Source organism: Microbacterium sp. ER1, assembly GCF_023383675.1.
Lineage (GTDB): Bacteria > Actinomycetota > Actinomycetes > Actinomycetales > Microbacteriaceae > Microbacterium.
On record NZ_QCXO01000137.1, the window covers coordinates 1 to 57,671 of the forward strand.

A 57,671-nucleotide genomic window follows, 5' to 3' on the forward strand; every position below is an offset into this window, starting at 1 on the left:
CCCTCGCTCCCCGCCTCAGCCAGCTCCTCCCACCCTCTGTGCACAACTCCCCCACTCCCTCTCCTGTGCAGCCCGAGTCCCTCTGCTCCGTACCCCCGCTCGATGTCGCAGATTCACGCCCCCGTCGGAGGAACCTGCCGAGGGCCTGCGACGCGGCGCAGATCAGCGACCTCCCGCAGGCTGAGGCTCGGATCCACGGAGGAGTGGGGGTGTCGGAGGGAGGACATAGCCTCGGAGGATGCCGAATTCCCCGACCGCACCCCGTGTGTCCGCGCCCGACCTCCCGCCCGTGCTGGAGCCCCGTGAAGCCGCGCGCCGGGCCGACCTCCTCGCCGCCGCGCTGGAGCTCACGGGCACCGTCGACCTCGCGTACGCCACGCTCGAGCAGTGCGCGGTCCAGGCGGACGCCGACAGCATCGACCTCACCGGGGCCACGCTCCTCGACGTCGACCTGCCCGAACCGCGCATCGCGTCGCTCCGGCTGCGGAACGCGAGCATCCGTCGACTCCGGATCACGGGCGGCCGCATCGGGACCCTCGACCTCGGTGACGCCCGCGTGGCCGAGCTCGAGCTGCGGGACGTGCGCATCGACTACCTGAACCTGGGCGCCGCCCGCGCCGAAGACCTCGACGTCGTGGGATGCGCCGTCCGCACGATCGACATCCCGCAGGCCGAACTGACGCGCGTCCGGTTCCAGGCCTCGCGCAGCGACGAGGTCGACCCCCGGGGCCTGCGCGCGAAGGACGTGGACCTCCGCGGCCTCGACGCGCTCTCCTATCTCGACGTGCAGAGCCTCCGCGGCACCACGCTCTCGTCGGTGCAGGTGCAGCAGCTCGCCCCGGTGATGGCGACGGGCCTCGGGATCACCGTCACGGACTGACGGGGCCGCTCGCCGCAAGCAGCTCCCGCGTGAACGGATGCTGCGGGGCGGCGAACACCGCTGCCGTGGGCCCCTGCTCGACGATCCGGCCGTCCTGCATGACCAGGACGTCGTCCGCGACGGCGCCGACGACGTCGAGGTCGTGGGAGACGAAGACCATCGTGAGCCGCCGCTCCTCCTGCACCCGCGCGAGGAGCCGGAGCACCCGCTCGCGCACCGAGGGGTCGAGGGCCGAAACGGGCTCGTCCAGCACCAGCACGTCCGGGTCGGCGGCGAGCGCTCGGGCGAGGGCCGCCCGCTGCCGCTGCCCGCCCGACAGCGCCGCCGGCCGTCGGGCCGCCAGACTCGCATCGAGCCCGACCTCCGCGAGCAGCGCCGCCACTCGCGTCCGACGCGCACCACGCGGCACCCCTCCCGCCTCCAGTGCCTCCTCCAGGGAGCGCCCGACCGTCCACCGCGGGTCGAAGGCGCCGAGCGGGTTCTGGTGCACGAGCTGCACCCGTGGTGCCCCGGTCCACCGCAGCACTCCGGTGTCCGGCGTCTCGACGCCCACCAGCATCCGGGCGAGGGTCGTCTTGCCCGATCCGGATTCGCCCACGATGCCCAGCGTCCGACCGGCGGACACCGTGAACGACGCGTCGACGACGGCGGCCACCCCGCCGAACGCCTTGGACACGTCGTCGGCGACGACCACGACGTCCGAGGACGCCGCACGCTCCTCCCGCGGCTCATGCATCGTCGCCGCGATGAGCTGCCGGGTGTACGGGTGGCGTGGGGCGGCGAGCACCTCCGCGACCGGGCCGGACTCCACGATCCGGCCGTCCTTCATCACGAGCACGCGATCCGCCACCCGTCGCACGGCCGCGAAGTCGTGACTGATGAAGACCACGGCGGTGCCGTCGTCGGCGATCTCCCGCAGCAGCACGAGGATCCGGGCCTGCACGGTCGCGTCCAGGGCCGTGGTGGGCTCATCAGCGACGAGCACCGCGGGGTTCCCGGCGAGCGCCGAGGCGATGAGCGCGCGCTGCCGCAACCCTCCGGAGAGCTCCTGCGGACGCTGCCGTGCGCGGCGGTCGGGGTCGGGCATCCACACTCGTCCGAGAAGCTCCCGCACCCGCGCAGCGACGGCCGCGCGCCCGCGCACGAGGCGGTGCAGCCGCAGCGGCTCGGCGATCTCGTCCGCGATCCGTCGCAACGGGTCCAGTGACACGAGGGCGTCCTGCGAGACGAGGCCGATCCTGGTCCCCCGGAGCCGCCGCCAGCCGCGCTCGGTCAGGGTGGCGGCGTCCACCCCGTCGATGCGGAGCCGGTCGACGGCGACGTCTGCCGTCGACGGCGTGAGGCCGAGCAGAGCGCGGGCCGAGAGCGACTTCCCCGCCCCCGACTCCCCGACGATCGCCACGCACTCGCCGGCGTCCACCGTGAACGAGACGTCCTCCACGACGGGAGTCCCCGCGAAGGCGATCTGCAGTCCCTCGACCTCCAGCGCCGCACTCATGCGTCCCTCCCGTCCGCCCGCGCCCGGAGGATGCGTCCGACCACCGTCGCGCACACCACCGTCAGCGTGATCGCGAGTCCGGGGAAGACCGACACCCACCAGGCCTGTCCGAGCACATTGCGCCCGCCGGCGAGCATGAGGCCCCACTCCGGGGTCGGCTCGGACGGCCCGAGACCCAGGAAGCTCAGTCCGGCCGCGGCCAGGATGCTCGACCCGATGCCGATGGTCGCCAGCACGCTCAGCGCACCCAGCACCCCGGGCACGACATGGCGTCGGAACGCCCGCAGCGGCGGCACGCCGAGGATCCGGGCGGCCTCGACATGCTCGGCCACGCGCAGCGTCCTGGTCTGCACGCGGGCGAGGCGCACGTACACGGGTGCGGCGGCCAGCGTCACCGCGATGGCGATGTTCACCGGTCCCGGACCCAGCACGGCCACCACGACGAGCGCCACCAGGAACTCCGGGAACGCCATGAGCACGTCGTTGATGCGCATGAGCGTGACGTCCACACCCCGAGGGGACATGCCGGCGAGCGCCCCCACGAGCAGGCCCGCGGCGAGGGCGATGGCGGTGGCGAGAAGCCCGATCCCCACCGAGCGCCCCGCGCCGAACACCACGCGGGAGTACACGTCGCGGCCGCTCTGATCGGTGCCGAAGAGGTGCTCGGCACTCGGCGGCAGCAGAGCGGCCCGGACCTCGGTCTGCAGCGGATCGTGCGTGGCGAGCAGCCCCGGCCACAGGGCGGCGACGGCGACCACCGCCAGCACGAGCACGGCGGAGCCCAGAAGAATGCGCTGCCCCCGACTCATCGGACGACTCCGGGTCGCGAGGAGGCGGCGACGCGGGGGTCGATGAGCGGATGCACGAGCTCCACCACCACGTTGATGACGACGAAGACGAGAGCGCTCAGCAGGATGATGCCGGTGAGGACGGGGAGATCGCGGTCGTTGATGGCGGCGAGGGTGACCCGCCCCAGGCCGGGCCGGGCGAACACGGTCTCGACGAGAACCGCACCCCCGAGGACTGAGCCGGTGAGATAGGCCGCGAGGGTGACCGCCGACGCGGCGCCGTGGCGCACCCCGTGCCGCAGCGTGAACCAGGTGGGTCCGGCACCCCGCGCACGCACCGTCTCCGCGAAGGGCATCCGTTCCGCCTGCATCAGCCCATCACGCAGCACCTGGCTGAGCAGTGCGGCCACCGGGAGGGCGAGCGTGATCGCCGGGAGGACGATGGTCGCCGGATTGCGGGTGCCCGAGACGGGGAACCAGCCGAGACCGAACGCGAAGACGCTGAGCAGCAGCAGCCCGATCCAGAACACCGGCGAGGAGAGCACCACGAGCTCGACGCCGGCGGCGACGGTGCGCCCGACGCGGCCCCGCACGAAGACCGCGACCGCGAGGGCGAGGACGATGGCGATCCCCAGCGCCAGGGCCGAGAGCTGCACCGTCGCACCCAGCTGCCGTCCGATGACCTCGGTCACCGGCAGCCGCAGCTGGTACGACTCGCCGAGGTCACCCCGGGCGAGCTGCCCCATGAAGCCGACGTACTGCTCCAGCGGCGGGCGGTCGAGCCCGAGATCGGCGCGGATGCCGTCCTTGACCGCCTCGCTCACCTGCGCCTGCGGCCCCAGCATCACCGAGACCGGGTCGCCGGGGATCACCCGGAAGGCCAGGAACGCGACCGTCGCGGCGCCCCACAGCACGATGACCACCGAGGCGACGAGCCCGAGGGCGCGGCCGAGCACCGCCGTCACGGTTCGATCACTCCGCCCGCTCCCTCGAAACGACGGCCGCCGGATGTCAGCCGAGGCTCACATCGTAGAAGACCGGCCGCCCGTAGAGGTCGTAGTCCAGACCCTGCACGCGCTCGCCGACCGCTGTGATCGCCGAGGGGCTGTAGAGCGGGACGATGGCCGTGTACTCCGCGTTCCACTCCTGCAGCTGCGTGTAGAGCTCGTTGCGGGCGTCCTGGTCGCTCGACGCGACGGCCTCTTCCAGGAGCGCGTCGATCTCCGGGTCGCTCACCTGCGAGGCGTTCTGGAAGCCGTCGGTGTGCAGGTGCGCACGGAGGAAGTCGGCGTCCACGCCGGAGAAGCCCCAGTCGGTGAGGTCGAACGTCTTCGGCTCGTACTGGGCGTTGTAGGCACCGGGCTCCAGCTCCTCGCGCTGCACCTCGAAGCCGATGGCCTTGAGATCCGACTGGATCGCGTTGGCCAGCGCCGCGCGGTCGTCGGGGACCGGAGTCCAGGCGATCCATCGCACGGACAGGCGCTCGCCGTCCTTCATGCGGATGCCGTCCGCGTCGCGCTCCGTCCAGCCGGCCTCGTCGAGCAGGGCGTTCGCGGCGTCCTGATCGAACGGCCAGGAGTCCTCCAGCGACGCGTCATAGCCCGGGGTCGTGCTGCCGAGGACGCTCCACGCCCGCGGGAACTGCCCGAAGTAGATCTCCTCGACCGCCGCGTCGACGTCGATGCCGCGGGCGAACGCCTGCCGCACCTTCTCGTCGGCGAAGACGCCGTACTTCTCGTTCAGGTAGAGCGAGTAGGGCAGTCCGGGGTACTCCACCGAGTCGACCGTGACGCCGGCGTCGTCCAGACCGGCGACCTGGTTCGGCGGGATGTTACTGGCGAGGTCGGCTTCGCCGCTCTCGATCACTCCGGTACGCACCGACGCCTCCGGCTGGATCTGCACGCGCAGCGTCTCGAACGCCGGCGCCTTCGTCTCGTGCGGACCCCAGGCGTAGTCGTCGTTGCGCGTGTAGACGATCTCCTGGTCGGCGGTGTACTCGGTGAGCACGAAGGGTCCGGTGCCGACCGTGACGTCGGGGCCGCCCGCCTTGAGCTTGTCGGCCGACTCGGCGAGCACGGCCGGCGAGTAGAAGCCGAGCTGCGGGGTGCTGGCCGCCTGCAGGAACGGCGCATACGGCTGCGTGAACGAGACCTTCACCGTGTGGTCGTCGACGACCTCGGTGCCGGCGTAGAAGTCCGCACCGAGCATGCTCGCCGCCTGGGCCGAGGCGGTCTCCGGGTCGACGATCCGGTCGAAGTTCGCCTTCACGGCCTCCGCGTCGAACGGCTCGCCGTCGGTGAAGGTCACGTCGTCGCGCAGCGTGAAGGTGTACTCCGTGCTGTCCGGCGAGACGTCCCAGCTCTTCGCGAGCCACGGGCTGAACGTGCCGTCGTCCTCCTGGAACACCAGGGAGTCGAGCACCGCGCGCTGCACCATGCCGGAGACGTCGAGCTGGCTCACCTGCGGGTCCATGTGCCCCGCGGACAGGTTCGCGCCCTCGATCGACCACACGAGCTCACCGCCGTCGCTGTCCGTGGACGGGCCCGCGCACGCGGTCAGCACCAGGGCGGTGGCGGCGGCGAGCGCAGCGAGGGGAAGGAGGCGACGCACAGGGGTGGCGGGCATGGGGATTCCTCAGAACGGACGGGTCGGGATGTCTCCATCCTAGGGCGGTTTTTTGGACCCGGTCGATCTGTGTCCGACCCGGGATCAGGGCGACGGCAGGATGATCCGGTGTCGCTCTGCGGCCCCGGCCCCTTCCCCCTCGACACGCGTCTGTCCCGGCGCGACCACCGCCGCGCCCAGCCCCTGTACCCGAGGCTCCGGAAGCCCGACCAGCCGCATGTCGACGAGGAGGTCGCCGCGGTTCCCCACGATCCGCCAGCGCAGCTCGGCCTCGGTCGCCGCGGCCACCACACGGTCGGGGAACGGGTCCTGGTCCTCGCGGATTCCGCCGATCTCCTGGACCTGTGCCTCCAGCCGGGCATCGCGGACGTCGGCCGGGATGTCATCGAGCACATGGTCGGCGAGGAACGGGTACGTGGCGGCGGGCCGTCCCGAGCGGATCGCGGCGTCGAGAGCCTGCGCGGCGGCGACCGTCTCCGCCCACGGGTGCAGGACCGCGGAGGGGGCGTCCGTCCGTTCGAGCAGCTGCTGGAGCGCGGCGCCTGCGATCCGCCGGGCGCCGAACTCGTCGGAGTTCCCGAAGGCGACGACGCCGATGCCGCTGGCCGCGTGCCAGCGCATGTGCGCCGAGAATCCGGGAAGACCGCCGGAGTGCTGCACGATCCGCCCGAACCGCCGGTCGTCCTCGACGAAGAGGCCGTAGCCGTAGCCGGCCCCCGCGAGATCGCGCCCGTCGAACATCGCCGACGGCACCGGGATGGGGGTGCGGGCCTGCTGCAGCTCCCGTCGCGACGCCGGAGCCAGCACGGCGGGCGCCAGCGGGTCGTCGGTGAAGGCCGAGCCGAGGAACCACATCCATCTCGCCATGTCGTCGACGGTGCTGAACATGCTGCCGATGCAGCCGAGCGCGCCGGACCCCACGAACGGCTCGGGGCGGAACGTGGTGCCGTCGTCGAACGTCCGGAACCCGCCGGCCAGCGTCTCCGGTGCGTAGCCGTCCGACACGTGCGCCGTCCGGCGCAGCCCGAGGGGCTCGAGCAGGGTCTCCCGGATCACGTCCTCCACGGCCCGGTCCGTCACCGCTTCCACGACGCGGCCGAGCAGCGACTGGCCGAGGTTGGAGTACTGGTAGTCGGTTCCCGGCGCGGCCGCGAGGTGCACCCCACCTGCGAACACGGCGGCGATCTCCGCACGGGAGGCGCCGAGATGCCGGTCCACCCAGGCGTTGTCCTCCCCCAGACCGGACCGGTTGGAGAGCAGCAGGTCGCCGGTGACCTCGACGTCCGCACCCCGATGCCGCAGCCGGACCTCCGGCAGATAGGTGCGGATCGGCGCGTGGAGGTCGAGCAGCCCGCGGTCTCGAAGGGAGAGCACGGTGGCGGCCAGGAAGCTCTTGGACATCGACGCGATGCGGAAGACCGTGTCCCGCGTCGTCGGGGCCTCATCGGCGCGGGGATGACCGTGGGTGAGCACTGCGCGGACGCTTCCCCGTTCGCCCACGGCGGCGATGGCGGCCGGAGCGGCACGACGCGCGCGCTCGTCCAGGCCGTGGCGGAGTGCCTCCGCGGCGGACTCGGCGGTGACGAGGAGATCCGCATGCTGCCCGGTCATACGGGGACCCCGGCGCGCACCTCGTCGGCGAAGGCCTCGATGAGCGCGCGGCTGGCCGCGGTGTTGTGGTCGTGCACGCGCTCGGCGGCGGCGATGAGGGCGGGAAGCGAGCGTCCCTCTCCCCGCAGTGCCGCGTCGTCCCAACGGGCGAGGTCGGCCGCGGAGGCCTCGGGATGGAACTGCACGCCGCGCACCCGCGCCCCCAACCGGAAGGCCTGGTTCTCGACGGCGGCGCTCGTCGCCAGCAGCACCGCCGCGGGTGGCAGCCGCGTGATCATGTCCTGATGGTTCTCGATCATCGGAGCCTCATCGCCGAGGGCCGCGAACAGGGCGTCGGCTCGTCCTGCCGCGGTGGGGCGGATGGGGGTCGCGCCGCGTTCGATGGGTCCGGTCTTCTCGGCGACCTCGCCCCCGGCCACGTGGGCGAGCAGCTGACCGCCCAGGCAGATGCCGAGGGTGGGGAGGTCACGGTCGATGGCCTCCGCGGCGAGCGCCCGCTCTGCCGCGAGCCACGGCGCGCGGTCATCGTCGTCCGGCATGAGCCCGCCGCCCAGCATGACGAGTCCGGCGTAGCCGTCCAGGGAGGCGGGCAGCGGCTGCTCGGCTCCCACGACCTCGTCGACGTCGATCGCCTTCTCCCGCAGCCAGGTGCCGAGGCGGCGCGGGCCGGAACTCGCGGAGTTCACGATCACGAGGACGCGCGGGTTCACAGCGCCCCCTCCCGGATCGTCGTGTCGACCGCCGGCACGAGCGCGGCCGCGGCCGGTTCTCCTGCGCGGCCGGCGAGGAAGGCCTCGTGGTCGGGGTCCGACGCCTCCAGCACGCGGAGGACGTTCTCGTGCGCCGCCGCCCGGAGGTCGTCCTCCGACCAGCCGCGATGCCGCAGCTCGGCGAACAGCGCCGGGTACCCCGAGACGTCGCCGAGACCGTCCGGCATCGCATCGGAGCCGTCGTAGTCGGCACCGATCCCGACCGCCTGCGCGCCGGCCACGCGACGCACGTGATCCAGGTGATCGGCGACGTCCGCGACGCCGACGCGGGGGGCCTCTCCCTCTCCCCCGGCTTCCCACCAGTCGCGGCGGGCCTGCGAGACGAACGTGGGGACGAACGGCACCATCACGACGCCGCCCTGCGCGCCGATCGCGGCGAGCACGTCGTCCGGCACGTTGCGAGGATGGTCGCACAGGGCGAAGGCGCCGGAGTGGCTGACCATCACCGGGCGGGTCGTGATCTCCAGGGCATGCCGCATGGTCGTCGGAGCGACGTGCGAGAGGTCGACGAGCACACCGATGCGGTTCATCTCGCGCACCACCTCGCGTCCGAAGTCCGTCAGACCGCCGTGGCGCGCCTCGTCGGTCGCGGAGTCCGCCCAGGCGATCGTCCGCGACCAGGTGAGGGTGAGATACCGCGCGCCGAGACGCGCGAACTGCCGCAGCACGGCCAGCGATCCGCCGAGCTGGTCGCCGCCCTCGATGCCGATGAGCGAGGCGATCCTCCCCTCCGCCATCGCCGCACGCGCGTCGGCTGCCGTCCGAGCGATCGCGAAGCGCTGCGGGTGGGCGTCGACGAGGCGGTGCACGAAGTCGATCTGCTCGAGCGTGGCCACCACCTGCTCCGCCCCTTCCAGCACGGGATCGACCCAGACCGACCAGAACTGGCCGGCGACCCCGCCCGCGGTCAGTCGCGGCAGATCCGTCTGCGTGGCCGCCACCGGGCCGGAGAGCTCCGCGACCCGGTAGCCGAGCAGCGTCCTGCTCGCCCAGGCGAGGTCGTTGTGGCCGTCGATCACCCGATCGATCGGCAGGTCCGCGTCGACCATCTCAGTCCTCTCGTCCATCCAGCACCGCGTTCATCCGCGCGGTGAGCACCGGGTCCACGGCGTGCGCGACGCCGTCCAGCTCGCGCACGGGCACCGCACCCCGGGTGCTGGAGCAGAGCCAGAGGGCGTCCGCCCGCTCCAGATCGTCCCGCATCATCGGACCGACGCGGGAGGGCACCTCGGCGAGTCCCGCGAAGACGTCGGCCTGGGTCGTCCCCGGGAGCACCCCGTACTCGGGCGGTGGCGTGACCAGCGCCCCGTCGAGCCGCGCGATCAGCGTCGACCGCGGCCCTTCGAGGACGAACCCGTCGGCGCTGACGAAGACGACATCGTCCGCACCCCGGCTCCGTGCCTCCCGCAGGGCCGCCTGGTTCACGGCGTAGGCGAGGGACTTCGCTCCCTGCAGCAGCCAGGGCGCCGTCTCCATGACGTCGTGTCGGTACCCGCGGTCGAGCACCACCGCGGAGACGCCCTGCGCGCGGACGGCCTCCGGGTCCTCTCCCGCGAAGCCGAGCACCCACCCCGTCGGTCCGGCCGGGTCGATCTCGTCCCCGCGGGTCATCGCGAACTTGATCGAGGCGATCTCCCCGTCGCGGAGCACTCCGGGGCGGGAGACCTCGGCGGCCGCGCGGCGCACCGCCCGCGCCCACAGCTCGCGGCCTGGCGCGGGCAGCCCCAGGAGCTGCGCCGAACGCTCCATCCGCACGAGATGCGCCTCCAGGGCCTGCGGCCTTCCTCCGCGCACCACGGCGGTCTCGAACACGCCGTCGCCGCGGGTGACGCCGAGGTCGGTCGCCCGGATGATCGGCTCCCGCGGATCGACGGCATGGATCCCGTCCTCCGCCGCCTCGGCGGCGAGATCGAGCCGGTACAGCAGCAGTGCGCGCATGGGATTCCGCTCTCGCAGGGTTCGGGGGCCGGTCAGCCCGCGGTCAGGACGGCCTCAGGGGCCTCGGCCGCAGAGGAGTCGAAGACGCGGGACGCGTCACGGGCGATGCGCTCGGCGAGCACCTCGTGTCCGATCCCCGGTCCGGTGGGGACCGTGACGCGACCGGCGACGGCGGTCACCGGAGGTGCGATGATGTCCGACTCGTAGTACTTGTCCGATCCCGACACATCCGACGGCAGCAGGAAACCGGGGAGCGAGGACAGCGCGACGTTCGCAGCCCGCCCGACGCCGAACTCGTGCATCCCGCCGCACCACACGGGGATGCCCGCGTCCCGCGCCACGTCGTGCGCCGCGCGGGCGACGGTGAGCCCGCCCATCCGCGACACCTTGATGTTGAGGACCCGCCCCGCCCCCAGCCGGATCATGGTCCGCAGGTCGCCGAGGTCGACGACCGACTCGTCCAGGCACACGTCCGTGTCGAGCCGCGCCTGCAGATCAGCGTGGGCCACGAGATCCCGCGGCGCGAAGGGCTGCTCGATCATGGTGAGCGCCTCGCGGTCCAGGCGTGCGAACACCGCGGCCGCCCGCTCGTCATCGGCATACGCGCCGTTCGCGTCCACGTGAAGGTCGAGGTCGGGGTAGGCGCCGCGCACCGCACGCACCGGCTCCACATCCCAGCCCGGAGCGATCTTGAGCTTGACGCGGGGGTAGCCGGCGGCGCGCTGCAGCTCCACCTGGGCCAGCAGCTCGTCGATCGACGGCTCGATGCCCAACGACACCCCCGCGACGACCTCGTCGCGCGTCCCGCCGAGGGCCGCGGCGAGCGCGATCCCCCGCCTCCGGGAGGCCAGGTCCCACACCGCGCCGGAGAACCCGGCCTTCGCGAACTCGTGCCCGCGGACTCGCGCCCATGACGCCTCCAGCTCCGCCGGGTCCTCCCCCTCGGCACGGAGCAGCGCGGGCACCAGGTAGCGGGTCGCGATCTCCCACGCGGTGACCGTGGTCTCCGCTCCGTAGAACGGATCGGACGGCGACGCGATCTCCCCCCACCCCGTCTGGCCGTCGGCATCGGTGACCTCGACGAGCACGTGCTCGATGCCGGACTTGCGGTGCGAGCTCGTCTCGAAGCTGTGACGCAGCGGCTGACGCAGGGCGAAGAGCCGGACGCGGACGACCCTCACGCGTCCTCCTCCGGGCGGGCCCGCGCGGTCTCGGGGCCGTAGAGACCCAGGCGCGCCACCAGCCGGTCGCGTTCGGCGAGCCGCCGTCGCGCTCCCTTCGCGCTCGCCGTGGTGAGCGCGCTCAGCAGGTGGCACACCGCCGCGACCGGGGTCGGCGAGTCGGCGTACGACGCCGATCCCGTGCGCACCCGGATGAGCGAGGTCGCGATGGATGCGAGCGGGGCATCCTCGCTGTCGGTGATCACGACGAGCTGACCGCCCGCCTCGTGGAAGAGCCGCCCGAGCCGCACGGTCTCCTCCCGGTAGCGCCGCAGGGAGAACGCGATGAGCACGTCGCTGGCCCGGACGTCGGTGAGCACGGTGAGCGGCTGCAGCGCGTGCCCGTCGACGAGGAAGACGTTCGACAGCGTCGCCGAGAGATCCGCGTTGAGGAGCTGTGCGTACGCCGCCGCCTTGCCCTCGCCGGCGACGTACCGTCGCCGGGCGCCGAGAAGCAGCGCCGCGGCCTGCGGCACCTGGGCCGAGCGGCTGAGCTCCTCGAAAGTCTGGGCGAGCGTGCGCTGCTCGGTCTCGATGATCCGCGCCTGGATGCTCTCGGCGGAGAGGTTGGTGCGGATGCGCTCGCCGTAGCGGTCTCGCGGAGAGACGAGGTCGCGATCCTCCTGGTCGTGATCGTGGTCGTTCATGCCGTGCCCTCTCGAGGTGTCGCGCGGTAGACCGCCGTGTCGTCGTCGAGGCGCGTGGCCCCGACGAGGACGTCTCCGCGGCGGAATGCCGCGGTCATCGTCCGCTCCAGATCCCGCCGCAGCACCGCGCGCTCCTCGGCGTCGAGGGCGCCGGGTCGCGTCGGGATCGCGATCCAGGTGCCGCCGTCCGCCGCCACGGCCCGCCCCCAGTCGTCCGGGCCGAGCACGGGAGGGACGGGAAGGGACCGGCGGGTCGGACGATCGGCGACGTCCAGGTCCCAGGAGACCACCAGGCGGTCGGTGTCGGGGCGGGCGTAGTAGTCGCGCTCGTACGCGATGCCGACGGCGCCGAGAGAGCTCAGATTGAAGTGCGCGTTGCGTGACAGCAGCGGATCGAACGTCCACCGCATCGTCCGCTGCCCCCAGCGCAGGGCCACGGCACGCTGCGCGAGCTTGAGCGCCTGGCCGACGCCGCGTCCCTGGTGCGCGGCATCGACGGCGGCCGCCTGCGAGTAGTGGAAGGACGCGCCGGTGGTGTCGCAGCCGGCGAACCCGTACGCGAACCCGATCAGCTCCCCGTCGTCGGCGAAGGCGCCGACCGCGGAACCGCCGTTGCGCGCGAGGGCGGTGAGCAGGTTGGCGTTGAGGGCGTACTCGTTCTCCGTGTACGCGAAGACGCGGGCGTACAGCGCGGCGGCCTCACGGAACTCGGTGTACCGGGTGAGCTCGCGGCAACCGTGGGTGACACCGGCGGCCACCGAAGAATGAGGCACGATACGTTTCCTAAGATCGAGGAGTCCTGCTGCTGAGAGCGATGCTATCGGCGGGTTGCGGGGCGATCAAGGGGCAAGATACGGTTCGTAACCGTGACGACTCTCTCGGCAGTGCGCGACGGGGACCATCCTTCCGACGACATCATCGCACTCGTGCGCGAACTCGTGCTGATCGAGACGCCGAGCCGCGACACGGAGGCGAGCGCCCGCATCGCCGACCTGCTGTCCGCCTGGTTCGCCGGCGTCGGCGGCAGCGTCCAGCGGATCCCGCACGAGCTCGGGACGGATCTCGTCATCGACGTCCCCGGTACCGGAGACCCGGTCCTCCTCGTCGGCCACACCGACACCGTCTGGCCGGCGGGCACGCTGTCGGACGACCTGCCGTGGACCGAGGACGGCGATGTCGTGCGCGGCCCCGGTGCCTACGACATGAAGGCCGGCATCGTGGTGATGCTCGAGGCCCTGCGGCACCTGCAGTCCGTGCCGCTCGCACAGCGGCGCGCCGTGCGGATCGTGCTCGTCGCGGACGAGGAGATCGGCTCCCCCGTCTCGGGCCCCCAGCTCGCGGAACGGGCCAGGGGCGCGGCCTGCGCCATCGGATTCGAGTCCCCGCATCCCGACGGCGCCCTCAAGGTCGGCCGCCGCGGCAGCGCCCGGGTGCGCATCGCCGTCACCGGCCGCGCGGCCCACGCCGCCCTCGACCCCGAGCATGGCGTCTCCGCGATCGACGAGCTCGTCGACCAGCTCCTCCTGGTCCGCACGATCGTGGCGGACCCGGAGCTTCCGAGTCCGGTGCTGTGCAACGTCGGCGTCATCGACGGCGGCGCGAGGACCAACGTGGTGCCGGCGCACGCGGCCGCCGAGATCGGCCTCCGCTTCCAAGACCCGGACAGCGAGCAGCGCGTCCTCAGCGCCCTCCAGGAGCTGGCGCCGGTGCGCCCCGGCGCCCGCCTCGAGGTCGCCGTGCTGAGCGCCCGGCCCGCCTGGCAGGCCTCGGCGGAGGACACCGACCTCCTCGCCCGGATCGCCGCGGCCGGTGCTGCGCTCGGCCAGCAGGTCGACGGCCGCCCCGCGGCCGGCGCGGGCGACACGAACCTCCTCGGCGGAAAGGGCCTGCCGACCGTCGACGGCTTCGGCCCCCGGGGTGGCGGAGCGCATGCGCTGGACGAGCACTTCCTGCGCTCCTCCCTGCACGAACGCATCGCGCTCCTGCGTGCCGTGCTCACCGTCCCGGCGGAGTGACGATACGATTCCGGTTCCCGTGCCCGACCCGAACCGTCCCGAGATACGTTCCGGATATCCGCGTCGAGGAGTCATCCTTCGCTCCCGTCGTTCCGATGCGCGCATCCTGGCATCCGCGTGTTTCCGCCGTGTTACACCCGCTCGACGGCCGGCGATCTTTCCGATCTGCGCGATTTTTCTTCCGCGATACGCATCGAATGTCTTGACCGCGGGGCCGTCTTCCGCTTGCATGGTCAGCACCGACCCGGCTTCACTGTGGATCCGGGCGGCGCCCGAAGGGACCTTCCATGCGTCTTGCCCCCCGCTCCAGAACCGTGCGAAGTCTGACCGCCGCCGCGATCGCCTCCGCGCTCCTCCTCGCCGCTCCGGTCGGTGCCGCTCAGGCGCAGTCCGTCAGCGCCGCCACCGAATCCCCGGCCTCCGACACGACGCTCCGGATCGCCACCTCCGGATTCGTGGACACGTTCAACCCGTTCATCTCGATCTACCTGACGCCGACGAACATCATCCGGTACGTCTACGAGTCGCTCGTGCAGAACGACGCCGAGGACGGCTCCCCCACGAAGGGCCTCGCCGACAGCTGGGAGGCGACCGACGGCGGCCAGACGTGGACCTTCACCCTCCAGGACGATCTCGTCTGGTCGGACGGCGAGCCCATCACCTCCGCCGATGTGAAGTACACGTACGACCAGATGATGACGGTGCCCGCGCTCGGTACCGCCAACGGCAACCTCGTCTCCAACTTCGACACCGTCGAGACCCCGGACGACAAGACCGTCGTGATCACCCTGAAGACCCCGCAGGCCCCGAACCCCGGCTCGGAGATCCCGATCGTCCCGAAGCACATCTGGGAGGAGGTCGACGACCCGACGACCTTCACCAACGACGCCGACGTGGTCGGCTCCGGCCCGTTCGTCCTCGACAGCTACTCGGCCAACCAGTCCATCGTGCTGAAGGCGAACGAGAACTTCTGGCGCGGCGCCCCCAAGATCGACGCGATCCAGTACGTGTACTACACGAACTCGGACGCCCAGGTGCAGGCGCTCAAGGCGGGCGACGTCGACCTCGTCACCGGCCTCACCCCCACCCAGTTCTCGGCACTCGAGGGCGTCGACGGCATCACCACGCACTCCGGTGAGGGCCGCCGCTACCACTCGATCAGCATCAACGTCGGTCAGCAGACCCGCGACAACGTGCCCTACGGCACCGGCAACGCCGCGCTGAAGGAGCTCGAGGTGCGCCAGGCCATCCGTCTCGGCACCGACACGGCCACCCTCCTCGACAAGGTCCTGGACGGCGAGGGCACGCTCGCGACGAGCTTCATCCCGGCGTCCTTCCCGAAGTGGCACCTCTCCGACGACGACGACGTGATCGTGGGCTTCGACCCCGAGGCCGCGCAGGCGAAGCTCGACGAGGCGGGCTGGGTCCCCGGCGCCGACGGCATCCGCGAGAAGGACGGCCAGCGCCTGAGCCTGCGCCTGCTGACGGACGCGGACGACGCGAACGAGCAGTCAATCTCCGACTTCTTCGTCCCGTGGATGAAGGACATCGGCATCGAGATCACGGTCGAGTCCACCGACTCCGACACGATCAGCGCGAAGGCCACCTCCGGCGACTACGACCTGTACTTCAGCGGCTGGTCGGTCAACCCCGACCCGGACTACCAGCTGGGCATCAACACCTGCATGAACCTGCCGACCGCGACCGACGGCACCGGCGGCACCACGCAGGACGGGTACTGCAACCCGGAGTTCGACGAGATGTACGCCGCGCAGCGCTCCGAGATCGACGCCGAGAAGCGTCGGGAGATCGTGCACGACATGCTCGCGCTGAACTACACCGACACCGCGCAGGTCGCCACCTGGTACGCCAACTCGCTGGAGGCCTACCGCTCCGACCGCTTCACGGGCTTCACGCTGCAGCCGAAGGACGGCGGCATCATCGCCAACCAGGCCGGCTACTGGGGCTACCTCACCGTCGAGCCCGTCGAGGGCGCGACCGCCGGCGGCACCGGCACGAACACCGGACTCCTCATCGGAGGCATCGTCGTGGGGGTGGTCATCATCGGAGGGCTCATCTTCTTCCTGATCCGTCGCCGCAACATCGCCGACGTCGAATGAGTCCGGAGAGACGCCGCGGGTGGCGGGCCTCCGCCCCCGCGGCGTCTCCCGGTCGGCTGTAAGGAGACCCCCATGTCCAACGCGGTACCCCCGTCCACCTCCGCCATCGCGACGAGCGCCGCGGCCGAGGAGCAGCCGAAGGGCGTCGGCGCCCTCCGCTACTTCCTGGTCAAGCTCGGCGGCGCGGCCATCAGCCTGGCGATGGTGATCCTCCTCGGATTCTTCGCCTTCAAGATCCTGCCGGGCGATCCGGTGGCCTCGATCGCCCGCGAGCGCGGGATGAGCGCCGAGCAGGCCGACCAGCTGCGCGAGCAGCTCGGTCTGAACAAGCCCCTGTGGCAGCAGTTCATCGACTACCTCGGCAACGTCTTCACCCTGAACTTCGGCACGAGCTACGTCTACCGCACGTCGGTGTCCGACCTCATCGGCCAGTACTTCTGGAACACGATCCTCCTCACCGGCACGGCGGCGATCATCGCGATCGCCCTCGGCCTCTGGCTCGGACAGAAGGCGGCCTGGAAGCACGGCTCCACCTTCGACCGCATCGTCTCCGGCACGTCGCTCGTGTTCTGGTCGGTGCCGACCTTCTGGCTGGCCCTGCTGCTCCTGATGGTCTTCGGAGGCACGCTGCACTGGTTCCCGACCGGAGGCATGGTCTCCCCCAACCCGCCCACCGATCCGGTCGGTGCGGTCCTGGACGTGATCTCGCACATGGTGCTCCCGGTGATCACGATGGTCGCGGTCGTGTACGCGCAGTACCTCATGGTGATGCGCAGCTCGCTCCTCGAGGAGATGGGCGCCGACTACCTCACCACCGCGCGGGCCAAGGGCCTCCGGGAGGACCTCGTCCGCCGTCGGCACGCCGTCCCCAACGCCCTGCTGCCGACCGTCACCCTCGTCTTCATGCACATCGGCGGTCTCATCGCCGGGGCCGTAACGGTGGAGACGGTGTTCTCCTGGCCCGGGCTCGGGAAGCTCACCTTCGAGGCCATCTCCGGCCCCGACCTCCCGCTCCTGCAGGGCACGTTCGTGGTGTTCTCCACGATCATCATCGCGATGAATCTCATCGCGGACCTCATCTACCGGCAGCTCGACCCGAGGGTGAGGCGCGCATGACCACGGCATCCCCGACCATCCGTTCGCCCCGCGCCCTGGCGTGGCACCGCCGCGGCACCGCCTTCGTCGACTTCTGCCGGCAGTTCGCCCAGCACCGAGCGGGCATGGTGGGCCTCGTCTTCCTCGTGATCGTGGCGCTCATCGCGATCTTCGCTCCCGTGATCGCCCCCGCCAGCATGCTCGACGTCACGAAGCTCGTCGACGTGCAGCGCTTCGCCCCGCCGTCCTGGGAGCATCCCCTCGGCACCGACCATCAGGGGCGCGAGATCTGGGTCCGCATGGTGTGGGGCGCCCGGGTGTCCCTGCTCGTCGGCCTCGCCGCCACGGCGATGTCGATGATCATCGGCACCCTCGTCGGTCTCTCGGCGGGCCACTTCACCGGCTTCTTCGGCGGGCTGATGATGCGCATCATCGACTTCTTCCTGGTGCTGCCGTCGCTGATCCTCGCGATCGTGCTGTCGTCGGTGCTGAGCCGCGGCGTCTGGACGATCATCATCGCGATCGGCCTGACCTCCTGGGCCGGCACCGCCCGCGTCGTCCGCGCGCAGACCCTGTCCGTCGAATCGCGCGACTACATCGAGCGCTCCCGGGCCCTCGGCGCCGGGCACTGGCACATCATCATGAAGCACCTGCTCCCCGGGGTGCTCCCGCTCGTGCTCGCCAACACGACCCTCACGGTCGGCTCGGCGATCATCTCCGAATCCACCCTGGCGTTCCTCGGCCTCGGCGACACGACGCTGCAGTCGTGGGGCTCGATCCTGAAGAACGCGATGGATGTCTCCGCGGCGACCAGCGGCTACTGGTGGTACGTGCTCGTGCCCGGCATCGCCATCGTCCTCGTCGTGCTGTCGTTCACCCTGATGGGCCGCGCCGTCGAGAACATCACCAACCCGACGCTGAGGAGCCGCTGAGATGCCCGACCTGATCTTCGACGACGTCTCCATCACGTACCGCACCTCGGGGCGGTCGGGTCGGGACGAGGTGGCGGCCGTGCGCAACGTCTCGCTCACCCTCCCCGCCGGGCAGACGCTCGGCATCGCCGGCGAGTCCGGTTCCGGCAAGTCCACTCTCGCCATGAGCGTCCTGCGGCTCCTGCCGCGCAACGCCCGGCTCAGCGGCCGCGTGCTGCTCGGCGACCAGGACGTCGCCACGTTGTCCTTCGGGCAGCTGCGCGCCGTGCGCTGGGCGCAGACGTCCATCGTGTTCCAGGGCGCGATGCACTCGCTCAACCCGGTCCGCACGGTGGGCTGGCAGCTCCTGGAGGCGCTGGAGCTGCACGCCTCCGACCGATGGAAGGGCGAGAAGGCGCGCAAGGAACGGGTCCGGGAGCTGCTCGACGTCGTCGACTTGCCGCAGCAGAAGAGCGAGTCGTACCCGCACGAGCTCTCCGGCGGCCAGAAGCAGCGCGTGATGATCGCGATGGCCCTCGCCTGCGATCCCGAGGTCATCATCGCGGACGAGCCGACCACCGCACTCGACGTGATCGTGCAGAAGCAGATCCTCGACATGATCTCGCGTCTGGTGGCGGAGCGCGGCATCTCGATGCTCATGATCAGCCACGACCTCTCGGTGCTCGCCACGGCGTGCGACCGGATCGCCATCATGCGCGACGGCGAGCTCGTCGAGGTCGGCGAGAGCTACGCGGTCTGCACGACCCCGCAGGAGGCGTACACGCGACAGCTCGCCGACGCCTTCCCCACGATCGGCGACCCCGCCTCGCGGATGGCCCCGGTGACGCGGCACGGCCGCGATGCGGACGAGGTGCCGGAGATCACCCACGGCGACGAGGTGCTGCTGGAGGCGCGCGGAGTCAACGTCACCTACCGCTCCGGCGGGCGCCCCGTGCATGCGGTCCGCGACGTCGACCTCTCGGTGCGCAAGGGCGAGATCGTCGCGCTCGTCGGCCAGTCCGGCTCCGGCAAGTCGACCCTCGCCCGCGCACTCATGGGCCTGCAGCCCGCCGACCCCGGGTCGCAGATCCTCTTCGACGGCGCACCGATCCCGTCGAAAGGGCGCGACCTCGCGCGGTTCCGCTCGCAGGTGCAGCTCGTGCTCCAGGATCCGTGGGCCGCCCTGAACCCCAAGCACAGCGTCTACGAGTCCGTCGCCGAGGGGCTGCGCGTGCAGCGCTTCCCCGGCGACGAGCGCGAACGCGTGGCACAGAGCCTCGCCGACGCGGAGCTCACCCCGCCGGAGCGCTACTTCGGCGCCATCCCGCAGGAGCTCAGCGGCGGACAGCGGCAGCGCGTCGTCATCGCCGGTGCGCTCGCCGTGCAGCCGCAGCTGCTCATCGCCGACGAACCTGTCGCCTCGCTCGACGCGTCCGTGCGCGGAGAGATCCTCGGGCTCCTGCTAGAGCTGCGCCGCCGCCTCGGGCTCTCCGCCCTCGTCATCACGCACGACCTCGGTCTCGCCTGGAACATCGCCCACACGGTCGCGGTGATGTACCACGGACAGATCGTCGAGCACGGACCCACCGAAGAGGTGCTGCTGAACCCGCAGCACGAATACACCCGGCACCTGCTGTCCGCGGCGCCGCGCATCGAGGAGAAGACGGCATGAGCACCCTGACGGAGGCGGCGGTGTCGCCGTATCTCGACACGGCTCCCCTGCAGCCCGGCGACACGGTGGCGATCGTCTCGCCGTCCGGTCCCGGCAACGAGGAGAACACGCAGCGCGCCGTCGGCTACTACGAGTCCTGGGGGCTGAACGTCCGGGTGGGTGAGCATGTCCTCACGCCCCACCCGCGCGCGTCGTACCTCGCGGGGCCGGACGACCTCCGCCGCGCCGACCTCGTCGACGCCTGGCTCGATCCGGACGTGGACGCCGTCGTCACGGCCCGCGGCGGCTACGGCGCCCTGCGCCTCCTCGACGGCATCGACTGGGCCGACATGCGCCGCGGGGCGCTGCGCCGGGACGGGCGGCCGAAGCTCCTCACGGGCTCGTCCGACGTGACCGCCCTGCACGAGACGTGGCGCGCGCACCTCGACGTCGCGACGCTCTTCTGCCCGATGGCGGGGAACAACGTCTTCCGCGATTCGGAGCAGGTGCGCGACGACGTGCAGCGGTGGCTCTTCGAACCCTGGCGCGGGCGGGAGCTCATCGGCCCGAAGACCGAGATCATGACGCCGGGCCGCGCCGAAGGGCGCTTCACGGGCGGCAACCTCAGCCTGCTCGCCGCCGGACTCGGCGCCCCGGAGGCGGACGTCCCCTCCCCCGGCATCCTGTTCCTGGAGGACATCACCGAGGAGCCGTACCGCCTGGACAGCTTCGTCACGCAGCTCCGGCGCGCGGGCCGTCTCGCCCAGGCGACGGGCATCGTGCTCGGCTCCTGGCACGAGTGCGGCGACCTCGACCTCGTCCACGCGCTCATGCGGGACGAGTTCCAGGACGCCGGGGTCCCCGTGCTGTGGGAGCAGGGCTTCGGCCACGACCCGCACGCCCTGACCATCCCGCTCGGTGTCGACGGGGTGCTGGACGCGACCGGCGACGAACCCCGCCTCACGGTGGGACGGCCATGATCGCCCTTCCGCCCCTCGATCCCCGCGTCACCTGGTCGATCCGGCTCGTCGACGCCGGCACCGGGGAGACCCTGGCCGAGCACGAGCCGCACACGCAGTGCGAGACCGCGAGCATCGGCAAGATCTTCCTGCTCCTCGAGGTCGCTCGACGGCTGGAGGCGGGCGCGCTCGCCGAGGACGACCGGATCGAGATCCCGGACGAGCACCGCGTCGAGGACTCCGGGCTGCTGTACCGCATGCACGATCAGCGCATCACGGTCCACGACGCGGCGCTCCTCGTCGGGGCGGTGAGCGACAACCTCGCCACGAACGCCCTGATCCACCTCTGCGGTCTGGAGGAGGTGCGGGCCGTCGCTCCGGCACTCGGATACCGCGACACCGCCCTGCACGACTACATCCGCAACGAGCGCACCCCCGACCTGCCCTGGACGCCGTCGTTCGGCACCGCGGCCGAGCTGTCCGACGTGATGCGCCGACTCGGGGCGGGCGAGGCGTTCTCCCCCGCGGTGAGCGCCCGGGTGCTGGACTGGCTCGCCGCCGACACCGACACGTCGATGACCGCCGACGCCTTCCTCCTCGACCCCCTCGCCCACGTCGAGGCCGAGTATCAGGGCATGGTGCTGCGTCACAAGACCGGCAGCGTGAGCTTCGCCCGCGTCGACGTCGGGCTGCTGCGGGGCCCGAGGGCCGCCGTCGCGTATGCGGTCGCGGCGAACTGGAAGGACTCCGCGGCCGATCTCCGCGCGCCCGTGCTCGACGGCATGCGCGCGGTCGGCGAGCTCATCCGCGCGCACGTCACCGGACGCGCACGAGACGAGGAGGACGCATGAGCGCGATCGACGTGGAGCTCCCCGACGAGAACGGCACGGTGTGGTCGATCCTCGTCCAGGACATCGACTCCGGCGAGGTGCTGCTGCGCCATGACCCGGAGACGGTGCAGGACACGGCGAGCGTCGGCAAGATCTTCCTCCTGCACCGCCTCCTCGCCGAGGTCGACGCTGGCACGCGGACTCTCGACGAGCGCGTGACCCGACGGCCGGTCGAGGCGATCGAGGACTCCGGCCTCTGGTACCTGCTGCAGGCGTCCGAGCTGTCGCTGTACGACGTGGCCGCGCTCATCGGGGCCGTGAGCGACAACGCCGCGACCAACACGCTAGGCCGCGTCATCGGCATCCCGACCGTGCAGGAGCACACGCGCGCGCTCGGCTACACCGCCTCGGCCCTCGACGACATCGTGCGGTGGCCGATCCCGCCCGGTGCCCCGAAGACGCTGTCGCACGCGAACGCCGCGGAGCTCGTGCTCTTCATGTCGCGCCTGGCCGATGGGACCGATCTCTCCCCCGCCTCGGCCGACACGCTGCGCCGCTGGCTGGGCGCGGGCATGGACCTGTCGATGGTCGCGTCGGCCTTCGACCTCGACCCGCTCGCGCACTGGGGCTTCGATCGCGGCGTGTGGCTGCTGAACAAGACCGGCACGATCTCCCGCGTCCGCGCCGACACCGGGATCGTCATGTCCCCCACCCGCCGGATCGCGTACGCCGTCCTGGCGAGCTGGGACCGGGGCGCCGACGGACGCGGACCGGTGCTGGCCGCCATGCGCCGCATCGGCGAGGGCATCCACGCCGCGCTCGCCGACTGAGACCGCCGCGGCTCAGACGACCCCGGCGCGAGCCAGGCGTTCCCGCACCCGGTCGATCGGCACCGCGTGCGCCGTCCGCCCCTCGGGGCCCACGGTGGTCTCCGCGGCGAGCACCGAGTTGACCAGGGCCTCCTCGACCGCGTCCATCGTCGCGGCGAAGAGCGGCGAGAGCTCGTCGTCCGCCGCCGTACCGCCGTCCGCCGGGTCGTGCACCGAGAAGGCGATCGCGTAGTCGCCGCTGCCCTGCGCATAGTCGGCGCCGACACCGCGCATCGCGAACACGGCCCGGTTGGCCACGCGGCCGAGCTGCCGCCCGTCGACGGGGGCGTCCGTCGCGACGACGATCATGCAGGAATTGCCGACGGGCTGTGCCGGAGCATCGGCGAGGAGCTCCTCCGCGGGCAGCGGGACGCCGGCGATCCGCAGCGTGCCGCTGAAGTTCGTCTGCACGAGGACGCCGACCGTGGCCGACCGCCCCGCGACCTCGACCAGCCGCGATGCCGTGCCGATGCCGCCCTTGTACCCGAGGGCGACGGTCCCGGCACCGGCGCCCACACCTCCCTCGGCGACCGCTCCCGGAGCGGCCGCGGCCAGGGCCGCCGCCACCTGCTCCTCCCCCACGGCTCGGCGACGGATGTCGGAGAGGAATCCGTCGTTCGTCTCGCCCACCACCGGGTTCAGCGTGGTCGTCCGTGCGTGCGCCGGCGTCGCCAGCAGATGCCCGAGCAGCGCGTCCGCGACGCGGAACACGGACAGCGTCGAGGTCAGCAGGATCGGCGTCTCCAGCGCCCCGAGCTCCCGGAGCTGTGTGGCGCCGACGAGCTTGCCGTAGCCGTTGCCCACGGAGAGGTTCGCGGGAAGGCTCCGACGCTCGGCGGTGAGGGCGTCGGGGACGATCGCCGTCACTCCCGTGTGCAGACCGTCGCCGTGCAGCGTGGCATGCCCCACCCGCACACCGGGGACGTCGGTGATCGCATTCTCCGCGCCGCGCGGGAAGGCTCCGGACGGCACACCGAGGTCGGCGAGACGGGGACGGGAGGACGAGGACGACGGCGGTGTCATGCTCCGATCCTTCCAGCGTCGGAGGGACCGACCGCAGCGCCGCGCCGGAGGCTCCGCCGGGTCGAGCGCCCCGCCCGTGCGCTCGATAGACTGGGCGGCACCACCCACACTCAGGCACGCTCACACAGTGCCGCATACATCGCTCGAGGAGACCTCCATGTCCGCCATTCCCGACAAGCCCGCACTCGAAGGTCTCGAAGCGAAGTGGGACGCCGCCTGGGCGGAGCAGGGCACATACCTGTTCGACCGTCTGCGCGCCGCCGAGCTCGGTCGTGAGGGCGTCTACTCGATCGACACCCCGCCGCCCACCGCCTCGGGCAGCCTCCACATCGGTCACGTGTTCTCCTACACGCACACCGACGTCAAGGCTCGGTATGAGCGCATGCGCGGCAAGACCGTGTTCTACCCGATGGGCTGGGACGACAACGGCCTGCCCACCGAGCGCCGCGTGCAGAACTACTACGGCGTGCGCTGCGACCCCTCGCTCCCCTACGACGCCGACTTCACCCCGCCGTTCGAGGGCGGCGACAACAAGTCGAGCCGGGCCGCCGACCAGCAGCCGATCAGCCGCCGCAACTTCATCGAGCTGTGCGAGCGCCTCACGATCGAGGACGAGAAGCAGTTCGAGGCGCTGTTCCGTCAGCTCGGGCTGAGCGTGGACTGGACGCAGACCTACCGCACCATCTCCGACGACACGATCCGGCAGAGCCAGCTCGCCTTCCTCCGCAACATCGAGCGCGGCGAGGCGTACCAGGCCCTCGCGCCGACGCTGTGGGACATCGACTTCCGTTCCGCGATCGCGCAGGCCGAGCTCGAGGACCGCGACCAGCAGGCCGCGTACCACACGATCGAGTTCCCCTTCGCGGACGGCTCCGGCTCCATCGCGATCGACACCACGCGCCCGGAGCTCCTCCCCGCGTGCATCGCGATCGTGACCCACCCCGAGGGACCGCACAAGCACCTCATCGGCACCAAGGTCCGCACGCCCTACTTCGGCGCCGAGATCGAGATCCACGGCCACCACCTCGCCCAGCCCGACAAGGGCACAGGCGCGGCCATGGTCTGCACCTTCGGCGACGTGACCGACATCATCTGGTGGCGAGAGCTGCGCACCGCCGCCGGCGAGTCCCTGCCGAACATGACGACGATCGGTCTCGACGGCCGCTTCCTGGCCGAAGCCCCGTCGATCGTGACCGACGCCGGCGCACGCGCCTGGTACGCGGAGAACGTGGCGGGCAAGACCGTCTTCAGCGCCCGCAAGGCGATCGTGGAGAAGCTGCAGGAGACCGGCGACATGACCGCCGTCGGCAAGCCCTTCCAGCACGCCGTGAAGTTCTTCGAGAAGGGCGACCGCCCGCTCGAGATCGTCTCGACCCGGCAGTGGTACATCCGCAACGGCGCCCGCGACGGGGAGCTGCGCGATCAGCTCCTCGCGCACGGTACCGAGCTGGCGTGGCACCCCGACTTCATGCGGGTCCGCTACGAGAACTGGGTCGGCGGCCTCACGGGCGACTGGCTCGTGTCCCGGCAGCGGTTCTTCGGCGTGCCGATCCCGCTCTGGTATGCGCTGGACGAGAACGGGGAGCGCGACTACGACCGGGTGCTCACCCCGGATGCGGCCGCGCTGCCCATCGACCCGACCACGGATGTGCCGGCCGGCTACACCGAGGCCCAGCGCGGCGTGCCGGGCGGGTTCGACGCCGAGGCCGACATCCTCGACACGTGGGCGACCTCGTCGCTGACCCCGCAGCTCGCGGGCGGCTGGCAGCGCGACGAGGAGCTGTGGCAGCTCACCGCTCCGTTCGACCTGCGCCCGCAGGGACAGGACATCATCCGCACCTGGCTCTTCTCGACCATGCTGCGCTCCACGCTCGAAGACGGCCGCGCCCCGTGGAAGAACGCCGCCATCTCGGGCTTCATCGTCGACCCCGACCGCAAGAAGATGTCGAAGTCGAAGGGCAACGTGGTCACCCCGGCCGACGTGCTCGACGCCCACGGCTCGGACGCGGTGCGGTACTGGGCGGCGTCGAGCCGCCTCGGCATGGACGCGGCCTTCGACCCGCAGAACCCGACCCAGGTGAAGATCGGCCGGCGTCTCGCGATCAAGGTGCTCAACGCCGCCAAGTTCGTGCTGTCGTTCCCCGTGCCCGAGGGCGCTCAGGTGACGCACGCGCTCGACGCCTCGATGCTCACGGCACTCAACGGCGTGGTGGCCGAGGCGACCGCGGCCTTCGACCGGTATGACGCGGCGCGGGCGCTGGAGCTGACCGAGGCGTTCTTCTGGACCTTCTGCGACGACTACCTGGAGCTCGTGAAGGAGCGCGCCTACAACCAGAACGACGTGGGCCAGGCCTCGGCCGCCCTCGCGCTGCGTCTGGCGCTGTCCACGCTGCTCCGGCTGCTCGCCCCGGTGCTCTCCTTCGCCACGGAGGAGGCGTGGTCCTGGTTCGAGGAGGGCTCCGTGCATACGGCTGCGTGGCCCGAGAAGCTCGGCATCGAGGGCGACCCGGCCGTGCTGGCCGCCGCGAGCGAGGCGCTCATCGGCATCCGGCGCGCGAAGACCGAGGCGAAGGCATCGCAGAAGACCCCGGTCTCCCGTGCCGCCATCGCCGCTCCCGCCGCGAAGGTCGAGGCCCTGCGCGCCGCAGCGGACGACCTCCGCGCGGTCGGCCGCATCGCCGAGCTCGAGATCACCGAGGCGGAGGAGTTCGCGGTCACCGCGATCGAGCTCGCCCCGGTCGAGGCCTCCTGATGCAGCTCGGCACGCGGTGGGCCACGGGTGCTCAGCCGCCCGCGTCGGTTCCCGAGGCGCTGCGTCCCGCGATCGCCGAGGTCGAGTCCCAGGGCCTCACCGGCCACTGGACCCTCACCTGGCTCGAGGGCCGCGCGATCGCCGAGCTCGACGCCGGCTGGGAGGTCCTCCAGACCCCCTCCGGCGAGGTCATCGCCCGCCCCTTCTGATTCCGAGACCCCGCTTCATCGTCGAGACCCCCTCCTTCCCGCGCGGGAAGGAGGGGGTCTCGACGCGTACCCGGGGTCTCGGGTCAGCGGCGCGGGGCTCCGAGCTGCGCGAGGAGATGATCCACGGCGTGCGGGTCGTGGCGGCGGGCCTGCTGTTCGCGGAGGAGGTCGAGGGCGAGGGTCCGCCGCTGTGCGCGACGCTCGATCCGGTGCTCGATCATGGCGGTGACCCGGTCGGCGAGGCGCAGCAGGCCGCGCTCCGTCCGCGTGGGGCTGACGAGGTGCAGAGTCGCGGCGGTCATGATGCCTCCGTCGCCACGACGTGCCTCATCTTCTTCACCGACTTCGGCGGCGACGCCGCGTTCGGCTGGGATTCCCTGGCGACCTGGGCCTGGGGCGCCGGCCTCGTGGTGTCGGCGACGGCGTTCGTCATCACCGAGTCGCGCGTGCAGGACCCGATCATCCCGCTCAGCCTCTTCCGCAACCCGATCTTCGTGAACGCCACCGCGATCGGCCTCTTCCTCGGCATCGGCATGTTCGCGGCGATCGGCTTCGTCCCGACATTCCTGCAGATGTCGTCCGGAACGTCCGCCGCCGCGTCGGGGCTGCTGATGATCCCGATGATGGTGGGCCTCATGGGGACCTCGATCTTCTCCGGCATCGCGATCTCGAAGACCGGGAAGTACAAGATCTACCCGATCCTCGGCACCATCATCACCGGCATCGCGATGGTCGCTATGACCACCCTGTCGGCGGAGACGCCGATCTGGCTGATCTGCGCGTTCCTGTTCGTCTTCGGCGCCGGGCTCGGCCTCATCATGCAGGTCGTCGTGCTCGTCGTGCAGAACGCCGTCCCGGCAGGCGAGATCGGCACCGCCACGAGCACGAACAACTACTTCCGCGAGGTCGGCGCCTCGCTGGGGACCGCGGTGTTCGGCACGATCTTCACCACGCGGCTGACGGAGAACCTCCTCGGTGTGTTCGCCGGCGCCGGGGCATCCCCCGAGGCCGCGTCCCAGGCCGCGTCAACGATCGACCCCGCCACACTGAACAGTCTGCCGGACGAGGTGCGCGACGGCATCGTCACGGCGTACGCGGACGCGCTCGCCCCGGTGTTCTGGTACCTCGTGCCGTTCATCGCGCTCGCGCTCATCCTGTCGCTGTTCCTCAAGCAGATCCCGCTGTCGGATCAGGCCGGTCTCGTGGCCCGCGGTGAGGCGATCAGCGGCGAGGAGGCCGAACGCCTGGAGGCGGAGCTCCGCACGGCCGGGCGGGTCCATGCCGCACGCACGGACGCCGAGCCGGGAGAGACCGGCTCGGCGCCCACAGGCGGGTAGCCCGCGCTAGGGGAGGTCGGCGACGTCGACGTCGTCGTCGTCCTCCCCGCCGCCCGTCGCCGGAAGCTCGTCGGGCTCGGGGTCGTGATCGGTGGTGACGAAGTCGGGGTCGACGCCGATGGCCTCGATCTCCTCCTGGTTGTCCTGGCTGTTCGACGTGTCGGACATGGCGCCTCCTGACGTTGGGATCCGGACGGCCAGTCTGGGCGGGCGGGCTGCCGGGGCCGAGGGGGTTGACACGGCGTGTCGCCGCCCGGCGCCCGCGCCGCGCGGGCGGAGCCGTCACACTGGAGGTGCCCGCCATCCCCCTTCGAGGAGCACCCGTGATCGACGCCGCACCGCACCGTTCCGCCTGGCAGCGCTTCTGGGATCGCGGAGGCTGGTGGCGCGCCCTCCTGCTCGCGGCGGTGTACTACGGCCTCTATCAGCTGTTCTCGCTCGCCTTCCTCCCGCTGGCCGCGCAGGTCGACGACCCGGCCAGCGCAACCGGCGTCCTCGTCTACGACGTCCTTCCGATCCTCGTCGGGGGTCTCCTGCTCATCGGGTTCATCGCCTCGGTCGGGTGGTGGCGCCCCGTGTTCGGGCGCCAGCCGATCCGGGGAGCGGGATGGATGTGGATCGCGATCGTCGCGGTCCTGCTGTTCAACGTCCTCCGCTTCCTCACGATCGACTACGGCAGCGTCGGATTTGATGTTGTCGCGACCTGGCTGCTCGCGGGACTCGCCATCGGCTTCGCGGAAGAGGTTCTCACCCGCGGCCTCGTCGTGAAGATGATGCGCGACGCGGGGGCGCGCGAGCTCGTCGTCGCGGTGATCTCTGCGGCGATCTTCGCCGGGCTGCACTCGGGCAACCTGCTGACCGGACAGGACCTGTTCCCGACCCTCTTCCAGCTCGTGTACACCTTCGCTTTCGGCATCTGCATGTACCTCGCGCTCCGCGTCACCCGGACCATCGTCGCCCCGATCCTCCTGCACGCCAGCACCGACCCGAGCATCTTCTTGCAGACGCTGCACCCCGCCGAGGGTGGGCTGACAGCCATCGCGGGACTCGGCAACATCGTCGTGATCGTCGCCGGCCTCGTGCTGATGATCTTCATTCGCGGTCGGGTCGGAGCCTCCGCCCCCGACACCTTCGCTCGGCAGCGCTGACCGCCCGGATCACACCGCGCGCCAGACTGTGTGCGTGCCGACCGCCGCGATCCCGAAGACCAGCACGGCCACCCGGTGCGCATCGCCGACGGCCAGGGCCGCGTCGGAGGCACCGATGAGATCATCGGCCACGCCGGCCACCATCGTCCGTGATACGACGGCATCATCCATCTCGGCCACGCCGTCCGCGAGCCATCCCCTGACGAGTCGAAGGGAGGTCGGCCCGAGTTCGACCCCGAGAGGGACAGCAGGACAGCTCAGCACGTCGGCGACGCTCACGCCGTGCCGCAGCAGCCCGGCGAGTGCTCCGGCGAGGGCGCCGGTCAGCAGCGCCCGCCCGTACCCTTCGGCGACCAGCACGTCCCAGGACTCGTGCGGCGCGAGTGTTTCGAGCCCGAGGGAATGACCGCGCCCGTCCGCGACGGCTTCCTCCAGGGCACGCCGGGCGTCCCGGAACACGATGCTTGCACGGCGATCGGGCGCAGACACGACAGACCTCGTCCCTCGATGCCCGCCATCTCGGTGGCCGGCTGGGTGGCCGACGCGTCACACACTCTAAGACGCTCCGCGCGGGTGAGGACGGTATCCCGGCACGGAGGCCGGGAACGACAAAACCCCCGGAAGGTTCCGGGGGTTTCATTCTGTAGCAGGAGCGGGGCTTGAACCCGCGACCTCACGATTATGAGTCGTGCGCTCTCACCAACTGAGCTACCCTGCCGCACGGCATCCGCATCGCAGATGCGAACTCCGAGCCCCGAGTCAGGATTGAACTGACGACCCCTTCCTTACCATGGAAGTGCTCTGCCACTGAGCTATCGGGGCGTGCTGCCCCTCGCGGGGCAACCACACGAGAATACCATCACTGTGGCGTCCTCATGAAATCGAGACGGTCACTCCTCCGAGGTGAGCGACGTGCGTCCGGCGTTCTTCTTGAGCCACGGCATCGGGTCGATGGTCGTCCCGTTCACGATGAGCTCGAAGTGCAGGTGCGCCCCGTAGGAGCGGCCGGTGTTACCGGTCTTGCCGACGATGTCGCCGACCTTGACCTTGTCGCCCGCCTTCACCTGCAGCGAGCCGTACTGCATGTGCGAGTAGTGGCTCGTGATGACCGAGCCGTCGATGACGTGGTCGATGTAGACCGTGACACCGTAGGCGGCGCCCTGCTCGGTCGCGATGCGGACGGTGCCGTCGGCGATCGCCTGGATGGGCGCACCGTTGCCCGGCACGAAGTCGATGCCCTCGTGGAGGCGGCCGCTGCGCATGCCGTAGCCGTAGCTCATGCCCACTCCGACGAGGAACGGCCACTGGATGGCGGCGTCCGGGTCGTTCGTGAAGATCTCGCCGGAGTAGTTGATGCCCTGCTCGGCCGCGACCTCGACGAGCGAGACCGTGCTGAAGTTGTCGGCGCGCGAGAGCGGCTCGTTCTGCACGCCCGACGGCGCGACGAAGGCCTGGATCTCGTCGTCCGCCGAGCCTGCCGCATCGGCGGCAGCCGCCGTGACGAGGGACGTCGAGGCGAGCGATCCGCCCTGGGCGGCCGCGACGGCCTCCGCGGGCAGGGTCATGGACACGGCCAGGAGTCCGGCGAGCCCCATCGCGCCGACGGTGGCACCGGCGGCGAGGGTCTTGCGGATGCGGCGGGTGCGGCGAGGACCGACGGCCGCGAGGCCGGCGGTGCCGATGTTCGGCGCGGTCTGCGATGCGGCGTTCGCGACGAAAGCCGAACGGCGGGACGCCGACGGCGTCGGGATGGAGCCGGTCTCACGGAAGGCGCGGGAGGCGCGCTCGAAGGCGTCGCCCTCGGCGTCAGCCTCGGCGACGAAGGGCTCGGATGCCGGGGCGATGTCCTCGACCGGGACCGTGTCTTCGGACTTCTCGACGATCTCGGCGACGACGGGCACCGCGGGGACATCGGCGATGGCGGGTGCAGCCGCGGCGATGAAGGGCTCCTCGGGTGCGACCGGCACCGGGGGCACCTCGGCCTGGCGCTGACGCGCGGCGCGACGGGACAGGGGGATGACAGCAGCGAGGGCGATCACGGTCTCCGCGTCAGCGAGGGGTGCCGTCGACCCGCTCGCCGAGGCCTCGGAGGCCGCAGTGCGAGGGCGGCTGGACCGGCGCGTGGGCGCAGCGGCAGCCTGGGGGTTCTCGAAGGGCAAAGCTAATCTCTCGGTCGTTCGTGATGCTCGGGGGCGCAATGACAACTCTCACCTTCGGGTGGTGAAAGTAACGATCGGGTAAACACTACCCCGATCCTCCTGTGAAAGCCATGGATCGGTCAGGGTTTTTCCTCATCGAGGATATCCCGGAGTCGGTCGTGCACGGTCACGCCACCCGCGATCAGGAAGGGCCGCGGCGATTCCCGGTCGATCCGGCTCACGCGCCCACCCGCTTCCTGGACGAGCAGGGCACCCGCCGCGTGATCCCACGGTTTGAGGCCGCGCTCGAAGTATCCGTCCAGTCGGCCCGCCGCCACGTAGGCCAGGTCCAGGGCCGCCGAACCCATACGGCGGAGATCCCGGGCGATGGGCATCACCCGGCGGACCGTCGCGAGGTCGCCGTCGTGCGTCGCCGGGTCGTAGCCGAACCCGGTCGCCAGGAGTGCCCCGGCGTCGGTCACCGCGGTCACCGTGAGCCGGACGCCGTCCGACCAGGCACCGTGCCCGCGAGCGGCCGCGAAGGTCTCGCCGATGGCGGGAGCGTGCACGGCGGCGGCCAGTGCCTCCCATGCGTCGGGCTCCGGAGGGCCGCTGACGGCCGCGATGCTCACGTTGTACGCGGGGATGCCGTAGGCGTAGTTCACCGTGCCGTCGATGGGGTCGACCACCCACGTGATGCCGCTGTCGCCGGTGGCCGCCCCCGACTCCTCGCCGAGGAAACCGTCCGCCGGCCGCGCCGCGCGCAGTCGCTCGCGGATGAGCGCCTCCACCTCGCGGTCCGCCTCGGTCACGATGTCGGCGAGCGTCGACTTGGTCGCCGCGAGCCGGACGCCCTCCCGGCGTCGGGTACGGGCGAGCGCACCCGCCTCCTCGGCGATCTCCGTCGCCAGCGCGCTGAGCTCGAGAGCGTCGATCACGGCGCCGGGTGCGAGGGTGCGGGCGGCGGCGGCGGGAAGGCCGGGGGCTCACCCTGGGTGGGCTGAGCGGGCTGCGGCGGCGCCGGCTGCGCAGGTGCCGACGAGGGCGACGCCGGCTGCGGCGGCGCCGGCAGGTCGGGCGCGGGAGGCACAGGGCCAGGAGCGGGAGGCGCCGCGAAGTCCGGAAGGGCCGGAGCCGTCGGCGCCAGGGGCGGGGTCGCCACGGGGAACCCCGCGGCGGGCGCCTGACCCAGGGCCTGGGGAGCCGTCGAGGGGTACCCCGTGTAGAACGCATTCCAGTCCGGGCTCCCGTCCGGAAGGACCGGGAGGGGCGTGATCCCGTCGGCGTAGGTCGGCCAGGACGGTGCGGAGGCGACCGGCCGGGCGGCAGGAGCCTTCTTCGGCGCGAACAGGGCGTTGAGCAGCGGAATGAGCGTGGTGCCGACGGCGACGAGGATCGTGAGGGCGACGACGATGCGCCAGTACAGCTCGGTGTAGTCGAAGGTGTTGGGGAACGCGAGGAAGAAGACCAGCAGGGCGACGAGGGCGCCGAGGAAGACGATCGTCACGATGTGGATCACCTTCGTGAAGGTCGTGACATGGCGCTGCGCGGCACGGGTGAAGAGCCGCACATGGAGCAGTGCGAGCTGCAGGATCCCGATCACGAGCAGCAGCTGGAAGAAGCGCTCCGCGCCGAAGTAGAGCCCGTCTTCCGGGAGCCAGATCTTCACGAGGCCGACGAGGAGCGCGATGACCCAGGAGACCATGCTCGCGAGCTGGAGCCAGTCCGGCCGGTTCGGCGCGAGGCCCGCCTCGAGGATGGCGATCCCGGCGAAGGCGGCGAGCAGGAGGATCGTGAGGAAGGCGCGACCGATGAGGCCGTTCTGATCACCGACCAGGACCCACACGACGCAGACCAGAGCCGCGGCGATGAGGGCGCCGATCGCGACCCACAGCGAGCCCCTGATGAGCAGCGACATGTTCTTCTTGTCACCCTGCGGCTGCAGCCGGGCGGTGTCCGGATGGGACATGGGGATCCTCTCGTCGAGCGGCGATGCCTTCATCCTGCCACGCGCGGGCCCGCTTGTTCCGGCTTCCCTCGAGTGCGAAGGAGATCGGGGACCGACCGAGGTCTGGGGAGGAAGGGTCAGCCGGCCTTCTTCGCGGAGGTCGCCGCGAAGGCCGCGACCCGCGCCTGTGCGTCCGGGGTCTCCAGGGCGGCGCCGATGGACCGGGCCTCCTCGCTCAGCTGCTCGGCGAACGTGCGCTCCGGCTGCGACCGCACCAGCCGCTTGGCCTGCCCGTACGCGTCGGCGGCGCCGGCGAGCCAGAACCGCGCGATCTCCTCGGCCCGCGCACGGACCCGGTCGGCCTCCGTCCTGCCGTCCTCGCCCTCCACGACCTCGGCCACCAGACCCCAGTCGAGAGCCTCCGCGGCCGTGAGCAGCCGGTCCTGCAGCACGAGCTGGAGGGCGCGGCGCTGACCCACGGCCCGCGCGAGCTGCGCCGACACGGAGAGGTCGGGCGTGAGGCCGATGTTCGCGTACAGGCTCCCGAGCTGCGACCGCGAGCCCACCACCGCGTAGTCCGTGGCGAGCAGGATGCCGAGTCCGCCACCGGCCGTCGTCCCGTGCGCCGCGGCGACCACGGGCACGCTCGACTCCGTGAGCGCGCGGATCCCGGTGTTGATGACCTCCGCCAGCGCGGTGATCTCCGCCCCGGACGACCCCATGGTCGTCGCCATGTCGATCACGTCACCGCCCGCGCAGAACGCCGGTCCCGCCGCGTCGATGAGGATGGCCTGCACGTCGTCGCGCGATGTCGCCTCGACGGTCGCATCCCGCCAGGCGTACGCCAGATCGGCGTTGAAGGCGTTGAGGCGGGTCGGACGGTTGAGCGTGAGCCGCGCCATCCCCTCGTCGACGGCGAACAGGATGGCATCACTCATGGCTTCTCCTTCGAGCACAGGCGGATGCCTCCAGGCTAGTCGCGCTCAGGCGCCCTCCCAGACGCGCGCCACGAACCGCTCCATCCGTCGCCGGGTGCCATCGAGCCGGAAGTCGACCTGTCCCGCCGCCCGGATCTCGTTCGGTGCGAGCGGATGCGCCAGGCGCACGTTCTCGTGGCAGGACAGATCGGCGCAGATGTAGGTGCCGACCGAGTCGCCGCGCTCCCCCGCCTCTCCCGTGCGTCGCGCCGCGAACAGCGCCACCTGGTTGCCCGGCTGCATCGTGTGGCAGATGTTGCACATGCCCGAGCGCCCGCGCCCTGGTTCCGACGCCCGCAGCACCACGCCGACCACGCGCCCCTCGTGCGGGATGAGGACGTAGCCGCGCTTGCCGGCGCTCGGGTCGCGCCAGGCGAAGAAGTCGAGGTAGTCCCAGTCCACGAGGAGGAAGTCGTGCGGCATCTCCATGACGCGCAGCTCGTCGGCGTCCGCGTTCACGAACGAGGCCCGGACGTCGGCTTCGGTGAGAGGTCGCATCGCTCCAGTCTAGGAACTCGGCGCGGAGGTGAGGCCGGGAACGGGAGAAGCCCCCGCGAGCGGGGGCTTCCGTGGTGGCGAGTGAGGGATTCGAACCCCCGAAGTCGAAGACGGCTGATTTACAGTCAGATCCCTTTGGCCACTTGGGTAACTCGCCAGAGCGCACCCGTCCGACTTGAACAGCCAACCGGGGGCACGAAGAACAATCATACCTGCCGGATGCGGGCGCGAGAAATCGAGGCGTCAGCTCCCGTGCACGCCGCGGTCGGCGGCGGCCAGCGACTCCGGTGTGCGCAGCAGCCCGCCCTCGGCGCGGCAGGTCGCGGCGGCCACATCCATCGCGCGCTCGAGCAGGGCGGACCATCCTTCGACCGCCTTCGGGGCCCCGTCCACCAGTCCGGCGGCGACGGCGGCGAGCGTCGCGTCCCCCGCGCCCACGGTATCGACCACCCGACCCGGCAGCGCCGAGATGGGGGCCGAGACCGACCCGGCGTCCGATTCGAGCACGGCGCCGTCCGCTCCGGCCGTCGCCAGCACCGCCGTGACGCCGAGGTCCCGGAGCCGCGCGCGCAGGGTGTCGAGGTCGCCGTCATAGAGCACGTCGGCATCGTCGGCGCCGACCTTCACCAGGTCCGCCCGCGCCGCCAGCCGCTCGAAGCCGCGGACGAACTCCACGCGGTCGGACAGCATGCCGGTGCGGGGATTCGGATCGATCGCCAGCCGCGCACCCTCCACCGCGGCGGCGAGGGCGTCGACCTCGGCCGGGACATCGAAGGGGAAGCAGCTCACCGCGACGATGTCCGCGTCGCCGATGGCGGCTCTCGCCTCGTCCGAGTACCGGATCGTGCGCTCCTGGGCCGCGCGGTTGAAGACGTAGCTCGGCTCGCCGTTCGCGGCCCGGGTGACGACCGCCCGCGACGACCCGTGCGGTGCTGCGCTCGCGATCAGCCGCACGCCGTGATCGGCCAGATACTCGCGGATGTGCGCGCCGGCGACGTCCTCCCCCACCATCGCGATGAGCGTCGTGGGGATTCCGAGCCGGCGCAGCCCCACCGCGACGTTCAGGGCGGCTCCGCCGACGAACTCGCGGACGCCGGCCTCATCCCGGATCTCGTCGATCAGGGCGTCTCCGATGACGACGGCCGCGCCGCCGGGGGAAGTCTCAGTGGTCACTCGCCGACCCTACCGCGCCCGCCCCGGTCACAGCTTCGGAGATGACACCCGACACCCCGAGGGATGAGCCCCACCGGCGGCGCGCCGCGCCGGATCTCCGAAGCTGTGCACACCCCACCGCGCCGAGGGACGACGAAGGCCCCGGGGAGAACCCCGGGGCCTTCGTTCACTCACTCACACCTCAGTTGTAGGTACCGGGGGTGATGTCGTCCGTCGAGAACGCGTCGAAGTCGACGTAGCCGAAGTCGCCGTCCGCGTACGCGCCGTCGGATGCGAAGATCCGGTTCGGGTAGCGCTCGCTCTTGGCTTCCTCGGTGGCCTCGACCGTGACATCGCGGTACTTCGAGAGACCGGTTCCGGCGGGGATGAGCTTTCCGATGATGACGTTCTCCTTGAGGCCGACCAGCGGGTCGCGCTTGCCCTCCATGGCGGCCTGCGTGAGCACGCGGGTCGTCTCCTGGAAGGACGCAGCGGACAGCCACGACTCGGTCGCGAGCGACGCCTTCGTGATACCCATCAGCTCCGGGCGACCGGACGCCGGGCGCTTGCCCTCGGCCACGGCCTCGCGGTTGATCTGCTGGTAGCGCTTCAGGTCGACCATCTCACCCGGCAGCAGGGTCGTGTCGGCGTGGTCGACGACGGTGACCTTGCGGAGCATCTGGCGGACGATGACCTCGATGTGCTTGTCGTGGATCGGCACACCCTGCGAGCGGTAGACGCCCTGGACGCCGCCGACGAGGTACTTCTGCACCTCGCGGGCACCCATGACGCGCATGACCTCCTTGGGGTCGAGCGTGCCGACCTGCAGGGGCTGACCGACCGAGACGTGCTGGCCGTCCTCGACGAGGAGGGTGGCACGCTTCAGCACCGGGTAGACGACGGGCTCGTCGCCGTTGTCGGGCGTGAGGATGACCTTCTTGGCCTTCTCGGTCTCGTCGATCGTGATGCGGCCGTCGGCCTCCGCGATCGGCGATGCACCCTTGGGGGTACGCGCCTCGAACAGCTCCTGCACACGGGGCAGACCCTGCGTGATGTCATCCGCCGACGCCGAACCACCGGTGTGGAAGGTACGCATCGTCAGCTGGGTACCGGGCTCACCGATCGACTGGGCCGCGATGATGCCGACGGCCTCGCCGATGTCGACGGTCTTGCCGGTCGCGAGCGAACGGCCGTAGCACTGCGCGCACACGCCGACGGCGGAGTCGCAGGTCAGGACCGAGCGGACCTTGATGGTCTCGACGCCCGCGGCGACCAGCTTGTCGATGAGCACGTCACCCACGTCGTCGCCGGCCGCGGCCAGGACCTCGCCCGACGCGTTCACCACGTCGGAGGCCAGCGTACGGGCGAACACCGAGTTCTCGACGTTCGCGTCGCGCACCAGCTCACCCTGCGAGTTCGGAGCGGCGATCGGGAGCTCGAGGCCCTTCGACGTGCCGCAGTCCTCTTCGCGGATGATGACGTCCTGCGAGACGTCCACCAGACGACGGGTCAGGTAACCCGAGTCGGCGGTACGCAGAGCGGTGTCGGCCAGACCCTTACGGGTACCGTGCGTCGCGATGAAGTACTCCGCCACCGACAGACCCTCGCGGTACGAGGAGATGATCGGACGCGGGATGATCTCACCCTTGGGGTTGTTCACCAGACCACGCATACCGGCGATGTTCCGGATCTGCAGCCAGTTACCACGAGCGCCGGAGGACACCATGCGGTTGATGGTGTTGTCCTCCGGGAAGTGCGCCTTCATCGCGGCCTGCACCTCGTCGGTCGCCTCGGTCCAGATCTTGATGAGCTCCTGACGACGCTCGGCGTCGGTCGTGAGGCCCTTCTCGTACTGGGACTGGACCTTCGCGGCCTGCTTCTCGTAGCCCGCGACGATCTCCGCCTTATTCGGCGGGGTGAGGATGTCGCTCAGCGCGACGGTCACACCCGAACGGGTCGCCCAGTAGAAACCGGCATCCTTGATGCGGTCCAGCGTGGCGGCCGTCTCGACCTTGGGGTACTCCTCGGCCAGCTTGTTGACGATCTGCGACAGCTTGCCCTTGTCGGCCTGCTCGCGGACGAAGGGGTAGCCCTTCGGCAGCGCGTCGTTGAAGATCGCCTGACCCAGCGAAGCGTCGACCAGGCCGTGCTTCTCGTAGCCCTCGGGAGCCTCGCCCTCGAGGAAGGCCAGACCCGGGATGCGGATGCGGACCTTCGCCTGCAGGTCGAGCGTGCCCTCGTCGTACGCGAGCTGTGCCTCGCCGACGGAGCCGAACGCACGGCCCTCGCCCTTGGCGCCGGCCTTGACCGTGGTCAGGTGGTGCAGACCGATGATCATGTCCTGCGAGGGCAGGGTGACCGGACGGCCGTCCGACGGCTTCAGGATGTTGTTCGACGCGAGCATGAGCACGCGGGCCTCGGCCTGAGCCTCGACCGACAGCGGCAGGTGGACAGCCATCTGGTCACCGTCGAAGTCGGCGTTGAACGCCGCGCAGACGAGCGGGTGCAGCTGGATGGCCTTGCCCTCGACGAGCTGCGGCTCGAACGCCTGGATGCCGAGACGGTGCAGGGTGGGTGCACGGTTCAGCAGCACCGGACGCTCGCGGATGATCTCCTCGAGCACGTCCCAGACCTCGGGACGGGTGCGCTCGACGGCGCGCTTGGCGGCCTTGATGTTCTGCGAGTGACCGAGGTCGATCAGGCGCTTGATGACGAACGGCTTGAAGAGCTCGAGCGCCATCTGCTTGGGCAGACCGCACTGGTGCAGCTTGAGCTGCGGGCCGACGACGATGACCGAACGGCCCGAGTAGTCGACACGCTTGCCGAGCAGGTTCTGGCGGAAGCGACCCTGCTTTCCCTTGAGCATGTCGCTCAGGGACTTCAGGGCGCGGTTGCCGGTACCGGTGACGGGGCGACCGCGGCGGCCGTTGTCGAACAGCGCGTCGACGGCCTCCTGCAGCATCCGCTTCTCGTTGTTGACGATGATCTCGGGGGCACCGAGGTCGATCAGGCGACGGAGACGGTTGTTGCGGTTGATCACGCGGCGGTACAGGTCGTTCAGGTCGGAGGTCGCGAAGCGGCCACCGTCGAGCTGGACCATCGGACGCAGCTCCGGCGGGATCACCGGGACGACGTCGAGCACCATCGCGGCCGGGCTCATGCCGGTCTCGAGGAACGAGTTGACGACCTTGAGGCGCTTGATCGCACGGATCTTGCGCTGGCCCTTGCCCTCCGAGATCTGCAGGTGCAGGCTCTCGGCCTCGGCGGCCAGGTCGAACGCGGCCAGGCGACGCTGGATCGCCTCGGCACCCATGTAGGCCTCGAAGTACTGGCCGAAGCGGTCCTGCAGCTCGTGGAAGACGTCGTCCTCCGGGCGCAGGGCACCGACCTCGAGCGTGCGGAAGTCCTCCCACACGCGCTCCAGCTTCAGGATCGCCTCGTCGGCACCCTTGCGGATGAGCGACATCTCCTTCTCGGCGGCGTCCTTGACCTTCTTCTTGGCGTCGGCCTTGGCACCCTCGGCCTCGAGGGCCGCGAGCTCCTCCTCCAGCTTGGCCAGGCGCTCCGCGATCTTCGCGTCGCGGCGGTCGCCGAGCGTCTTCAGCTCGAGACGGATGTTGTTCTCCTGGGTGCCCAGGTCGCGGTGACGGGCCTCCTCGTCGACCGAGATGACCATGTACGCGGCGAAGTAGATGACCTTCTCGAGGTCCTTCGGCGCCATGTCCAGCAGGTAGCCGAGGCGCGAGGGCACGCCCTTGAAGTACCAGATGTGGGTGACGGGAGCGGCGAGCTCGATGTGACCCATGCGCTCACGACGGACGGAGCTCTTGGTGACCTCCACGCCGCAGCGCTCGCAGACGATGCCCTTGAAGCGGACGCGCTTGTACTTGCCGCAGGCGCACTCCCAGTCACGGGACGGGCCGAAGATCTGCTCTCCGAAGAGACCGTCCTTCTCCGGCTTGAGGGTGCGGTAGTTGATGGTTTCGGGCTTCTTGACCTCGCCGTAGGACCACGCGCGGATGTGGTCTGCGGTCGCCAGGCCGATGCGAAGCTCATCGAAGGTTGTGGACTCGAGCACTAGTTCTCCTGTGTCGGAAATTCTTTTTGAGAAGTCTGCTTCGGTGGGCCCGGGACGTGTGTCCCGGGCCTACCGAAGGATTAGATCTCGTCGATCGAGGCGGCCTCGAAGCGGCTGGAGATGTTGATACCGAGTTCCTCTGCGGCGCGGAACGCCTCGTCGTCGGTGTCGCGGAGGTTGACCAGCGTGCCGTCGGCTGAGAGGACCTCGACGTTCAGGCAGAGCGACTGCATCTCCTTCATGAGCACCTTGAACGACTCGGGGATGCCGGGCTCCTGGATGTTCTCGCCCTTGACGATGGCCTCGTACACCTTGACGCGGCCGAGGATGTCATCGGACTTGATCGTGAGGAGCTCCTGGAGGGCGTACGCCGCACCGTAGGCCTCGAGAGCCCACACCTCCATCTCACCGAAGCGCTGTCCACCGAACTGCGCCTTACCACCGAGCGGCTGCTGGGTGATCATCGAGTACGGACCGGTGGAGCGGGCGTGGATCTTGTCGTCCACCAGGTGGTGGAGCTTCAGGATGTACATGTAGCCCACGGAGATCGGCGCCGGGAACGGCTCGCCGGAGCGGCCGTCGAACAGCTGCGTCTTGCCGCTCGAGTCGATCAGGCGGAGGCCGTCACGGGTCGGGAGCGTCGAGTCGAGCAGACCGGAGATCTCCTCCTCGCTGGCACCGTCGAACACCGGGGTGGCGACCTTGGTGCCGGGCGCGGCCTCGAACGCCTGCTGCGGCAGCTTGGCGGCCCACTCCGGGGTGCCCTCGACCTTCCAGCCCTGCTTCGCGATCCACCCGAGGTGGGTCTCGAGGACCTGGCCGAAGTTCATTCGACCCGGGATGCCGAGCGGGTTGAGGACGATGTCCACCGGGGTGCCGTCCGCGAGGAACGGCATGTCCTCGACGGGCAGGATCTTCGCGATGACACCCTTGTTGCCGTGGCGGCCGGCGAGCTTATCGCCCTCGGTGATCTTGCGCTTCTGGGCGATGTAGACCACGACGCGGCGGTTGACGCCGGAGCCGAGCTCGTCGTCGCCGTCCTCGGCGTTGAACTCCTTGACCGCGATGATCGTGCCCTGCTCACCGTGGGGCACCTTCAGCGACGTGTCGCGGACCTCGCGGCTCTTCTCGTTGAAGATCGCGCGGAGCAGACGCTCCTCGGCCGACAGCTCGGTTTCACCCTTCGGCGTGACCTTGCCGACGAGGATGTCGCCGGGGCGGACCTCGGCGCCGATGCGGATGATGCCGCGCTCGTCGAGGTCCTTCAGCAGCTCCGGGCTGACGTTGGGGAGGTCACGGGTGATCTCCTCCTTGCCGAGCTTGGTGTCGCGGGCGTCGACCTCGTACTCCTCGATGTGGATCGACGAGAGGGTGTCGTCCTTCACCAGGTCCTGGCTCAGGATGATGGCGTCCTCGAAGTTGTAGCCCTCCCACGTCATGAACGCGACGAGGAGGTTCTTCCCGAGGGCCAGCTCGCCGTTCTCGGTGGCGGGGCCATCGGCGATGACCTCTCCGACCTCGACGCGCTCACCGGCCGAGACGACGACCTTCTGGTTGTAGGAGGTGCCCTGGTTCGAGCGGTCGAACTTGCGCAGGTGGTACTCCTGCGTGCCGCCCTCGTCGAGCATGACGACGACGCGGTCCGCGGAGACCTCGGAGACGACACCGGCCTTCTCGGCGGTGATCACGTCACCGGCGTCGATGGCCGTGTAGCCCTCCATACCGGTTCCGACGAGCGGCGAGTCGCTACGGAGCAGCGGCACGGCCTGACGCTGCATGTTGGCGCCCATGAGCGCGCGCTGCGCGTCGTCGTGCTCGAGGAAGGGCACGAGCGAGGTCGCGACCGACACCATCTGGCGCGGCGAGACGTCGATGTAGCCGATCTCCTCCGGGAGGAACAGGTCGACCTCGCCGCTGCCGCCCTTGGGGCGCGCGAGCACGTGGCTCTCGCGGAAGCGACCCTTCGCATCGAGCGGCGCGTTGGCCTGCGCGATGTTGAAGTCGACCTCCTCGGAGGCGGTCAGGTAGTCGATCTGGTCGGTCACGACACCGTCGACGACCTTGCGGTACGGGGTCTCGATGAAGCCGAACGAGTTGATGCGCGCGAAGGTCGCGAGCGCACCGATCAGACCGATGTTCGGGCCTTCCGGCGTCTCGATCGGGCACATGCGGCCGTAGTGCGAGGGGTGGACGTCACGGACCTCGACGCCGGCGCGGTCACGGCTCAGACCACCGGGGCCGAGAGCCGACAGACGGCGCTTGTTCGTCAGACCCGCGAGCGGGTTGTTCTGGTCCATGAACTGCGACAGCTGCGAGGTTCCGAAGAACTCCTTGATCGCGGCGACGACGGGGCGCACGTTGATCAGGGTCTGCGGCGTGATGGCCTCGATGTCCTGCGTGGTCATGCGTTCGCGGACGACGCGCTCCATGCGGGACAGACCCGTGCGGACCTGGTTCTGGATCAGCTCGCCGACCGCGCGGATGCGACGGTTGCCGAAGTTGTCGATGTCGTCGGTCGCGAGGCGGATCTCGGTCTTCTTGCCGCCGCGGATGCCCTCGAAGGTCTCCTCGGTGCCCGCGTGCAGACGAACGAGGTACTTGATCGTGGCGACGATGTCCTGCACCGTCAGCACCGACTCCGTCAGCGGGGTGTCGAGACCCAGCTTGTGGTTGATCTTGTACCGGCCGACCTTGGCGAGGTCGTAGCGCTTCGGGTTGAAGTAGAAGTTGTCGAGCAGCGCGCGGGCGGCCTCGGCGGCCACCTGCTCGCCCGGACGCAGCTTGCGGTAGATGTCGCGCAGCGCGTCTTCCTTGGTGACGATCGTGTCCTTCGCGAGCGTCTCCTCGATGGAGGTGTAGCCGGCGAACTCCTCGAGGATCTCCTCGCTGGTCATGCCCAGCGCCTTGAGGAAGACCGTCACGGACTGCTTGCGCTTGCGGTCGACGCGGACGCCGACCTGGTCGCGCTTGTCGATCTCGAACTCGAGCCAGGCACCGCGGCTCGGGATGACGCGCGCCGAGACGATGTCCTTGTCGCTCGTCTTGTCGGGGGTCTTGTCGAAGTAGACACCGGGCGAGCGCACGAGCTGCGAGACGACGACGCGCTCGGAGCCGTTGATGATGAACGTGCCCTTGTCGGTCTGGAGCGGGAAGTCGCCCATGAAGACCGTCTGGGTCTTGATCTCACCCGTGAGGTGGTTCATGAACTCGGCCTCGACGTAGAGCGGGGCCGCGTAGGTCTTGCCACGCTCCTTGCACTCCTCGATGGAGTACTTCTCGGGCTCGAGGTACGGGTTCGTGAACGACAGCTGCATCGTCTCGCCGAGGTCCTCGATCGGGGAGATCTCCTCGAAGATCTCGCCCAGACCGCTGTTCTCGTTCACGTCGGTGCGACCGGCGGCCTTGGCCTCGGCCACGCGCGCCTTCCAGGCGTCGTTGCCGACCAGCCAACCGAAGGACTCGGTCTGCAGGGCGAGAAGGTCGGGGACCGTCAGCGTGTCGGAGATCTTGGCGAACGAGAGACGGGAAGCTCCGCGTCCGTTCTTGGTGGTGGTGGATGTGGATGCGTTGGGAGCAGCAGCCAAGGGAATAACCTCCGTGAGCCCCGCAGGGCTTCTCGATTCCTTTGTCGTCAGGTGGAGTGCGCTCAGAAGCTCACGAGATGCCGACCACCATATGAGGGCAGGGAGAAGCGAGCGCAACTACCAACTATAGACGCGATCTCGCGACATGGCAAGCGCAATCCTTGACCAATCTTCGATGCTGCGGTAATGGGACCGCCGAGACCCCGCCTGCGCGTCGAAACCCCGCCCTAGCCGCGGAGGCAGGGCGGGGTTTCGACACGAAACCGGGGTCTCGGTCAGGACGCGATGTTGAGCTCGTTGCCGGGGATCGAGGCGAGGAGGCGGCGCGTGTAGGGGTCGCGGGGATTCGTGAAGATCTCCTCCGACGACGCGGCCTCCACGAGCTTCCCGTCCTTCATCACGCACACGTAGTCGCTGATGAGACGCACCACCGCGAGGTCGTGCGAGATGAACAGGTAGCTCAGCCCGTACTCGCGCTGGAGGTCGCCCAGCAGCCGCAGGATCTGGTCCTGCACGAGCACGTCGAGCGCCGACACGGGCTCGTCGCACACGATGAGGTCCGGCGAGAGGGCCAGCGCTCGCGCGATCGCCACACGCTGACGCTGGCCACCGGACAGCTCGGACGGGTAGCGCCGCAGCATCGACTGCGGCAGCGCGACGTCGTCCAGGAGCTGTCGCACGCGCTTGCGCCGGTCGGCCCCGCTCCCCCGCTTGTAGAACTCCAGCGGCTCCGCGATCAGGCGCTCGATCGTGAACATGGGGTTCAGGCTGGAGTAGGGATCCTGGAAGATCGGCTGCACCCGCTGCCGGAAGTCCTTCGTCTCCGCACGGCTCAGCGTCGAGATGTCCTTGCCCTCGTAGCGGATGAGGCCGCTCGTGGGCTCGATGACCTTGAGCAGCATGCGCGCGGTCGTGGTCTTACCCGATCCGGACTCCCCCACGATCGCGACGGTCTCCCCGCGCGGGATCGCGAGCGAGACGTCGTCGACGGCGACGAAGTCCTCGTGCTTGCCGCGCACGGGGTACACCTTCGTGAGGTTCTCGATCTCGACGATGTTGCCCTTCGACGAGCTCAGGGACCCGCCCTTCGACGAGCTCAGGGACCCAGACTCACTATGGGTCGCTGAGCCTGTCGAAGCGCCCTCCTGGGTCGCTGAGCCTGTCGAAGCGTCCCGGACGAAGGCCTCCGGACGGAGCCGGGCCACCGCCACCGACGGCGCCGCCTTCACGAGCGACTGGGTGTACGGGTGCTGCGGGTCCTCGAGGATCCGCCGCGCCGGCCCTTGCTCGACGACCTTGCCGCGGTGCATCACGATCACGCGCTCGGCCCGCTCCGCGGCGAGCCCGAGGTCGTGCGTGATGAGGAGCACGGCCGTGCCCAGCTCCCGCGTCATCTCGCCGATCTGGTCGAGGATGGTCTGCTGCACCGTCACGTCCAGGGCACTGGTGGGCTCGTCCGCGATGAGCAGCCGCGGCTTGCACGCCAGCCCGATGGCGATGAGCGCCCGCTGGCGCATGCCGCCGGAGAACTCGTGCGGGTACTGCTTGGCCCGCCGCTCCGGATCGGGCAGACCGGCGGCGGTCAGCGCCTCGACGACCTTGGACTGCACGTTCTGCCGGGTGGCGAGGCCGTGGGCGAGCAGCGTCTCGGCGACCTGGGTGCCGATCTTCGCGACCGGGTTGAGGTTGGACATCGGGTCCTGCGGCACAAGGCCGATGTCCCGTCCGCGGATCGATCGCAGCTCGCTCTCGGAGGCGTGCGAGATGTCCCGCCCGTCGAGCTTGATGCTGCCGGCGGCCACCTTCCCCCCGCCCGCGAGCAGCCCGATGATCGCCATCGCGGTGGTCGACTTGCCGGAACCGGACTCGCCGACGATCGCCACGGTCTCCCCCGGACGGATCTCGAGGTCGACGCCCTCGACGGCGTGCACGACGCCGTCCATGGTGGCGAAGTCCACCGCCAGGCCCTCGACCGACAGCAGGGGCTGGTCCGCCATGCCGTTCTCCTTCGCGGCGCGCACGGCGCCCTCGTCGCGGATGTTCATCGTGCCCTCGTCCTCGGGTCCATGGCCTCGCGCAGCGCCTCACCGAGCAGGGTGAAGCCGAGCGCGGTGACGGCGATGCAGATGCCGGGGAGGAACGCCAGCCACGGGGCGATCGCCAGCTCCGCCTGCGCGTACGTGAGCATGCGACCCCACTCGGCCGTCGCGGGGCCGCCGCCGCCGAGACCGAGGAACGACAGCGCCGCCGCATCGATCACGGCGGTCGCGAGGGTCAGGGTGCCCTGCACGATCACGGGCCCGATCGCGTTCGGGAGGACGTGCGACATCGTGATCCGGCCGCGGCCGAGGCCGAGCGTCTGCGCCGAGAGCACGTAGTCGCTGGAGCGCTGCTGGAGCATGGACGCCCGCAGCAGGCGCGCGAAGATCGGCACCTGGGAGGCCCCGATGGCGATCATCACGGCGTACGGCGTCTGTCCGAGGATCGCGGCGATCGACACCGCCAGCAGGAGGTTCGGCACCGAGAGGATGATGTCGACGACGCGCATGATGACGGTGTCGACCCAGCCTCCGAACGTGCCGGCGAGGAGTCCGAGGACCATGCCGCCGACGAGGCCCATCGCGGTGGACACGACGCCGATCAGCAGCGACGCCTGGGCGCCCCAGATGAGCTTGGACAGCACGTCGCCGCCGAACCGGTCCAGACCGAGGGGGAACTGCGGCAGCTCCCCCGGTCCGGGGATGTGCGTCGGCGTGATCTCCTTCGCCCCGGGGAGCGCGGTCTCGGGGTACGGAGCGAGGACCGGCGCGAGCACCGCGACGAGGAGGAAGAGGAGCACGATGACGGCGCCGATCCACGCCGTCGGATTGCGGCGGAGCCGGCGGAACACGTCGCGCCAGAACCCGCCGCCGCTCTCCTTGAGGTCGGCCTGGGCGATGGCGACGGTGTCGATGCTGCCGCCGCTCTCGGCGGACGGCCCCTGTGCGGGTGGGAGGGCGATGCTCATGCGAGCGCCTCCTTTCGGATGAGGGAGGAGGACATCACTGCACTCTCACTCTCGGATCGATGAGGCTGTACGACACGTCCACGGCCAGGTTGATGAGGGCGTAGGCGATCGCGATGAAGATGATGAACCCCTGCAGCACCGGGAAGTCGCGCGTGAAGATGGCGCGCGCGAGGAACGATCCGATGCCGGGAAAGGCGAACACGGTCTCGGTGAGCACCGCCCCCGAGATGAGCAGTCCGGTCTGCAGGCCGATCGTCGTGATGACGGGGAGCATGGCGTTGCGGAGGATGAACCGGCTGCGCAGCGTGCCGGAGCCCACGCCCTTCGCCCGCCCCGTCCGCACGTAGTCGGCGTTCTGCACCTCCAGCACGCTCGCCCTGGTGATGCGGACGATGATCGCGAGCGGGATGGTGCCGAGCGCGAGCGCCGGGAGGATCAGATGGAGGATCGCATCCCACGCGGCGTCGAACTCCCCCGTGATGATGCCGTCCCAGACGTAGAAGCCGGTGGGATGGGTGGCATCGATCCGGGGGTCCTGCCGGCCGTCCGAGGGGAGCCACCCCAGCTGCACGGCGAAGACGTACTTGAGGATGAAGGCCAGGAAGAAGACCGGGATCGTGATCCCGATGAGGCTCAGCACGACCGACGCGTGGTCGGTGAACTTGCCGTGGCGGCGGGCCGCCCAGTACCCGAGCGGGATGCCGACGCCCACCGCGAAGATGAGCGCCGCGACGCTCAGCTCGATCGTCGCGGGGAAGCGGCGGAGGAACTCCTCCGTGACCGGCCGGTTGGTCTGGATGGACGTGCCGAAGTCGCCCTGCAGCAGGCGCGTGACCCAGATGAAGTACTGCTCGATGAGGGGCTTGTTGAAGCCGTAGAGCTCGTTGACCCTGGCGATGGCCTCGGGGGTGGCCTTCTCGCCGAGGAGGGCGACCGCGGGGCCGCCGGGGAGGGCCCTGACCCAGGCGAACAGCAGGATGCTGAGCCCGAACAGGGTGGGGATGAGGAACAGCAGTCGCCTGCCGATGGTGCGCAGCACAGAGTTCTCCGTCGATCAGAAGGTACGCCGTGCCCCGGTCCCGCGAGGCGGAACCGGGGCTCGGCATATCAAATGGTCAGGCCTACTTCGTGAGGACGATGTCCGTGAAGACCTCGTCGTTCACCGGGCTGGCGGGGTAGCTCTCGACGCGCGGGTCGAAGGCGAGCGTCGGCGCCGGGTGCGCGAGCGGGACGCCGGGGATGAACTCCGCGACCATCTCGTTGATGTCCTCGTAGAGCGCCGTCTGGTCGTCGAGGTTGGAGACCCCGCGCGCCTCGGTCAGCGCCTGGAAGAGCTCCGGGTTGTCGAAGCCCCACTCCGAGCTCTGCTGGCCGAAGAACACACCGACGAAGTTGTCCGTGTCGTTGTAGTCGCCGGTCCAGCCGAGCAGGTGGATGCCGTGGTCGGAAGTGCCGGTGGTGCGGTCGAGGTACTCGACCCACTCCTCGGAGACCGGAGTGGTCTCCACGCCGACCTCCGAGAGCTGCGAGGACAGGACGGTGTAGATCTGCTCGGGGTCCGGCATGTACGGACGCGAGACGTTGACCGGGTAGTTGAAGTCCAGCGACAGCGGGTTCGCCTCGTCGTAGCCGGCCTCCGCGAGCAGCTCCTTGGCCTTCTCCGGGTCGTAGTCGTAGGTCGTGACCTCGTCGTTGTAGCCGTTGACCACCGGCGGGACGAACTGCGTCGCCTTCTCGGTGCCCTCCGGGAGGACCTGGCTGATCAGGGCGTCCTTGTCGATCGCGTAGGACAGCGCCTCGCGCACCTTCGGGTCCTGCAGCTCCGGGATCGCCTGGTTGAAGGCGAGGTAGAGGATCGTGAACGGGGGACGCGACACCATGGTGAAGTCGTCCTCCTCCAGCGCCTTCGTGTCGGCGGGGCCCACGAGGTCGTAGCCGTCGATGGAGCCCGACTCAAGCGCCTGGCGACGCGCCGTCGGGTCGTCGATGGTGCGGAAGATGATCTCGTCGATCTGTCCGGCCTCGCCCCAGTAGTCGTCGTAGGCCTTGAGCGTGACCTGCTCGCCCGGCGCCCACTCCTCGAACTGGTAGGGGCCCGTGCCGACCGGGTGGCCCATGGCGTACTCGGACAGCTGCGGGGCCTCGGCGGTGCCGCCGACCTCGTCCGCGCCGAACTCCTGCATCGCCGAGGGGCTCTGCATGCCGAAGGCCGGGAGCGACAGCGAGGCGATGAAGCCGGCGAACGGCTTGTTCAGCTCGATCGTGACGGAGTTCTCGCCGTCGGGCGTGCAGGACTTGTAGACCGCGTCCTCCGGGTTGGAGGCGTAGCCCTTGAAGAGCTTGTTGTAGTAGTACCCGAAGGCCTCGGAGGCGGCGAGACCGGTCCAGTTGTACCAGCGGTCGAAGTTGGCGCAGACGGCCTCGGCGTTGAACGGCGTGCCGTCCTGGAAGGTCACGCCCTCCTTCAGCGCGAAGGTGTGGGACATGCCGTCCTCGGACGACTCCCACGACTCCGCCAGCAGCGGCGCCGGGTCGGCCGTGCCGGGCTCCGTGCCCACCAGACCCTCGAAGATCTGGCGGGAGACGCGGAAGGTCTCGCCGTCCTGCGCGAACGCCGGGTCGAGGCTCGCGGGATCCGACGAGGCGGCGAAGACGAAGGTGCCGTCGACGTCACCCGATCCTTCCGACCCGTTGTCCCCGCGCTCGCTGGCGACGCATCCGGCGAGTGCGAGAGCGGCGATGGTCGCTCCGGTGACGGCGGCGAGTCCTCGCCGAGGCATGGCTGACTGGTGCATGTGTGTATGACCTTCCCTGTCGGGCGCTTCCTTGCGCGTCTCCGGGCATCGTCGCCGCGGAGACGGTGATTCCTCGAAGGTACCCAGCGGTCCGGCCGATGCCAAGAGTCCGAGGTTGCGATCCGGTATCGACGCGGCACCGCCCTCGATCCGGTAATGTCCAGAACGTGCCGGACACCACTCCCCGCGTCGTGTGCCTGGGCGAGGGCCTGGTCGCCCTCGTCGCCGCCACCGCCGGACCGCTCGAGACCTGCCGCACGTTCCACCGCTCCCTCGCCGGGGCCGAATGGAACACCGCGATCGCGCTGTCCTCCGCGGGCATCAGCACCGCGGTCGTGTCCCGTGTCGGTGACGACGGCTTCGGACGCTTCCTCACCGCCGAGCTCCGCGCGCACGGCGTCGACGATCAGGCCGTGGAGATCGACCCGATCGCACCGACGGGCCTCTACGTCAAGGAGCTCTCCCCGCGGGCGGACGGCGCCGTGGAGGGGACGATGCACTACTACCGCGCCGGGTCGGCCGCAGCGGCGCTGTCGCCGGCCTCGCTGGAGTCGCCCGTGGCGGTGGACCTGCTCGCCGCGGCGGCCCTCGTGCACACCTCCGGCATCACGCCCGCGCTCTCGCCCTCCGCACGCGCCGCCCAGGAGGCCCTGGTCGCGGCGCCGCGACCGGGCCGTCTCGTCAGCTTCGATCTGAACTGGCGCCCCGCGCTGTGGCGGGGCCGCGAGGACGAGGGACGCGCCGTCCTCACCGATCTCGCCCACCGCGCCGACGTCCTGTTCTGCACCCGCCCCGACGCCGAGGCCGTATTCGGCACGAGCGCACCGGACGAGCTGCGGGCGCTGTTCCCCGAGCCGCGCTACCTGGTCGTGACCCACCCCGCCGGCGCCGTGGCGTTCGACGGCGCGGACCGGGTGGGCAGCGAGGCTCTCGATGCACCGGTCGTGGAGACGATCGGCGCGGGCGACGCCTTCGCCGCCGGCTTCCTCGCCGGCGTCCTCACCGGCCTGACGCTGCACGGGAGCCTGGCCCGCGCCCACCGCATCGCGACGCGCGCGATCGCCAGCACGCGCGACCACGTCGACTGAGCCGGCGGCGGCTCAGTCCGCGGGGTGCCAGCGCCGTGGCGGAACCGCGTCGTGCGTGCGCTGCAGGGACACCGCGACGTGCTCGCCCCGGTGCTGCACGATGCGCACGAACAGCACGTCGATGAGCGCGAGCTGCGCGATCCGGCTCGACATGGCGGCCATCCGGAACGGCGACTCCTGGGCCTGGCTGAGGAGCACGACGTCGGCGAGGGCCGCGAGCGGGGAGTCGGCCGCGCTCGTCACGGCCACCGCAAGGGCGCCCGCGGCCCGGGCGACCTCCAGGGCACGAACCGTCTCGGCCGTCTCGCCGCCGTGCGAGAAGGCGATCGCCACATCCGCGGAGGACCGCAATGCGGCCGCGGTGACCGCGAGATGCGGATCGGCCGAGTGGGTCACGGAGCAGCCGATCCGGGAGAGCTTGAGCTGCAGGTCCTGGGCCGTCAGCGATGACGCCGCCTGCCCGAACAGGTCGATGTGCCGCGCCACGACCACCGCCCGCGCGACCCGGTCGAGGGCGTCCGCATCGAGAGCCCGGGCGGTCTTCTCGATCGCGTCGATCTCCTGGGCCGCGAGCTTCGCGGCGATCGCGGCCGGGCCGTCGTCGCGGTCGATCGCCGTGGAGTCGAGTCCGAACCGGGCCTGCTGCGCCTGGGCCAGGGTGACCGCCCGCGCGACGGCGACCCTCAGCTCCCGGTAGCCGCTGTAGCCGAGCGACTGCGCGAAGCGGGCGACGGTCGACAGCGAGGTCTGGCAGAGCTGCGCGAGATCGTTGATCGCGAGGTCCACCACGAGGGTGGGGTCGCCGAGGATCCTCTCGGCGACGCGTCCCTCCGCCGCGCTGAGCTTGGGGAGGGAGCGCCGCACCACGGCCAGAACGTCGTCGTCCATGCGCTGATCCCGTCTCAACCGGCGGCGGTCGTCCTCTGTCGCGGCCGGAAGCGGCCGAGCAGCGCGTCCCGCGCGGTCTGGGCGCCGAGCCGGCTGGCCGCGCCGACCTCGACGGTGGGCAGCGGCAGCGGCTCCTGCACGGGCAGGCCGACGTTCACCACGACCGCATCCGGGTCCCGGAGCGCGGTCCGCTCGATCAGCGCCCGCTGCGCCGGCTCCGCATCCGGTCGATCCACGAGGACGACCGTCGTGCCGGTCGCCGCGGCGACCTCGTCGATCACGGCGTCCTGCTCGACCACGGGCCGTGCGGCCACGTCGAGCCGCACGCGGATGCCGTCTCCCGCGAGCGCCTCCGCGACGTACGAGGCGGCGCTGTCGACCGCGAGCGTCGAGCGACGGCGGGCATCGATCACCGCCAGGGCCTCCGCGGCCTCGGGGGCATCGCCGGCGAGCGACACGGACCGGCGGACGATCTCGGCGGCGTCGAACGCGGCAGCCTCCTCGTCCGAGGTCGCGCTCGTGCGCAGCCGGGTCGCGAGAGCCGACACCCGCGCGGCGGCCTCCTCGACGCGCTCCCGGGAGAGCGAGCCGTCCCGCAGCGCGGCGACGATCCCGTCGCGGGCGGCGAGGAAGTCGCGCCGGTCCTGGTCGGGAAGAGCGGCCTCGCCGGGGTTGGTCGGGTTGCCGATGCACAGCAGGTCGGCGCCGGCGGCCAGAGCGAGGGCGGCGCCCCCGCCGAGTCCGACGGTCTCGCGGATCGCGGCCATGTCCAGCGCGTCGGTGATGATGACGCCCTGGAAGCCCCACTCCCGCAGCATGCCGAGCACGCGCGGGTTGAGGGTGGCCGGCTGCGCGCCCCACGCGGGGACGACGATGTGCGCGGTCATGATCGCGTCCACCCCCGCCTCCACGGCGGCGCGGAACGGCTCGAGGTGCACGCGCTCGTACTCGGCCACGTCGAGCGCGATCTCGGGCAGCGCGTGGTGGGAGTCGAGGTGGGTGTCGCCGTGACCCGGGAAGTGCTTGACGCACGCGGCCGCCCCGCCGTCCTGGATGCCGTCGACCGTGGCGACGACGTGGCGCGTCACCAGCGCCTCCTCGGACCCGAACGAGCGCACGCCGATGACGGGGTTGCGCGGGTCGGTGTTGACGTCGGCGACCGGACCGAGCACGACGTTCGCACCGACGGCGCGCACGCGGCGGGCGAGTTCCGCCCCGGTCCGCTCCGATGCGACGACGTCGTCGAGGGCGCCGAGCTGCGCGGCACCGGGGAGGGTGGAGCCGCTCCCGGACTCCAGGCGCGTGACGCTGCCGCCCTCCTCGTCGACGCCGATCAGGGCGTCCGGGTTCGCGTCCAGGATCTGCGCGCTCAGCGCGGGCAGTCCCTCGCCGACGTTCTGACCGAAGTACACGACGCCGGCCAGGCCGTCGCGCAGCTCCTCCACGAGCCAGGCGGGGGCCGTGGTGCCGAGGAATCCGGGCCAGAGCACGCCGTTCGCGAGACGCTCGAGCTCGTCGGTCATCCCTTCACCGCCCCCGCGACCATGCCGGCGGAGAGCCGGCGCTGCACGATGACGAAGAAGATCATGACGGGCACGGTGATGATCGTCGAGGCGGCCATGATGCTGCCCCAGTCGTTGGAGTACAGGCCGAAGAACGACTTGAGGCCGATCGAGACCGTGTACTGGTCGGTCTGCGCGCCGAGGATCGTCATGGCGAAGATGAACTCGTTCCACGCCGTGATGAAGCTGAAGATGCTCGTCGCGACGAGACCGGGCATCACGAGCGGCAGCAGGATGGAGCGGAACATCCGCCACCAGCTCGCGCCGTCGATGTAGGCGGCCTCTTCGAGCTCGACCGGGACGGCCGCGACGAAGCCGCGCAGCATCCAGATGCCGAACGCGAGCGACAGCGCCACGTAGACGACCATCAGGCCGATGATGCTGTTGAGCAGACCGAGGCTCTTCACCTGGAGGAACAGCGGGATGACGAGTGCCTCGAGCGGCACCATCTGCACCACGAGGATCATCATCAGCACCGTGGTGCGGAACTTGAAGCGGAAGCGCGCGACGGCGACCGCCGCGAGCAGGCAGACGATGGCGCTGACGAGCACCGTGACGAGGGCCACGATCGCCGAGTTGCGCAGGTACGTGCCGAAGCCGCCCTCCGTGAGCACGAAGGCGAAGTTGTCCCACGTGAACTCCTGCGGGAGGAGCGACTGCCCGCCGCTGGACGCCTTGGCGTCGAAGGCGCTGGAGACCATCCAGTAGACGGGGAACAGCGTGAAGACGAGGACGGCGGCGACGCCGATGCCGAGTCCGATCCGCGACCGGAGCCTGGGGCGGGGGTTCACAGCTCGTCCTCCTTCATGAGGGAGCGGATGTAGACGATCGTGATGCCGATCAGGACGAGGGTCAACAGCACCGCGAGCGCGGCACCGAATCCGTAGCGGTTCTGACCGAACGACTCCACGTACGACCACACGCCGAGGTTGAGCACCTGACGGTTGCCGCCGCTGCCGCCGGGCATGAGGTACACCTGCGCGAAGACCTTGAAGTCCCAGATCGTCGACAGGATGATGACGACGGAGAAGACGGGCTTGAGCGTCGGGAAGATGATCTTCCAGAAGCGGCGCCACGCGCCGGCCCCGTCGAGCGCCGCCGCCTCGAGCATCTCCTTCGAGACGCCCAGGAGCCCGGCGAGCACGGTGATGGCCACGAACGGGAAGCCGTGGTGGACGACGTTCAGCAGCACGATCGCGTAGAACGACCACTGGTTGGTGAACCAGTTGACCTGGCCGTCGATGAGGCCGAGGTCCTGCAGGACGCTGTTGAAGATGCCGCGGTCGGCATCGAAGATGAAGGTCCAGACGTACGTGCCGGTCACGGCGGGCATCGCCCACGCGACCATGATGCAGCTGGAGACGATGGTGCGCCACACGGTACCCAGGCGCGCCAGCAGCAGCGCCACGAGGGTTCCGAGTGCGACGGTGGTGAACACCGCGACGGCGGCGAAGCCGACCGTGTTGGGGAGCACCACCGTCCACAGGGTCGGATTGGTGAGCGCCTCGGCGTAGTTGGCCAGCCCGATCCAGTTGCTCTCACCGGTGTTGATCTCGCGCAGACCGTAGTCCTGCAGCGAGTAGAGGAACACCTGCACGAGCGGCCAGAGCATGAGCCCCGCGAGGATGATCAGCCCGGGGGCGAGGAGGAGCCAGGGGCGGGCCGTGACGATCGAGAGACCGCGACGCTTCCGGCCGCCGGCCACGGAGGCGGAGGAGGGCTCCGCCTTCGTGGCCGGCAGTGGCGCTTGCACCATCGACATGGAAGGAATGGTTCCTTACTGGTTGAGCAGTTCGGTCATCTCGGCGGCGGCGTCCTTCGTCGCGGTCGCGACGTCCTTCTGCCCGCTGAGGATGGCCTGGATCATGGCGTTGGTGGTCTTCTTCGCCTGCACGGCGCCGAAGTTCGGCGTGACCGGGACGGACGCGCCGCCGTCGACCATCTGCTCGGCGAACGGAGCGACGAGCGGGTCGGTCGAGGCGAGGGCCTCCTCCATCGCGGACTGGACGCCCGGGAAGTAGCCGGTCTCGTCGGACCACTGCTCGGCGAACTCACCGGTGGTCATGAGCTTGACGAACTCCCACGCGAGGTCGGCGTTCTTCGTGGTGTTGAACACCGACAGGTGCGAGCCGCCGAGCACGGACGGAGCGATGCCGCCGTCCTGGCCGGGGATCACGGCCGCGCCGATCTTGCCCTCGAGCTCGGGGTTGGCCTCGATGAGCGCGTTCGGCGTCCACGAGCCGGAGAGCATCATCGCGACGTTGCCCTGCGTGAAGGCGTCCCGGAGGTCGGTCTCCTTCCACGTGGTCGCACCGGCCGACGAGAAGCCGTGCTCGGTGGCCAGGCCCGTGTAGAACTCGATGCCGGCCTGCGACTCGGCGCTGTCGAGCTCGCTGGTCCAGGTGTCGCCGTCCTTCGTGGCGATCTCGCCGCCGGCGCCCCAGACCCAGGGGTAGACCTGGAACTCGGCGTCACCCGCGACGGGGAAGGGCAGCATGTCGGGCTTGGCGGCCTTGATGGCCTCACCGGCGGCGACGATGTCGTCCCAGGTCTTCGGAGCCTCGAGACCGAGCTCCTCGAAGACGTCGGTGCGGTAGACGATGGAGCGGACACCGGCGTACCACGGCATGCCGTACAGCTCCTTGTCGTAGGTGCCGGCGACGGCGAGGCCCTCGACGAGGTCGTCGCGCAGGCCGTCTTCGGCGTCGACGTACTCGTCGAGCGGGAGGAGCGCGCCGGCGTCGGCGAACTCCGCGGTCCAGGTGGTGCCGGTCTCGGCGATGTCCGGGGTGGTGCCGCCGGCGATCGAGGTGACGAAGCGGTCGTGGGCGTCGGCCCACTGGATCTCCTCGATGGTGACCTTCGCGCCGGTCTCCTCCTCGAAGGCGTCCGAGACCTTGTCGTAGAACGCGGTCGCGTCGGGGTTGGTCCCCTTCATGATCCAGACCGTCAGCTCCTGGCCCTCGCCATTGGTCGAGCCGTTGTCGCCGCTGCCGCCGGCGCAGCCGGCCAGAGCGATCGTGGCAGCGGCGCCGAGCGCCACCGCCGGAAGAATGCGCTTGTGCATGGGGGATCTCCTCTTTGAAAGTCCAGGTGTGCATCGGGTGCGTACCGGGGATAGGAAAAAGTATTCACGACTAACTAATTCCCTGCAAGTTCCTCCCAGAATCGTCATACCCCCGTAACATCAGGCCTCCGGGGTAGGCTCCCCGCATGCCCCGCCGTGGATCAGACGCCGACCGCCCTCCGCTCCCCCGGCACGCACCGCCGTCGACGCGCGGCCGGACCTCCCGGGTCCTGCGGGGCCTCGGGATCGGGCTCGCCGTCGTCCTCGTCTCCACCGCGGCGGTCGCGGGATTCCTCGTGTGGGACGTGTTCAACCGGGTGGGCGACGGCGCCGTCACCCTGGAGGGCGCCCCGCAGGTCGACCCGCCCACGCTCGGCGCGTATCCCGACGACAAGGCTTTCAGCATCCTCATCGTGGGGACGGACGAGTGCGGCCCGAAGGCGACCGCGCTGTTCGACGAACGCTGCGCCGAAGCCGACGGCCGGAGCCGCAACGACGTCAACCTCCTCGTGCACGTCTCGGCGGCGCCCCGGAACGTGACCGTCGTCTCCCTCCCCCGCGACCTCGGCGTCCCCGTACCCGAGTGCACCCGCGAGGACGGCTCCGTCGCGTCCGCGATGGAGAAGGCGTCGATGAACGCGCTGTTCGAGCACGCCGGCCTCTCCTGCATCGCGAAGACCGTGAGCGAACTGGGCGACATCCCGGTGGAGTTCGCCGCCAAGATCAGCTTCGACGGTGTCATGGCCGTCACCGACGCGATCGGCGGCGTCGAGGTCTGCATCGCCGGCGACGGCATCCGCGATCGTCACACCGGCATCGACTGGCCGGCAGGCTTGCGGACGGTCTCGGGCGTGGAGGCCCTCCAGTTCATCCGCACCCGGCACGGCGTGGGGGACGAGAGCGACCTCGCGCGCATCTCCAACCAGCAGCAGTACATGTCACGGCTGGCCAAGAAGGTGCTCAGCGAGGACACTCTGACCGACATCCCCAAGGTGCTGCGACTGACCAACGCCACCGCCGACAACATCGATCCCAGCGACGAGCTCGCCGACCCGCTGCGCCTGGCCCAGCTCGCACTCGCCCTCAAGGATGTGAACTTCAGCGACTTCGTGTTCGTGCAGTACCCGAACATCGCCGATCCGTTCGACGACGACAAGGTCGTGCCGGACGAGGAGGCCGCGGCCGCGCTGTGGGACGCGGTGCGGGCCGGACAGCCGCTCCAGCTCACCGGCGACGTGACGACGCACCGCGGCGTGGAGCTGGTCACCCCCGCGCCCACGGCGCCGGAGACGCCGGAGACGGAATCCACTCCCGAGGCGAGCGCCACGCCGGACGCGCGCGCGACGCTCCCGCCGGAGGTGTCGGGGCAGACCCTCGAGCAGGAGACCTGCGCGGTGGGCAACCAGCGCTGACCACCGCGGCCGCGGCGTAGGCTCGACGGCATGGGACGGACGCGATCACGGGACGCCGAGCACCCGCAGACCCGCCTCGACCACGGCGGCCTCGCCCGCATCGTCCCGTCGGAGTTCACGAGCGGCTACGAGCTCGTCGTGGACGACACCCCCCAATCGCACGTCGACCTCGACGACCCCACGCACCTGCACTTCGAGTACATCGTGCGGATGGGGGCGGTGATCGACCAGCTGCACCCCGGGCCGCTCACCGCGGTGCACCTCGGCGCCGGGGCCCTCACCATCCCCCGCTACATCGACGCGACCCGCCCCGGGTCACGCCAGCAGGTCATCGAACTGGAGGCCCCGCTGGTGCAGCTCGTCCGCGAGCACCTCCCCCTGCCGAAGGGGGCGGCCATCCGGTTGCGCATCGGCGATGCGAGGGAGGGGGTCCGGAAGCTTCCGGCGGCCCTGCACGGCGCGTGCGACCTCGTCGTCTCGGATGTGTACTCGGGCGCGCAGACACCCGCCCACCTCACGAGCGTCGAGTTCTACCGGGAGCTCGCCGCGCTGCTCGCCCCCGGCGGCGTCCTGCTCGTCAA

The 57,671-nt window shown here is 70.5% G+C and carries 47 protein-coding genes, 3 tRNA genes and 1 pseudogene (1 of these 51 running past the window's edge); 16 read left to right on the forward strand and 35 right to left on the reverse strand.

The window, feature by feature from the left end; translation table 11 throughout:
* Window positions 1-238 precede the first annotated feature (238 nt).
* Entirely contained in the window at window positions 239-880 is a 642-nt protein-coding gene (locus BV453_RS11870; RefSeq protein WP_249521687.1) for a pentapeptide repeat-containing protein, read from the forward strand.
* Here the strand turns inward: BV453_RS11870 and BV453_RS11875 are convergent.
* From BV453_RS11875 to BV453_RS11925, 11 genes are all read right to left on the reverse strand, one after another.
* Window positions 870-2,378, reverse strand: a complete 1,509-nt coding sequence (locus tag BV453_RS11875) for an ABC transporter ATP-binding protein (protein ID WP_249521688.1) — start codon at window positions 2,376-2,378, stop codon at window positions 870-872. The two genes, BV453_RS11870 and BV453_RS11875, sit on opposite strands and share 11 nt — an antisense overlap.
* Window positions 2,375-3,187, reverse strand: coding sequence for an ABC transporter permease (locus BV453_RS11880; protein WP_062634134.1), 813 nt, complete (start codon window positions 3,185-3,187; stop codon window positions 2,375-2,377). The genes BV453_RS11875 and BV453_RS11880 overlap by 4 nt, the downstream gene beginning before the upstream one ends.
* Window positions 3,184-4,131 (reverse strand): ABC transporter permease, encoded by a 948-nt coding sequence (locus BV453_RS11885; RefSeq protein WP_249521689.1) that lies wholly within the window; start codon window positions 4,129-4,131, stop codon window positions 3,184-3,186. The genes BV453_RS11880 and BV453_RS11885 overlap by 4 nt, the downstream gene beginning before the upstream one ends.
* A 46-nt stretch (window positions 4,132-4,177) precedes the next feature.
* Window positions 4,178-5,791 (reverse strand): ABC transporter substrate-binding protein, encoded by a 1,614-nt coding sequence (locus tag BV453_RS11890; RefSeq protein ID WP_249521690.1) that lies wholly within the window; start codon window positions 5,789-5,791, stop codon window positions 4,178-4,180.
* An 84-nt stretch (window positions 5,792-5,875) separates the two neighbouring features.
* Window positions 5,876-7,402, reverse strand: coding sequence for a serine hydrolase (locus tag BV453_RS11895; RefSeq protein WP_249521691.1), 1,527 nt, complete (start codon window positions 7,400-7,402; stop codon window positions 5,876-5,878).
* Window positions 7,399-8,112, reverse strand: a complete 714-nt coding sequence (locus tag BV453_RS11900; RefSeq protein WP_249521692.1) for a type 1 glutamine amidotransferase — start codon at window positions 8,110-8,112, stop codon at window positions 7,399-7,401. Before BV453_RS11900 ends, BV453_RS11895 begins: the two co-directional genes overlap by 4 nt.
* On the reverse strand, window positions 8,109-9,239 hold the full coding sequence (locus BV453_RS11905; RefSeq protein WP_249521693.1) for a dipeptidase: 1,131 nt from the start codon (window positions 9,237-9,239) through the stop codon (window positions 8,109-8,111). The genes BV453_RS11900 and BV453_RS11905 overlap by 4 nt, the downstream gene beginning before the upstream one ends.
* Entirely contained in the window at window positions 9,223-10,110 is an 888-nt protein-coding gene (locus BV453_RS11910) for an aminotransferase class IV (protein ID WP_249521694.1), read from the reverse strand. The genes BV453_RS11905 and BV453_RS11910 overlap by 17 nt, the downstream gene beginning before the upstream one ends.
* A gap of 32 nt (window positions 10,111-10,142) precedes the next feature.
* The gene (menC, locus tag BV453_RS11915; RefSeq protein WP_085607794.1) at window positions 10,143-11,291 is read right to left on the reverse strand and encodes an o-succinylbenzoate synthase; all 1,149 of its coding nucleotides are present in this window, start codon (window positions 11,289-11,291) and stop codon (window positions 10,143-10,145) included.
* Window positions 11,288-11,977: a MurR/RpiR family transcriptional regulator gene (locus BV453_RS11920; RefSeq protein ID WP_025104992.1), complete on the reverse strand. Its 690-nt coding sequence runs from the start codon at window positions 11,975-11,977 to the stop codon at window positions 11,288-11,290. Before BV453_RS11920 ends, menC begins: the two co-directional genes overlap by 4 nt.
* Window positions 11,974-12,750: a GNAT family N-acetyltransferase gene (locus tag BV453_RS11925; RefSeq protein ID WP_249521695.1), complete on the reverse strand. Its 777-nt coding sequence runs from the start codon at window positions 12,748-12,750 to the stop codon at window positions 11,974-11,976. Before BV453_RS11925 ends, BV453_RS11920 begins: the two co-directional genes overlap by 4 nt.
* A 93-nt stretch (window positions 12,751-12,843) precedes the next feature.
* Between BV453_RS11925 and BV453_RS11930 the strand changes: the two genes are divergently transcribed.
* From BV453_RS11930 to BV453_RS11965, 8 genes are all read left to right on the forward strand, one after another.
* A complete protein-coding gene (locus BV453_RS11930; RefSeq protein ID WP_062766736.1) occupies window positions 12,844-13,992 on the forward strand; it encodes a M20/M25/M40 family metallo-hydrolase in 1,149 nt (382 codons plus the stop codon).
* Between the two features lie 314 nt (window positions 13,993-14,306).
* Entirely contained in the window at window positions 14,307-16,112 is a 1,806-nt protein-coding gene (locus tag BV453_RS11935; protein ID WP_249521696.1) for an ABC transporter substrate-binding protein, read from the forward strand.
* A 72-nt stretch (window positions 16,113-16,184) separates the two neighbouring features.
* On the forward strand, window positions 16,185-17,228 hold the full coding sequence (locus tag BV453_RS11940; protein ID WP_060921166.1) for an ABC transporter permease: 1,044 nt from the start codon (window positions 16,185-16,187) through the stop codon (window positions 17,226-17,228).
* Window positions 17,225-18,139 carry an ABC transporter permease gene (locus BV453_RS11945; protein WP_082758500.1) on the forward strand — a complete coding sequence of 305 codons (915 nt, stop codon included), beginning with the start codon at window positions 17,225-17,227 and terminating at the stop codon, window positions 18,137-18,139. Before BV453_RS11940 ends, BV453_RS11945 begins: the two co-directional genes overlap by 4 nt.
* A 1-nt stretch (window position 18,140) precedes the next feature.
* Window positions 18,141-19,790 (forward strand): ABC transporter ATP-binding protein, encoded by a 1,650-nt coding sequence (locus tag BV453_RS11950; RefSeq protein ID WP_062766739.1) that lies wholly within the window; start codon window positions 18,141-18,143, stop codon window positions 19,788-19,790.
* Entirely contained in the window at window positions 19,787-20,749 is a 963-nt protein-coding gene (locus BV453_RS11955; protein WP_062634101.1) for an LD-carboxypeptidase, read from the forward strand. The genes BV453_RS11950 and BV453_RS11955 overlap by 4 nt, the downstream gene beginning before the upstream one ends.
* The gene (locus BV453_RS11960) at window positions 20,746-21,579 is read left to right on the forward strand and encodes a serine hydrolase (RefSeq protein WP_062766742.1); all 834 of its coding nucleotides are present in this window, start codon (window positions 20,746-20,748) and stop codon (window positions 21,577-21,579) included. Before BV453_RS11955 ends, BV453_RS11960 begins: the two co-directional genes overlap by 4 nt.
* Complete coding sequence (locus BV453_RS11965) at window positions 21,576-22,388, forward strand: serine hydrolase (RefSeq protein WP_062766745.1); 813 nt, start codon at window positions 21,576-21,578, stop codon at window positions 22,386-22,388. Before BV453_RS11960 ends, BV453_RS11965 begins: the two co-directional genes overlap by 4 nt.
* Before the next feature lie 12 nt (window positions 22,389-22,400).
* On the opposite strand, the gene BV453_RS11970 is transcribed toward BV453_RS11965, so the two are convergent.
* Window positions 22,401-23,450, reverse strand: coding sequence for a P1 family peptidase (locus BV453_RS11970; RefSeq protein WP_249521697.1), 1,050 nt, complete (start codon window positions 23,448-23,450; stop codon window positions 22,401-22,403).
* 157 nt (window positions 23,451-23,607) lie between these two features.
* Between BV453_RS11970 and valS the strand changes: the two genes are divergently transcribed.
* Window positions 23,608-26,202 carry a valine--tRNA ligase gene (valS, locus tag BV453_RS11975; protein ID WP_249521698.1) on the forward strand — a complete coding sequence of 865 codons (2,595 nt, stop codon included), beginning with the start codon at window positions 23,608-23,610 and terminating at the stop codon, window positions 26,200-26,202.
* Window positions 26,202-26,411: a hypothetical protein gene (locus tag BV453_RS11980; RefSeq protein WP_025105004.1), complete on the forward strand. Its 210-nt coding sequence runs from the start codon at window positions 26,202-26,204 to the stop codon at window positions 26,409-26,411. Before valS ends, BV453_RS11980 begins: the two co-directional genes overlap by 1 nt.
* Before the next feature lie 83 nt (window positions 26,412-26,494).
* Here the strand turns inward: BV453_RS11980 and BV453_RS11985 are convergent, their stop codons facing one another.
* Entirely contained in the window at window positions 26,495-26,713 is a 219-nt protein-coding gene (locus BV453_RS11985) for a hypothetical protein (protein ID WP_085607812.1), read from the reverse strand.
* 6 nt (window positions 26,714-26,719) lie between these two features.
* Here BV453_RS11985 and BV453_RS11990 point away from each other — a divergent pair.
* A pseudogene (locus BV453_RS11990) lies at window positions 26,720-27,748 on the forward strand (MFS transporter); the annotation flags it as partial.
* Window positions 27,749-27,754: 6 nt separating this feature from the next.
* On the opposite strand, the gene BV453_RS11995 reads toward BV453_RS11990, so the two are convergent.
* A complete protein-coding gene (locus BV453_RS11995; protein WP_157524002.1) occupies window positions 27,755-27,916 on the reverse strand; it encodes a hypothetical protein in 162 nt (53 codons plus the stop codon).
* A gap of 155 nt (window positions 27,917-28,071) precedes the next feature.
* On the opposite strand from BV453_RS11995, the gene BV453_RS12000 reads away from it, so the two are divergent.
* Window positions 28,072-28,896: a CPBP family intramembrane glutamic endopeptidase gene (locus tag BV453_RS12000; protein WP_249521699.1), complete on the forward strand. Its 825-nt coding sequence runs from the start codon at window positions 28,072-28,074 to the stop codon at window positions 28,894-28,896.
* Between the two features lie 9 nt (window positions 28,897-28,905).
* On the opposite strand, the gene BV453_RS12005 is transcribed toward BV453_RS12000, so the two are convergent.
* From BV453_RS12005 to BV453_RS12080, 16 genes are all read right to left on the reverse strand, one after another.
* Window positions 28,906-29,385: a hypothetical protein gene (locus tag BV453_RS12005; protein WP_085603747.1), complete on the reverse strand. Its 480-nt coding sequence runs from the start codon at window positions 29,383-29,385 to the stop codon at window positions 28,906-28,908.
* A 155-nt stretch (window positions 29,386-29,540) separates the two neighbouring features.
* Window positions 29,541-29,614, reverse strand: a tRNA-Met gene (locus tag BV453_RS12010).
* A gap of 32 nt (window positions 29,615-29,646) precedes the next feature.
* Window positions 29,647-29,718, reverse strand: a tRNA-Thr gene (locus BV453_RS12015).
* Between the two features lie 68 nt (window positions 29,719-29,786).
* Window positions 29,787-30,935 (reverse strand): M23 family metallopeptidase, encoded by a 1,149-nt coding sequence (locus BV453_RS12020; protein WP_231729399.1) that lies wholly within the window; start codon window positions 30,933-30,935, stop codon window positions 29,787-29,789.
* A 239-nt stretch (window positions 30,936-31,174) separates the two neighbouring features.
* A complete protein-coding gene (locus tag BV453_RS12025) occupies window positions 31,175-31,969 on the reverse strand; it encodes an inositol monophosphatase family protein (protein WP_249521807.1) in 795 nt (264 codons plus the stop codon).
* Window positions 31,969-33,003: a hypothetical protein gene (locus BV453_RS16670; RefSeq protein WP_283399010.1), complete on the reverse strand. Its 1,035-nt coding sequence runs from the start codon at window positions 33,001-33,003 to the stop codon at window positions 31,969-31,971. The genes BV453_RS12025 and BV453_RS16670 overlap by 1 nt, the downstream gene beginning before the upstream one ends.
* Before the next feature lie 116 nt (window positions 33,004-33,119).
* Window positions 33,120-33,920, reverse strand: a complete 801-nt coding sequence (locus BV453_RS12035; protein ID WP_249521700.1) for an enoyl-CoA hydratase/isomerase family protein — start codon at window positions 33,918-33,920, stop codon at window positions 33,120-33,122.
* Window positions 33,921-33,965: 45 nt separating this feature from the next.
* On the reverse strand, window positions 33,966-34,457 hold the full coding sequence (locus BV453_RS12040; protein ID WP_025104408.1) for an FBP domain-containing protein: 492 nt from the start codon (window positions 34,455-34,457) through the stop codon (window positions 33,966-33,968).
* 72 nt (window positions 34,458-34,529) lie between these two features.
* Window positions 34,530-34,614 (reverse strand) — tRNA-Tyr (locus BV453_RS12045).
* Between the two features lie 86 nt (window positions 34,615-34,700).
* Window positions 34,701-35,630 carry a PfkB family carbohydrate kinase gene (locus tag BV453_RS12050; RefSeq protein ID WP_249521701.1) on the reverse strand — a complete coding sequence of 310 codons (930 nt, stop codon included), beginning with the start codon at window positions 35,628-35,630 and terminating at the stop codon, window positions 34,701-34,703.
* Between the two features lie 181 nt (window positions 35,631-35,811).
* Window positions 35,812-39,687 carry a DNA-directed RNA polymerase subunit beta' gene (gene rpoC, locus BV453_RS12055; protein WP_025104410.1) on the reverse strand — a complete coding sequence of 1,292 codons (3,876 nt, stop codon included), beginning with the start codon at window positions 39,685-39,687 and terminating at the stop codon, window positions 35,812-35,814.
* 80 nt (window positions 39,688-39,767) lie between these two features.
* Window positions 39,768-43,271, reverse strand: coding sequence for a DNA-directed RNA polymerase subunit beta (locus tag BV453_RS12060; RefSeq protein ID WP_025104411.1), 3,504 nt, complete (start codon window positions 43,269-43,271; stop codon window positions 39,768-39,770).
* A 275-nt stretch (window positions 43,272-43,546) separates the two neighbouring features.
* Window positions 43,547-45,316, reverse strand: coding sequence for an ABC transporter ATP-binding protein (locus BV453_RS12065; protein WP_249521702.1), 1,770 nt, complete (start codon window positions 45,314-45,316; stop codon window positions 43,547-43,549).
* Window positions 45,313-46,278 (reverse strand): ABC transporter permease, encoded by a 966-nt coding sequence (locus BV453_RS12070; RefSeq protein WP_249521703.1) that lies wholly within the window; start codon window positions 46,276-46,278, stop codon window positions 45,313-45,315. Before BV453_RS12070 ends, BV453_RS12065 begins: the two co-directional genes overlap by 4 nt.
* Window positions 46,279-46,312: 34 nt before the next feature.
* On the reverse strand, window positions 46,313-47,317 hold the full coding sequence (locus tag BV453_RS12075) for an ABC transporter permease (protein WP_025104414.1): 1,005 nt from the start codon (window positions 47,315-47,317) through the stop codon (window positions 46,313-46,315).
* An 82-nt stretch (window positions 47,318-47,399) separates the two neighbouring features.
* A complete protein-coding gene (locus BV453_RS12080; RefSeq protein ID WP_025104415.1) occupies window positions 47,400-49,073 on the reverse strand; it encodes an ABC transporter substrate-binding protein in 1,674 nt (557 codons plus the stop codon).
* A gap of 167 nt (window positions 49,074-49,240) precedes the next feature.
* Here BV453_RS12080 and BV453_RS12085 point away from each other — a divergent pair, with 167 nt between their 5' ends.
* Window positions 49,241-50,161 (forward strand): sugar kinase, encoded by a 921-nt coding sequence (locus BV453_RS12085; protein WP_249521704.1) that lies wholly within the window; start codon window positions 49,241-49,243, stop codon window positions 50,159-50,161.
* 12 nt (window positions 50,162-50,173) lie between these two features.
* Here the strand turns inward: BV453_RS12085 and BV453_RS12090 are convergent, their stop codons facing one another.
* From BV453_RS12090 to BV453_RS12110, 5 genes are read right to left on the reverse strand one after another with little or no spacing between them, the layout of a single operon-like run.
* Window positions 50,174-51,049: a MurR/RpiR family transcriptional regulator gene (locus BV453_RS12090; protein ID WP_249521705.1), complete on the reverse strand. Its 876-nt coding sequence runs from the start codon at window positions 51,047-51,049 to the stop codon at window positions 50,174-50,176.
* Between the two features lie 14 nt (window positions 51,050-51,063).
* Window positions 51,064-52,572 (reverse strand): glycoside hydrolase family 3 protein, encoded by a 1,509-nt coding sequence (locus BV453_RS12095; RefSeq protein WP_249521706.1) that lies wholly within the window; start codon window positions 52,570-52,572, stop codon window positions 51,064-51,066.
* Complete coding sequence (locus BV453_RS12100) at window positions 52,569-53,402, reverse strand: carbohydrate ABC transporter permease (protein WP_025104419.1); 834 nt, start codon at window positions 53,400-53,402, stop codon at window positions 52,569-52,571. The genes BV453_RS12095 and BV453_RS12100 overlap by 4 nt, the downstream gene beginning before the upstream one ends.
* Window positions 53,399-54,373, reverse strand: a complete 975-nt coding sequence (locus BV453_RS12105; protein ID WP_025104420.1) for a carbohydrate ABC transporter permease — start codon at window positions 54,371-54,373, stop codon at window positions 53,399-53,401. The genes BV453_RS12100 and BV453_RS12105 overlap by 4 nt, the downstream gene beginning before the upstream one ends.
* 15 nt (window positions 54,374-54,388) lie before the next feature.
* Complete coding sequence (locus tag BV453_RS12110) at window positions 54,389-55,678, reverse strand: sugar ABC transporter substrate-binding protein (protein WP_060922337.1); 1,290 nt, start codon at window positions 55,676-55,678, stop codon at window positions 54,389-54,391.
* Between the two features lie 146 nt (window positions 55,679-55,824).
* On the opposite strand from BV453_RS12110, the gene BV453_RS12115 reads away from it, so the two are divergent.
* Together BV453_RS12115 and BV453_RS12120 are read left to right on the forward strand one after the other, a co-directional pair.
* A complete protein-coding gene (locus tag BV453_RS12115) occupies window positions 55,825-57,090 on the forward strand; it encodes an LCP family protein (protein WP_249521707.1) in 1,266 nt (421 codons plus the stop codon).
* A gap of 30 nt (window positions 57,091-57,120) precedes the next feature.
* A protein-coding gene (locus tag BV453_RS12120) for a spermidine synthase (RefSeq protein WP_085603771.1) crosses the window boundary here: on the forward strand, window positions 57,121-57,671 show its 5' portion. The gene runs 310 nt beyond the window's last position; 551 of the gene's 861 nt are visible here — the first part of the coding sequence; it begins with the start codon at window positions 57,121-57,123; its stop codon lies off the right edge, out of view.

Coding starts and splice junctions, on each gene's coding strand:
- BV453_RS11870 (WP_249521687.1), top strand. CDS start 239: ATGCCGAATTCCCCGACCGCACCCCGTGTGTCCGCGCCCGACCTCCCG.
- BV453_RS11875 (WP_249521688.1), bottom strand. CDS start 2,378: ATGAGTGCGGCGCTGGAGGTCGAGGGACTGCAGATCGCCTTCGCGGGG.
- BV453_RS11880 (WP_062634134.1), bottom strand. CDS start 3,187: ATGAGTCGGGGGCAGCGCATTCTTCTGGGCTCCGCCGTGCTCGTGCTG.
- BV453_RS11890 (WP_249521690.1), bottom strand. CDS start 5,791: ATGCCCGCCACCCCTGTGCGTCGCCTCCTTCCCCTCGCTGCGCTCGCC.
- BV453_RS11895 (WP_249521691.1), bottom strand. CDS start 7,402: ATGACCGGGCAGCATGCGGATCTCCTCGTCACCGCCGAGTCCGCCGCG.
- BV453_RS11905 (WP_249521693.1), bottom strand. CDS start 9,239: ATGGACGAGAGGACTGAGATGGTCGACGCGGACCTGCCGATCGATCGG.
- BV453_RS11910 (WP_249521694.1), bottom strand. CDS start 10,110: ATGCGCGCACTGCTGCTGTACCGGCTCGATCTCGCCGCCGAGGCGGCG.
- BV453_RS11920 (WP_025104992.1), bottom strand. CDS start 11,977: ATGAACGACCACGATCACGACCAGGAGGATCGCGACCTCGTCTCTCCG.
- BV453_RS11940 (WP_060921166.1), top strand. CDS start 16,185: ATGTCCAACGCGGTACCCCCGTCCACCTCCGCCATCGCGACGAGCGCC.
- BV453_RS11945 (WP_082758500.1), top strand. CDS start 17,225: ATGACCACGGCATCCCCGACCATCCGTTCGCCCCGCGCCCTGGCGTGG.
- BV453_RS11950 (WP_062766739.1), top strand. CDS start 18,141: ATGCCCGACCTGATCTTCGACGACGTCTCCATCACGTACCGCACCTCG.
- BV453_RS11955 (WP_062634101.1), top strand. CDS start 19,787: ATGAGCACCCTGACGGAGGCGGCGGTGTCGCCGTATCTCGACACGGCT.
- BV453_RS11960 (WP_062766742.1), top strand. CDS start 20,746: ATGATCGCCCTTCCGCCCCTCGATCCCCGCGTCACCTGGTCGATCCGG.
- BV453_RS11965 (WP_062766745.1), top strand. CDS start 21,576: ATGAGCGCGATCGACGTGGAGCTCCCCGACGAGAACGGCACGGTGTGG.
- BV453_RS11970 (WP_249521697.1), bottom strand. CDS start 23,450: ATGACACCGCCGTCGTCCTCGTCCTCCCGTCCCCGTCTCGCCGACCTC.
- valS (WP_249521698.1), top strand. CDS start 23,608: ATGTCCGCCATTCCCGACAAGCCCGCACTCGAAGGTCTCGAAGCGAAG.
- BV453_RS11980 (WP_025105004.1), top strand. CDS start 26,202: ATGCAGCTCGGCACGCGGTGGGCCACGGGTGCTCAGCCGCCCGCGTCG.
- BV453_RS11985 (WP_085607812.1), bottom strand. CDS start 26,713: ATGACCGCCGCGACTCTGCACCTCGTCAGCCCCACGCGGACGGAGCGC.
- BV453_RS11995 (WP_157524002.1), bottom strand. CDS start 27,916: ATGTCCGACACGTCGAACAGCCAGGACAACCAGGAGGAGATCGAGGCC.
- BV453_RS16670 (WP_283399010.1), bottom strand. CDS start 33,003: ATGTCCCATCCGGACACCGCCCGGCTGCAGCCGCAGGGTGACAAGAAG.
- BV453_RS12035 (WP_249521700.1), bottom strand. CDS start 33,920: ATGAGTGATGCCATCCTGTTCGCCGTCGACGAGGGGATGGCGCGGCTC.
- BV453_RS12040 (WP_025104408.1), bottom strand. CDS start 34,457: ATGCGACCTCTCACCGAAGCCGACGTCCGGGCCTCGTTCGTGAACGCG.
- BV453_RS12065 (WP_249521702.1), bottom strand. CDS start 45,316: ATGAACATCCGCGACGAGGGCGCCGTGCGCGCCGCGAAGGAGAACGGC.
- BV453_RS12070 (WP_249521703.1), bottom strand. CDS start 46,278: ATGAGCATCGCCCTCCCACCCGCACAGGGGCCGTCCGCCGAGAGCGGC.
- BV453_RS12080 (WP_025104415.1), bottom strand. CDS start 49,073: ATGCACCAGTCAGCCATGCCTCGGCGAGGACTCGCCGCCGTCACCGGA.
- BV453_RS12090 (WP_249521705.1), bottom strand. CDS start 51,049: ATGGACGACGACGTTCTGGCCGTGGTGCGGCGCTCCCTCCCCAAGCTC.
- BV453_RS12095 (WP_249521706.1), bottom strand. CDS start 52,572: ATGACCGACGAGCTCGAGCGTCTCGCGAACGGCGTGCTCTGGCCCGGA.
- BV453_RS12105 (WP_025104420.1), bottom strand. CDS start 54,373: ATGTCGATGGTGCAAGCGCCACTGCCGGCCACGAAGGCGGAGCCCTCC.
- BV453_RS12110 (WP_060922337.1), bottom strand. CDS start 55,678: ATGCACAAGCGCATTCTTCCGGCGGTGGCGCTCGGCGCCGCTGCCACG.
- BV453_RS12115 (WP_249521707.1), top strand. CDS start 55,825: ATGCCCCGCCGTGGATCAGACGCCGACCGCCCTCCGCTCCCCCGGCAC.